Annotated in this window: 50 protein-coding genes and 1 pseudogene (1 of these 51 only partly in view); 9 read left to right on the plus strand and 42 right to left on the minus strand. The window is 62.4% G+C overall.

Features of this window, described 5'->3' with window-relative positions; genetic code table 11:
• Positions 1 to 251, plus strand: a pseudogene (locus IVB01_RS35810) (hypothetical protein) (it extends 6 nt beyond the left edge of the window).
• A gap of 95 nt (positions 252 to 346) precedes the next feature.
• Positions 347 to 592 (plus strand): hypothetical protein, encoded by a 246-nt coding sequence (locus tag IVB01_RS30930; protein ID WP_247279141.1) that lies wholly within the window; start codon positions 347 to 349, stop codon positions 590 to 592.
• Between the two features lie 410 nt (positions 593 to 1,002).
• Here the strand turns inward: IVB01_RS30930 and IVB01_RS30935 are convergent, their stop codons facing one another.
• Complete coding sequence (locus IVB01_RS30935) at positions 1,003 to 1,224, minus strand: hypothetical protein (protein WP_247279140.1); 222 nt, start codon at positions 1,222 to 1,224, stop codon at positions 1,003 to 1,005.
• Between the two features lie 115 nt (positions 1,225 to 1,339).
• On the opposite strand from IVB01_RS30935, the gene IVB01_RS30940 reads away from it, so the two are divergent.
• Together IVB01_RS30940 and IVB01_RS30945 are read left to right on the plus strand one after the other, a co-directional pair.
• Complete coding sequence (locus IVB01_RS30940; RefSeq protein WP_247279139.1) at positions 1,340 to 1,534, plus strand: DUF3072 domain-containing protein; 195 nt, start codon at positions 1,340 to 1,342, stop codon at positions 1,532 to 1,534.
• Positions 1,535 to 1,624: 90 nt separating this feature from the next.
• A complete protein-coding gene (locus IVB01_RS30945; protein ID WP_247495133.1) occupies positions 1,625 to 1,930 on the plus strand; it encodes a DUF6496 domain-containing protein in 306 nt (101 codons plus the stop codon).
• Between the two features lie 6 nt (positions 1,931 to 1,936).
• On the opposite strand, the gene IVB01_RS30950 is transcribed toward IVB01_RS30945, so the two are convergent.
• From IVB01_RS30950 to IVB01_RS31000, 11 genes are all read right to left on the minus strand, one after another.
• Positions 1,937 to 2,299: a hypothetical protein gene (locus tag IVB01_RS30950; protein ID WP_247279137.1), complete on the minus strand. Its 363-nt coding sequence runs from the start codon at positions 2,297 to 2,299 to the stop codon at positions 1,937 to 1,939.
• A 277-nt stretch (positions 2,300 to 2,576) separates the two neighbouring features.
• Complete coding sequence (locus tag IVB01_RS30955) at positions 2,577 to 4,118, minus strand: Do family serine endopeptidase (protein ID WP_247279136.1); 1,542 nt, start codon at positions 4,116 to 4,118, stop codon at positions 2,577 to 2,579.
• A gap of 255 nt (positions 4,119 to 4,373) precedes the next feature.
• Positions 4,374 to 4,586, minus strand: coding sequence for a hypothetical protein (locus IVB01_RS30960; protein ID WP_247415212.1), 213 nt, complete (start codon positions 4,584 to 4,586; stop codon positions 4,374 to 4,376).
• A gap of 214 nt (positions 4,587 to 4,800) precedes the next feature.
• A complete protein-coding gene (rpe, locus tag IVB01_RS30965) occupies positions 4,801 to 5,538 on the minus strand; it encodes a ribulose-phosphate 3-epimerase (protein WP_247415214.1) in 738 nt (245 codons plus the stop codon).
• Positions 5,535 to 6,464, minus strand: coding sequence for a CbbX protein (cbbX, locus tag IVB01_RS30970; protein ID WP_247279133.1), 930 nt, complete (start codon positions 6,462 to 6,464; stop codon positions 5,535 to 5,537). The genes rpe and cbbX overlap by 4 nt, the downstream gene beginning before the upstream one ends.
• A 98-nt stretch (positions 6,465 to 6,562) precedes the next feature.
• Positions 6,563 to 6,970, minus strand: a complete 408-nt coding sequence (locus IVB01_RS30975; protein WP_247279132.1) for a ribulose bisphosphate carboxylase small subunit — start codon at positions 6,968 to 6,970, stop codon at positions 6,563 to 6,565.
• A gap of 10 nt (positions 6,971 to 6,980) precedes the next feature.
• Positions 6,981 to 8,441, minus strand: coding sequence for a form I ribulose bisphosphate carboxylase large subunit (locus tag IVB01_RS30980; RefSeq protein WP_247279131.1), 1,461 nt, complete (start codon positions 8,439 to 8,441; stop codon positions 6,981 to 6,983).
• A gap of 31 nt (positions 8,442 to 8,472) precedes the next feature.
• On the minus strand, positions 8,473 to 9,558 hold the full coding sequence (fba, locus tag IVB01_RS30985) for a class II fructose-bisphosphate aldolase (RefSeq protein ID WP_247279130.1): 1,086 nt from the start codon (positions 9,556 to 9,558) through the stop codon (positions 8,473 to 8,475).
• Positions 9,559 to 9,567: 9 nt separating this feature from the next.
• Positions 9,568 to 11,586 (minus strand): transketolase, encoded by a 2,019-nt coding sequence (gene tkt / locus IVB01_RS30990; protein WP_247279129.1) that lies wholly within the window; start codon positions 11,584 to 11,586, stop codon positions 9,568 to 9,570.
• Positions 11,587 to 11,612: 26 nt separating this feature from the next.
• Positions 11,613 to 12,488 carry a phosphoribulokinase gene (locus IVB01_RS30995; protein ID WP_247279128.1) on the minus strand — a complete coding sequence of 292 codons (876 nt, stop codon included), beginning with the start codon at positions 12,486 to 12,488 and terminating at the stop codon, positions 11,613 to 11,615.
• 12 nt (positions 12,489 to 12,500) lie between these two features.
• On the minus strand, positions 12,501 to 13,538 hold the full coding sequence (locus IVB01_RS31000) for a class 1 fructose-bisphosphatase (RefSeq protein WP_247279127.1): 1,038 nt from the start codon (positions 13,536 to 13,538) through the stop codon (positions 12,501 to 12,503).
• A 118-nt stretch (positions 13,539 to 13,656) separates the two neighbouring features.
• Here IVB01_RS31000 and IVB01_RS31005 point away from each other — a divergent pair, with 118 nt between their 5' ends.
• Positions 13,657 to 14,634: a LysR family transcriptional regulator gene (locus IVB01_RS31005; RefSeq protein WP_247279126.1), complete on the plus strand. Its 978-nt coding sequence runs from the start codon at positions 13,657 to 13,659 to the stop codon at positions 14,632 to 14,634.
• A 257-nt stretch (positions 14,635 to 14,891) separates the two neighbouring features.
• Here the strand turns inward: IVB01_RS31005 and IVB01_RS31010 are convergent, their stop codons facing one another.
• The 4 genes from IVB01_RS31010 to IVB01_RS31025 form a co-directional block, all read right to left on the minus strand.
• The gene (locus IVB01_RS31010) at positions 14,892 to 15,101 is read right to left on the minus strand and encodes a hypothetical protein (protein WP_247280334.1); all 210 of its coding nucleotides are present in this window, start codon (positions 15,099 to 15,101) and stop codon (positions 14,892 to 14,894) included.
• A 132-nt stretch (positions 15,102 to 15,233) separates the two neighbouring features.
• Positions 15,234 to 15,653: a DUF4118 domain-containing protein gene (locus tag IVB01_RS31015; RefSeq protein WP_247280333.1), complete on the minus strand. Its 420-nt coding sequence runs from the start codon at positions 15,651 to 15,653 to the stop codon at positions 15,234 to 15,236.
• A 138-nt stretch (positions 15,654 to 15,791) separates the two neighbouring features.
• Entirely contained in the window at positions 15,792 to 16,985 is a 1,194-nt protein-coding gene (locus IVB01_RS31020) for an MFS transporter (RefSeq protein WP_247280332.1), read from the minus strand.
• Positions 16,986 to 17,036: 51 nt separating this feature from the next.
• Positions 17,037 to 17,654 carry a TetR/AcrR family transcriptional regulator gene (locus tag IVB01_RS31025; RefSeq protein WP_346015485.1) on the minus strand — a complete coding sequence of 206 codons (618 nt, stop codon included), beginning with the start codon at positions 17,652 to 17,654 and terminating at the stop codon, positions 17,037 to 17,039.
• Between the two features lie 1,278 nt (positions 17,655 to 18,932).
• Here IVB01_RS31025 and IVB01_RS31030 point away from each other — a divergent pair.
• Positions 18,933 to 19,157 carry a hypothetical protein gene (locus tag IVB01_RS31030; RefSeq protein WP_247280330.1) on the plus strand — a complete coding sequence of 75 codons (225 nt, stop codon included), beginning with the start codon at positions 18,933 to 18,935 and terminating at the stop codon, positions 19,155 to 19,157.
• 121 nt (positions 19,158 to 19,278) lie between these two features.
• Positions 19,279 to 19,605: a hypothetical protein gene (locus IVB01_RS31035; protein ID WP_247280329.1), complete on the plus strand. Its 327-nt coding sequence runs from the start codon at positions 19,279 to 19,281 to the stop codon at positions 19,603 to 19,605.
• A 3-nt stretch (positions 19,606 to 19,608) separates the two neighbouring features.
• On the opposite strand, the gene IVB01_RS31040 is transcribed toward IVB01_RS31035, so the two are convergent.
• The 14 genes from IVB01_RS31040 to IVB01_RS31105 form a co-directional block, all read right to left on the minus strand.
• The gene (locus IVB01_RS31040) at positions 19,609 to 19,857 is read right to left on the minus strand and encodes a hypothetical protein (protein ID WP_247280328.1); all 249 of its coding nucleotides are present in this window, start codon (positions 19,855 to 19,857) and stop codon (positions 19,609 to 19,611) included.
• Positions 19,858 to 21,382: 1,525 nt separating this feature from the next.
• Complete coding sequence (panC, locus tag IVB01_RS31045; RefSeq protein WP_247495134.1) at positions 21,383 to 22,231, minus strand: pantoate--beta-alanine ligase; 849 nt, start codon at positions 22,229 to 22,231, stop codon at positions 21,383 to 21,385.
• 2 nt (positions 22,232 to 22,233) lie between these two features.
• The gene (gene panB / locus IVB01_RS31050; RefSeq protein ID WP_231142510.1) at positions 22,234 to 23,118 is read right to left on the minus strand and encodes a 3-methyl-2-oxobutanoate hydroxymethyltransferase; all 885 of its coding nucleotides are present in this window, start codon (positions 23,116 to 23,118) and stop codon (positions 22,234 to 22,236) included.
• Positions 23,119 to 23,143: 25 nt separating this feature from the next.
• Positions 23,144 to 23,599 (minus strand): aspartate 1-decarboxylase, encoded by a 456-nt coding sequence (gene panD / locus IVB01_RS31055; RefSeq protein ID WP_231145340.1) that lies wholly within the window; start codon positions 23,597 to 23,599, stop codon positions 23,144 to 23,146.
• A gap of 261 nt (positions 23,600 to 23,860) precedes the next feature.
• Positions 23,861 to 25,549, minus strand: a complete 1,689-nt coding sequence (locus tag IVB01_RS31060; RefSeq protein WP_247495135.1) for a methyl-accepting chemotaxis protein — start codon at positions 25,547 to 25,549, stop codon at positions 23,861 to 23,863.
• Positions 25,550 to 25,774: 225 nt separating this feature from the next.
• Positions 25,775 to 27,124, minus strand: coding sequence for an MFS transporter (locus IVB01_RS31065; RefSeq protein WP_247495136.1), 1,350 nt, complete (start codon positions 27,122 to 27,124; stop codon positions 25,775 to 25,777).
• A 114-nt stretch (positions 27,125 to 27,238) separates the two neighbouring features.
• Positions 27,239 to 28,291: a leucyl aminopeptidase gene (locus IVB01_RS31070; protein ID WP_247495137.1), complete on the minus strand. Its 1,053-nt coding sequence runs from the start codon at positions 28,289 to 28,291 to the stop codon at positions 27,239 to 27,241.
• Entirely contained in the window at positions 28,272 to 29,162 is an 891-nt protein-coding gene (locus IVB01_RS31075) for an alpha/beta hydrolase (RefSeq protein WP_247495138.1), read from the minus strand. Before IVB01_RS31075 ends, IVB01_RS31070 begins: the two co-directional genes overlap by 20 nt.
• A complete protein-coding gene (locus IVB01_RS31080) occupies positions 29,159 to 29,875 on the minus strand; it encodes an isochorismatase family protein (RefSeq protein WP_247385000.1) in 717 nt (238 codons plus the stop codon). The genes IVB01_RS31075 and IVB01_RS31080 overlap by 4 nt, the downstream gene beginning before the upstream one ends.
• A gap of 33 nt (positions 29,876 to 29,908) precedes the next feature.
• Complete coding sequence (locus tag IVB01_RS31085) at positions 29,909 to 31,192, minus strand: FAD-dependent monooxygenase (protein ID WP_247495139.1); 1,284 nt, start codon at positions 31,190 to 31,192, stop codon at positions 29,909 to 29,911.
• Positions 31,143 to 31,646 (minus strand): (2Fe-2S)-binding protein, encoded by a 504-nt coding sequence (locus tag IVB01_RS31090; RefSeq protein ID WP_247495140.1) that lies wholly within the window; start codon positions 31,644 to 31,646, stop codon positions 31,143 to 31,145. Before IVB01_RS31090 ends, IVB01_RS31085 begins: the two co-directional genes overlap by 50 nt.
• A 1-nt stretch (position 31,647) precedes the next feature.
• Entirely contained in the window at positions 31,648 to 32,517 is an 870-nt protein-coding gene (locus tag IVB01_RS31095) for an FAD binding domain-containing protein (protein ID WP_007594422.1), read from the minus strand.
• A 2-nt stretch (positions 32,518 to 32,519) separates the two neighbouring features.
• Positions 32,520 to 32,969: an SRPBCC domain-containing protein gene (locus IVB01_RS31100; RefSeq protein WP_007594424.1), complete on the minus strand. Its 450-nt coding sequence runs from the start codon at positions 32,967 to 32,969 to the stop codon at positions 32,520 to 32,522.
• A gap of 4 nt (positions 32,970 to 32,973) precedes the next feature.
• Complete coding sequence (locus tag IVB01_RS31105) at positions 32,974 to 35,232, minus strand: xanthine dehydrogenase family protein molybdopterin-binding subunit (protein WP_247495141.1); 2,259 nt, start codon at positions 35,230 to 35,232, stop codon at positions 32,974 to 32,976.
• A gap of 419 nt (positions 35,233 to 35,651) precedes the next feature.
• Here IVB01_RS31105 and IVB01_RS31110 point away from each other — a divergent pair, with 419 nt between their 5' ends.
• Positions 35,652 to 36,122, plus strand: a complete 471-nt coding sequence (locus IVB01_RS31110; RefSeq protein ID WP_247495142.1) for a MarR family winged helix-turn-helix transcriptional regulator — start codon at positions 35,652 to 35,654, stop codon at positions 36,120 to 36,122.
• Between the two features lie 877 nt (positions 36,123 to 36,999).
• On the opposite strand, the gene IVB01_RS31115 is transcribed toward IVB01_RS31110, so the two are convergent.
• From IVB01_RS31115 to mdeB, 8 genes are all read right to left on the minus strand, one after another.
• Complete coding sequence (locus IVB01_RS31115; protein WP_317246027.1) at positions 37,000 to 37,539, minus strand: FAD-dependent oxidoreductase; 540 nt, start codon at positions 37,537 to 37,539, stop codon at positions 37,000 to 37,002.
• A gap of 159 nt (positions 37,540 to 37,698) precedes the next feature.
• Positions 37,699 to 39,873, minus strand: a complete 2,175-nt coding sequence (gene scpA, locus IVB01_RS31120) for a methylmalonyl-CoA mutase (protein WP_247495158.1) — start codon at positions 39,871 to 39,873, stop codon at positions 37,699 to 37,701.
• A 34-nt stretch (positions 39,874 to 39,907) separates the two neighbouring features.
• Positions 39,908 to 41,788: a methylmalonyl-CoA mutase family protein gene (locus IVB01_RS31125; RefSeq protein ID WP_247495143.1), complete on the minus strand. Its 1,881-nt coding sequence runs from the start codon at positions 41,786 to 41,788 to the stop codon at positions 39,908 to 39,910.
• Positions 41,789 to 41,901: 113 nt separating this feature from the next.
• A complete protein-coding gene (locus tag IVB01_RS31130; RefSeq protein WP_247495159.1) occupies positions 41,902 to 43,917 on the minus strand; it encodes an acetyl/propionyl/methylcrotonyl-CoA carboxylase subunit alpha in 2,016 nt (671 codons plus the stop codon).
• 2 nt (positions 43,918 to 43,919) lie between these two features.
• Positions 43,920 to 45,449, minus strand: coding sequence for an acyl-CoA carboxylase subunit beta (locus IVB01_RS31135; RefSeq protein WP_247495144.1), 1,530 nt, complete (start codon positions 45,447 to 45,449; stop codon positions 43,920 to 43,922).
• A 17-nt stretch (positions 45,450 to 45,466) separates the two neighbouring features.
• Entirely contained in the window at positions 45,467 to 47,179 is a 1,713-nt protein-coding gene (gene lpdA / locus IVB01_RS31140) for a dihydrolipoyl dehydrogenase (protein ID WP_247495145.1), read from the minus strand.
• Between the two features lie 8 nt (positions 47,180 to 47,187).
• Entirely contained in the window at positions 47,188 to 48,468 is a 1,281-nt protein-coding gene (locus IVB01_RS31145; RefSeq protein WP_247495146.1) for a 2-oxo acid dehydrogenase subunit E2, read from the minus strand.
• A gap of 17 nt (positions 48,469 to 48,485) precedes the next feature.
• Positions 48,486 to 51,164 (minus strand): alpha-ketoglutarate dehydrogenase, encoded by a 2,679-nt coding sequence (gene mdeB, locus IVB01_RS31150; protein ID WP_247495147.1) that lies wholly within the window; start codon positions 51,162 to 51,164, stop codon positions 48,486 to 48,488.
• Positions 51,165 to 51,535: 371 nt separating this feature from the next.
• Between mdeB and IVB01_RS31155 the strand changes: the two genes are divergently transcribed.
• The gene (locus tag IVB01_RS31155) at positions 51,536 to 52,396 is read left to right on the plus strand and encodes a helix-turn-helix transcriptional regulator (protein ID WP_187435289.1); all 861 of its coding nucleotides are present in this window, start codon (positions 51,536 to 51,538) and stop codon (positions 52,394 to 52,396) included.
• 72 nt (positions 52,397 to 52,468) lie between these two features.
• On the opposite strand, the gene IVB01_RS31160 is transcribed toward IVB01_RS31155, so the two are convergent.
• The 4 genes from IVB01_RS31160 to IVB01_RS31175 all read right to left on the minus strand — a co-directional run bounded on the left by IVB01_RS31160 (position 52,469) and on the right by IVB01_RS31175 (position 57,564).
• Entirely contained in the window at positions 52,469 to 53,692 is a 1,224-nt protein-coding gene (locus IVB01_RS31160; protein WP_256464879.1) for an ABC transporter substrate-binding protein, read from the minus strand.
• A gap of 75 nt (positions 53,693 to 53,767) precedes the next feature.
• Entirely contained in the window at positions 53,768 to 55,633 is a 1,866-nt protein-coding gene (locus tag IVB01_RS31165; protein ID WP_247495149.1) for an AMP-binding protein, read from the minus strand.
• A 1-nt stretch (position 55,634) separates the two neighbouring features.
• Positions 55,635 to 56,414 carry an enoyl-CoA hydratase-related protein gene (locus tag IVB01_RS31170; protein ID WP_007594449.1) on the minus strand — a complete coding sequence of 260 codons (780 nt, stop codon included), beginning with the start codon at positions 56,412 to 56,414 and terminating at the stop codon, positions 55,635 to 55,637.
• A gap of 16 nt (positions 56,415 to 56,430) precedes the next feature.
• Entirely contained in the window at positions 56,431 to 57,564 is a 1,134-nt protein-coding gene (locus IVB01_RS31175) for an LLM class flavin-dependent oxidoreductase (protein ID WP_007594451.1), read from the minus strand.
• Between the last annotated feature and the right edge of the window lie 107 nt (positions 57,565 to 57,671).

The raw sequence follows: 57,671 nt of genomic DNA on the forward strand, positions 1-57,671 counted from the left end.
GCGAAGAAGTCGTCGGGCCTGGTCTCTCCCACCGGCCTCATCAAGCTGATGACACATGCGATGATGGGTGCAGCCCTCGGCCTCGCCTTCAGCCTCACACTCATTCTTTCCAATCCAGCCGTCGCCAATCTGCTGAGTCATGGCGGAAGCCAAGCCGCTCTTGTGTTCGCTCTCGCACTGGGACGACCTTCGCGATCGGCGCGACGCTCACCGGCATCGTGTTCATCCTGGAAGAGAACAAGCAATCTTGAAGCGCGCGTGACGCGTGGAGAAGCTTTGTTGGGGAACTCCTGCGAGGAACGGCAGTTGGCCGCCTGCGTCAATTTAACCCAGGGAGTTCCTCCATATGAAGACAGTCAAGCTCGCCCTCGCCGCAATGTTGGCAACTGGCCTCGCTGCCGCGCCGTTCGCCGCGGAGGCGAAGTCGCACAAGGCCAAACATGGGTCCTCGATGTCATCATCGCAGACCACGGGCGCGAACACCAAGTCCTCCAAAGGTGCCGATCCCTCCGGTCAAGGCGGCTCTGGCCCCGGCTCCGACCAGGGCGGCACCATGACGAACAACAAGGGCGGCATGAGCAACACCAAGTGAACTCTGCGCGGTAACGTGAGAGTCCCGTGTTCAGCGCGGGGCCCTTCACCAAAGCACGATGACGGTTCATCCAGACCCTCGCGCCATAAAGCGCAATGAGATGGATGAATCGTCATTGCGCTTCAGGTTGTTGTTTGAGCATGATCTTTTCGGAAAACCGCTAGACACTTTGCTACTTTAGCGCCACATGCTCGGCGCGCTGACCAGCGTATCGCCCGCCGGCCCGCTTCACCTCCTCCAGGCATAGCGATCGCCGCACAAGGCCTCGCAGCATCGCGGACGCGCGCCGGCACGTCATCACGGCGGACGAGGAACGTTGTCGCAGATCTCGTCCGGCACCGCCCGCACAGCGCGGCCCGTTAGGTGTCCGAGGGCATCGACAATCGGCAGCATGTCGCTTGCGCGCACGCTTAGTGGCCAGCCAACAGGCGCGCCGCCTTGTCGACATTCTTCACGGAGCGAAGATGCATCTGGCCGCGGACGTCAGGCAGGACGTCACCGCCCCCAGCCGCCTTCCATTCATCGATCAGCAGGTTGATTTTCCGGCGCAGATCGATCTGCGCCAGAGCTCGTTCGGTGCAGTCGCAATCGCCGTTGACGAGATCGCGCACAGACGCCTCGACCTCGGCCATTTCCAGCCTCAAGGCGCTGATTTTACGCCGAATTTCGTTAATTCTGTTGTCCATGGCTTGTTAGAACAAAATAAGAACATATAGTCAAGTCATGTTTTCAAACCGGAGGAGCGACATGCAGGTTCAGGCCAAATACGACGCCAGGGTTTTCCTTAGCGAGCAGATGACACGGGCGCAGGGACTGAGATTGAAGCGGCTGAGCGAAGAGGCGTATCAGCCGGCACAATATGCGCGGGATCTGTCCTTCGCCGAGGCTGCGCGGCGCATCCAGGTGCTGGAGGCCGAGATCGAACTGGCGAATTCGTTCTAGGGCTGCCTTGACCGCCGGGAACATTGCACGCGTGCTGTTCGGAACCATGCCGGTGTCGAACGGTTCTTCCTCGGCCAAGGGAGAAAAGGCATGGCACGTAAGGCAAAGAAGCGCCGCTACTCGCGCAGCTCCGGCAGCGAGGTCGAAAGCGAGATGCGGCGTTACAAGAAAGGTACCGCGAAGAGTGGACGTGGCGGTCGCGGCGGACGCGTGAAGAGCCGCAAGCAGGCGATTGCGATCGGACTGTCAAAGGCACGCAAGAAGGGCAAGAAAGTCCCGAAGAAAGCCTCCAAGCGGAAGACGTCCAAGAAATCTGCCAAGAAAACTTCCAAGAAATCTTCCAAGAAATCGTCCAGGGCATCGTCAAAGCGCAAATCCACCAAGCGGTCACGCTGACCTCGGTCAGATCATGCTGCCCGGCATGAAGCAGCGGATCGAAATTCCGAACGCAGTCTTCACCGGCCACACCATGGTGCGGCCGGCGCGGTTCGGCTCGGTGATGACGGCTTCATCCGGCACCTCGACCCATTGCCCGTCCAGCCGAACACGGTAATGCCCGTTGTGCGATTCCCAATCGGGATCGGAGACGGCAAAGCCGTCCGCATCCGAGCAGCACGGACCGAGGTGGCTGCGCAGGCTGTCGAACCATGGCTTCAGGGGCGAGTTCGCATAGCGGCCATCGTCGCGCCCGAGCGCGTTTTCTGCCGGCAGGATGAACCACGCGACGAGCAGCGTACTTATCAGTGAGAGCTTCAATCGATCCATGTCGGCACCGATCAAATGCGAACCACCGGCCAGTTCCACAAAGCGGTCAGGGGGTTCGAAGTTCCACACTCGCGAACCGACCCCACGGCTTCATTGCCGCCGAGCAGATGCGCGGCCAGAAAGTCTGATGGCCGAACACGGCTTTTTCGGACGAACCGGGTCACCCTCCCTGCCGTTAACGAGAATGTTATCGGTGGCCTCGTGTGGGATCTTGAGTGCGAATGCGAAAGGCGGCCGGAAGGCCGCCTTTCTGGATTTGTATTGATCGGAGTCAGCCTTACGCGAGCGGCACCGCGACGAATCGGGTGGCATCCGCACTTCTGACCTGCAACAGCACGCTGCGCTTGCCGGACGATTTGGCCTGCGCCAGCTCCGAACGGACTTCGGCGACATTGCTGATAGCCTTGCCACCGACATTGAGGATGACGTCTCCGGTCTGAATGCCGCGCTGCGCGGCCGGCCCCTCCGGATCAACCTCCGTGACGACGACACCCTCCCGGCCGGCGCCCTGCACATCGCCGGCCGGAGCCAGACCAAGCCCAAGGCGCGGCGTGCCGGTGCCCGGCTGCACCTTGCCGTCATAGGCCTTGCCCTGCGCCTGCCGTTCGTTCGGCAACTCGCCAAGCGCCAGCGTCACGGTCTTGCTTTCGCCCTTGTGGAAGATGTCGAGCTTGATTGAGCTGCCGGGCGCCAGGGTGGCGATGGTGCGGGCGAGATCGCGGGAATCCTTGACCGCCGTGCCGTTGACCGCGGTGATAACGTCGCCCGCCTCGATGCCGGCCTTCGCCGCCGGGCTGTCGGGTTGCGGATTGTCGACGATCGCGCCGCGCGCCTCCTTGAGGCCAACGCTGTCGGCAATATCCGACGTCACCGGCTGCACCTGCACGCCGAGCCAGCCGCGGGTAACTGCGCCCTTGTCCTTCAATTGCGCCACCACGAGTTTTGCAGTCGTAGCCGGAATATCGAAGCCGATACCGACCGAGCCGCCTGAGGGCGAGAAGATCGCGGTGTTCACGCCGATCACATTGCCGCTCATATCGAAAGCCGGACCGCCCGAATTGCCCTTGTTGATCGGCGCGTCGATCTGGATGAAGTCGTCATAGGGACCATTGCCGATGTCGCGGCCGCTGGCCGAGACGATACCCGCGGTGACGGTGCCGCCAAGGCCGAAGGGATTGCCGACCGCGACGACCCAATCGCCGATGCGCGGCTTCTGGTCGGAGAATTTGACGAACGGAAAATCTTTCTTGCCGTCGACCTTGATCAGCGCGAGATCGGTCTTCGGATCTGTGCCGACGACCTTCGCGGCGTAGGTCGTGCCGTCGTCCATGGTCACCTGCACGGACTCAGCGTGATCGACAACGTGGTTGTTGGTTACGGCATAACCGTCGGCGGAGATGAAGAAGCCGGAGCCTTCGCCCGTGATCATTTGGCGGCGCTGACGCGGCATGCCGTTCATGCCACCCGGAAAGCGGAAACCGAACTGTCGCGAGAACTGGTCGAGCGGCGAGCCTTCGTCCGAATCCATCCGGTTCTGTTGCAGCATCGCGCTCTTGTCGTTGCTCTGGTCAATTCTGACCCGCACCGAGATGACGGCGGGTTTGACCTTGGCCACGAGATCGCCGAAGCCCGGCGGGGTCGCAGCCGTTTCGGCGGCTTGGGCCGGCGCGACGAAGGAGGTCATCGCGAACGGCAAAGCGCCGGGAGCAGCCGCCAGCACGGCCACGCCAAGCGCGGCTACGCTGCCGAGCGGCGCGAGCCTGCGCGTCCTCAAGATCTTGCGGGAGGGGGGGATGTCGGAATTGACGCGATCGTTCATGTCGAGATGTCCATGTTGAGCAGCTGTCGCCTTGCGCCCAACATGGTCGTTGCCACCTTACGGCGTCCCGTCCACGCGATTAAATCTTGGCAAAGATTTGGGGACCGGCCAGCGGGCAAGACGATCAACGAAGACGATGCTGCCTGCGCGAAGCTTCAGCGACCGATCTGGCAGGACATGTCTGCCGGCTCTCGACCCGCACAGCCGGCCTGCCGGTCGCCCGCGCCGACATTGAGCCGGGCCGGCCCGCGGCTGTCACGCTGCGGCAGGTGGCTTCCAAGCCACGGCTTCAGGGGCGTCCTCGCCGCCTTGTGCATTGCACGCGTCGAAATGCGCCTTGAGCTCGACTTCCGCGAGATATTCGAAATGTTCGGCCTGGCCGAGAAGCTCCCAGTTCTGGAGCGGCCTGTAGGCTGCCTGCTGACGACAGAGGGACGCGAGCGCCCGGTAGCGACGTACGTTCTCCATGAGACCCTCCCTCGCATTCACAGGGCTTATTGCCTCGATTTGCGTCAGGCCGATGGCGGTCATGCAAAAGTTTTGCTGCGCCCGCCGCGCGCCAGCCTCGGTTAGTTCTAGCAAATGCGGAGGGGAGCCAAAGTTCCAGTCGGCGCGGATTCGCACGCTGAATTATCCCCGCCCGCCAAGGGCCAGGCGTAGAGGCGGCGATCGATGACGTAGTCTACCGGACAGGGCCTCCATCGCTTACGCGCATCCGCTGCGCAGACCTATCTTGCGGCTTTGGAAGCAGGCTGGCGTCGGCGGCGGCGCGAATGGCCGCAATATTGGCCGCGTATTCCGCGGCGCCTTTGCCGCGAAACACCGCGGAACCCGCCACGAGCGTATCGGCGCCCGCGGCGGCCACCGCAGCAGCATTGTCGCGCGTGACACCGCCATCGACCTCGAGCCGGATTGGCCGGTTGCGGATCATGGTCTTGATCCGTGCGATCTTCGCCAACTGGGAGTCGAGGAAGGACTGGCCGCCGAAGCCGGGATTGACCGTCATCACCAGCACGAGGTCAAGACGATCGAGCACATATTCGATGACACTCTCCGCCGTCGCCGGACACAGGCTCACGCCGGCTTTCCTGCCGAGCGCCCGGATCGCCTGAAGCGAACGGTCCAGATGCGGGCCGGCTTCTGCGTGCACCGTAATGACGTCCGCACCGGCCTTCGCGAACGCCTCGAGATAAGGATCAACAGGCGCGATCATGAGATGCACGTCGAAGACCTTCTTCGTCAGCGGCCGGATCGCCTTGATGACGTCGGGGCCAAAGCTGATGTTGGGCACGAAGTGTCCGTCCATGACGTCGCAATGGATCCAGTCGGCCCCCGCCGCATCGATCGCCACGATCTCCTCGCCGAGACGCGCGAAATCCGCCGCCAGGATTGAAGGAGCAACGATCACCTCTCTCGTCATGACCTTGCACTCCGCGCGTCGGCGCCGCCGCTGAAGACGCGGCTCGCCAGGACGTCGATGGGATCGATGGTTTCGAGGTCGGCGATGTCGAGCATGCGGTCGAGATCGGATACCAGGCGATCGGCCTGCCGCAGGCGGATACGGTCGACGGCGTTGCGGATCGACCGCGCGTTGGAGAAGAACGGCTGGGTCCGGCGCAGCGTGATGTATTTTTCGAACGCCTCGCGCGCGGCCGCCGAGAAGCGATAACCGCGCTCCTTCAGCATCAGCTCGGCGATGACGAGCAGCTCGGCTTCAGCATAGTCTGGAAATTCGATGTGGTGCGCGATGCGCGAGCGGAAGCCGGGATTGGAGGCGAAGAAGCTCGTCATCCGCTCGCCATAGCCGGCGAGGATCACGACCAGGTCTTCGCGCTGATTCTCCATCACCTGGAGCAGGATCTCGATCGTCTCCTGGCCGTAGTCACGCTCGTTGTCGGGCCGGTGCAGATAATAGGCCTCGTCGATGAACAGCACGCCGCCCATCGCCTTCTTCAATATCTCCTTGGTCTTCGGAGCGGTGTGGCCGATATACTGGCCGACGAGATCGTCGCGCGTGACCGAGATCACCTGCCCGCGCCGCACGAAGCCGAGGCCATGCAGGATCTTGGCCATGCGCAGCGCTACCGTGGTCTTGCCGGTGCCGGGATTGCCTGTGAACGACATGTGCAGCGTCGGCGGCGCGGAGGCTAATCCCGCGCGCTGCCGGATACGTTCGATCAAAAGCAGCGAGGCGATCTGGCGCACGCGGTTCTTCACCGGCTTCAATCCGACCAGCTCCTGCTCGAGCTGTTGCAGCGTGTCGGTGATCCCGGCCGCTTCAGCTTCCTTCCGGAGATCGAAATTGGTCTCGCTCTGTTCGGTTGTTGCGTGAGGAATATCAAGCATCGGCACCTCGAAGAAAAGAGCTTCGCCGCAGGGGAGCGGCGAAGCAGTGGTCCGCCAAGGAAACGGAGCAGGGAGTGCTCCGCGCGGAGAGGAATGGCTTACACGGACGCCTGCGCGGCTGGCTTTCGTACCGTGGTGTAGCGGATCGCGCGGCCGCCGACCTCGTGCCGCACCAGCTCGAACTCCGCCTCCTGCGCTGGCCGGTTGACGAGGAAGGAGATGCGCACCGATTCCCAGCCATGGCTGGAATCGAAACCGCTGATGCGGATGTAGCGGTCGCCGTACACTCTGCGGCACTCGGCGAGCTCCATCATCACGCCCGCGGCGTCCTGGAGATCGAACATCGGCAGGCCCCACATCTCCCAATAGGTGTTGCGGGGATGCGGATCGTCGGTGAACTCGATGTTCACCGCCCAGCCATTGGCGAGGCAGTACTGCACCTGGCTGTAGATCTGGTCGTCGGTCAGATCGGGCAGGTATGAGAAGCAGCCCTGGGTCAGTTTCATGTGAATCTCCTCAAACGGTTTCCAGCGCCGTCGGCACGAAGTCCGGCGTATCGGTGGATTGATAGTTGAAGGTGACGTCCTTCCAGACTTCGAGCGCGGCCTTCAGCGGCGTGCAGGTCTCGGCCGCCTTGGCGAGGATCTCCGGCCCTTCGTGGACATAGTCGCGGCCCTCGTTGCGGGCGAGGATCATCGCTTCCAGCGCCACGCGATTGGCGGTCGCGCCGGCCGCAATGCCCATGGGATGGCCGATGGTGCCGCCGCCGAATTGCAGCACGACGTCCTCGCCCAAGAGATCGAGCAGCTGGTGCATCTGCCCGGCATGGATGCCGCCGGAGGCCACCGGCATCATCTTGTTCAGGCTCGCCCAGGATTGGTCGAAGAACAGCCCGTGCTCGAGCTTGGTTGGATTGAAGTCCTCGCGGCAGACGTCGTAGTAGCCGCGCGTTGTGTTGGGGTCGCCTTCGAGCTTGCCGACCACCGTGCCGGCATGAATGTGGTCGACACCGGCAAGCCGCATCCATTTGGCGATGACGCGGAACGACACGCCGTGGCTCTTCTGCCGCGTATAGGTCGAGTGGCCGGCGCGATGCAGATGCAGGATCATGTCGTTGCGCCGCGCCCACTTGGCCATCGACTGAATCGCGGTGTAGCCGATCACAAGGTCGATCATGACGATGCACGACCCGAGCTCTTTGGCGAACTCGGCGCGCTCGTAAATGTCCTCCATCGTGCCCGCGGTGACGTTCAGGTAGGTGCCCTTGACCTCGCCGGAGGCCGCCTGCGCACGGTTCACCGCCTCCATGCAGTAGAGGAAACGGTCGCGCCAGTGCATGAAGGGCTGCGAGTTGATGTTCTCGTCGTCCTTGGTGAAGTCGAGCCCGCCCTTCAGCGCTTCGTAGACCACGCGGCCGTAATTGCGGCCCGAAAGCCCGAGCTTCGGCTTCACGGTCGCGCCGAGCAGCGGCCGGCCGAACTTGTCGAGCCGCTCGCGCTCGACCACGATGCCGGTCGCCGGTCCCTGGAACGTCTTCACATAAGCGACCGGGAAGCGCATGTCCTCCAGCCGCAGCGCCTTCAGCGGCTTGAAGCCGAACACGTTGCCGATAATCGAGGCCGAGAGGTTGGCGATCGAGCCCGGCTCGAACAGATCGAGGTCATAGGCGATGTAGGCGAAGTAGGAGCCGGGCGAGCCCGGGACCGGATCGACGCGATAGCATTTCGCGCGATATTTCTCCGCGGCTGTCAGCCGATCGGTCCACACCACGGTCCAGGTCGCGGTCGAGGATTCACCGGCGACCGCAGCCGACGCCTCGATCGGGTCGACGCCCTCCTGCGGCGTCACGCGAAACAGCGCGATGACGTCGGTGTCCTTTGGCGTGTAGTCGGGCTCCCAGTAGCCCATGCGCTTATATTCCATCACGCCCGAGCGATATCTTTCCTTGCCGCGGACGGTTCCTGCGTGTGCATTCATGACTTTCTCCTGCTCTTCTCTCTCTGAACGACTAGGCTGCGACCGGTTCGCGGGCGCCAATGCGCGGATCAAGTTCGCCGGCGCGATAGCGCCGCGCCATCTCGCTCATCGGAACCACCTTGATCTTGCTCGCGTGGCCTGCCGTGCCGAACTGCTCGAAGCGCTCGCGGCAAAGCTCGCGCATTGCATCCATCGCCGGCTTGAGGAACTTTCGTGGGTCGAATTCGGAGGGCGCCTGCGCGGCGACCTTGCGGAACACCGCGGTCATTGCGAGACGGCAGTCCGTGTCGATATTGACCTTGCGCACGCCGCTTCCGATGCCGCGTACGATCTCCTCGACCGGCACGCCCCAGGTCTGCGGCATCTCGCCGCCGAACTGATTGAACATGTCCTGCAGCGGCTGCGGCACCGACGACGAGCCGTGCATGACGAGATGCGTGTTCGGCAACCGGCGATGGATCTCCTCGACCACCCGCATCGCCAGGATGTCACCATCTGGCTTGCGGCTGAACTTGTAAGCGCCGTGCGATGTGCCCATCGCGATCGCCAGGGCATCGACCTTCGTCGCGCGGACAAAGTCGACGGCTTGGTCCGGATCGGTCAGCAATTGGTCGTGGCTGACCTTGCCCTCGACGCCGTGGCCGTCCTCCTGCTCGCCGCCGCCATGCTCGAGCGAGCCGAGCACGCCGAGCTCACCTTCGACGGAGGCGCCGACCCAGTGGGCGAGATCGACGACGCGGCGGGTGATCGCGACGTTGTAATCGTACTCGGCCGCAGTCTTTGCGTCGGCTTTCAGTGAGCCGTCCATCATCACCGAAGTGAAGCCGTGGGCGATCGCGGAGGCGCAGGTCGCTTCGTCATTGCCGTGGTCCTGGTGCATGCAGAGCGGGATGTCCGGATAGGTCCGCTCCAGCGCGTCGATCATGTGCGAGAGCATGAGATCGCCGGCGTAGCTGCGCGCACCGCGCGAGGCCTGGATGATGACCGGTGCGTCGACCTCTGCCGCCGCCTGCATGATCGCGATGCCCTGCTCCATGTTGTTGATGTTGAACGCCGGCACCGCGTAGCCGTGGCTGGCGGCGTGATCGAGCAGTTGGCGAAGGGTGATACGAGCCACGATGAATCCTCATTGTCGCTTGCGAGCGATCGCCCGTCGGGCGGCTTCCGCAATGCTTTGCGGTGTGATGCCGAACTCGCGGTACAGTACGGGCGCCGGCGCCGAGGCGCCGAAGCCGCGCATGCCGACGAACTCGCCGTCCATGCCGATCCAGCGCGGCCAGTCGCCCGCTACGGCCGCCTCGATCCCGACACGCGGCGCAGTGCCGAGCACGGTGGCGCGGTAATCGTCCGATTGTTGCTCGAACAGTGCGAAGCAGGGTGCGGACACGACGGCGGCACGGATGTGCTCGGTCGCGAGCAGGCGCGCCGCCTCCAGCGCGATCGACACTTCCGAGCCGGTTGCGATCAACGTCACGTCGCGGCCGCCGTCAGGCGACACGACGAGATAGGCGCCGCGCGCGACGCGGTTTCTGCCGCGAGCATCGCTGCGGAAGGTCGGCAAGGCCTGACGCGACAGGCACAACACGGACGGACGGCTCTCGGAATTGAGTGCGCAGTCCCAGGCCTCCAGCGTCTCCACCGCGTCGGCGGGACGGAACACCAGAAGGTTCGGAATCACCCGCAGCGCGGCGAGATGCTCGACCGGCTGGTGCGTCGGGCCGTCCTCGCCGAGGCCGATGGAGTCGTGGGTCATCACATGGATGACGCGCAGCCGCATCAGGGCCGCAAGGCGAATCGCCGGCCGGCTGTAGTCGGAGAAGGCGAGGAAGGTACCGCCGTAGGGGATGAAGCCGCCATGCAGCGCGAGGCCATTCATCGCGGCGGCCATGCCGTGCTCGCGAATGCCGTAATGGATGTAATCGCCAGTGAACGTCCCACGCGTGACGGGAGCCTGCACCTTGGCGTGCGTCAGGTTCGAATGCGTCAGGTCGGCCGAGCCGCCGACGAAACCGGGAATCGTCCCGGCGACGCCCTCGAGCACCTGTTGCGAGGCCTGGCGCGTCGCGATCTTCGGGCGCTCGCTGGCGAAGCGCTCGCGCAACGTCGCCGCAGCCAGCGCATAGGCGCCGGGCAAGGTGACGGCCTTGCCCTCGATGAACAGGTCGCGCTGCTCGGGCGTCGCACGTTCATAACGATCGAGCCAGGCGAGACGATCGACCTGCCCGCGCTGTCCGATCATCCGCCACGCCTTCAGGATCGGAAGTGGCACCACGAAGGGCTGATAATCCCAGCCCAGCATCCGGCGCGCAGCGGCCGTCTGCTCGGTTCCGAGCGGCGCACCATGCGCCTTCTCAGTGCCCTGGCGGTCCGGCGCGCCATAGCCGATGATGGTGCGGCAGGCGATCAGCGACGGTTTTGTCGTCTCACGCTCTTGCGCAATCGCCTGCGCAACGGCTTCGGGATCGTGGCCGTTAACGCGGCGCACCGACCAGCCGGAGGCGGCGAAGCGCGCGAGCTGGTCGTCGGAGGTTGCCAGCGAGGTCGGCCCGTCGATGGAGATTCCGTTGTCGTCGAACAGCACGATCAAGCGGCCGAGCTGGAGATGGCCGGCGAGCGAAATCGCCTCCTGGCTGATACCCTCCATCAGGCAGCCGTCACCGGCGATCACATAGGTGAAGTGATCGACGAGGCCATCGCCATGCCGCGCATTGGCCATGCGCTCGGCGAGCGCCATGCCGACAGCCGTCGCGATCCCCTGCCCGAGCGGTCCAGTCGTGGTCTCGACGCCCGGAGTGTGGCCGTATTCGGGATGGCCCGGTGTCTTCGAGCCCCATTGCCGGAACGCCTTGATGTCATCGAGGCTGACATCACCGCCGGTCAAATGCAGCAGCGCATAGAGCAGCATCGAGCCGTGCCCGGCCGACAGCACGAAGCGGTCGCGGTCGGGCCAGTTCGGGTGCGCCGAGTCGAATTTGAGAAAGCGTGAGAACAGCACCGTCGCGACGTCGGCCATACCCATGGGCAGGCCGGGATGGCCGGACTGCGCGGTCTCGATGGCGTCGACCGCGAGGAAGCGGACGGCGTTGGCGAGATCGTTGTGCGTGACTGCCGTAAGGTCGGCTTCGGCATGAACCGAGATGTTCATCGGGCCCTCCCGTTATCGTCGTTGCTTCACTTCAGGTTTCGCTTGCGTTCGATGAGCTGCATGATCAGCGGCGTCAGGATCAGCTGCATCGCGAGATCGAGTTTCGCGCCGGGGCAGACGATCGAATTCGCGCGCGACATCCAGCTTTGCGGCAACATCGACAGCAGGTAGGGGAAGTCGATGCCCCGCGGATTCTTGAAGCGGATCACGACCATCGATTCGTCTGGCGTCGGGATCCAGCGCGCGATGAACGGATTAGAGGTGTCCACCGTCGGCACGCGCTGGAAGTTCATGTCGGTCTCGGTGAATTGCGGGCAGATGTAATGGATGTAATCGGGCATGCGCCGCAGGATGGTGTCGGTGACGGCCTCGGTCGAATAACCGCGCGCGCTGCGATCGCGGTGCAGCTTCTGGATCCATTCGAGATTGATCACGGGCACGACGCCGATCTTGAGGTCGGCATAGCGCGCGACATTCACCTTATCCGTGACGACGGCGCCGTGCAGGCCCTCGTAGAATAGCAGGTCCGAATTCTCCGGTAGCCGCTCCCAATCGGTGAAGGTGCCGGGAGGTGCGCCATGCAACGCGGATTCCTCGGCATCGTGGACATAGTGACGCGTTACCGCCGTGCCGGTCTCGCCATAGTCGCGGAACGCGCGCTCCAGCTCCTCGAACAGGTTGGTCTCGGGGCTGAAATGGCTGAAGTGCTTGTTGCCGCGCTCGGCCTCGTTCGCCATCTGCGCGCGCATCTCGGCGCGGTCGTAGCGATGGAACGCGTCGCCCTCGATGTAGACGGCGTTGACTTTCTCGCGGAAGAATATCTGCTCGAAGGTCTTCTTGACCGAGGTGGTGCCGGCGCCGGAGGAGCCGGTGATGGAGATAATGGGATGCTTCCTGGACATGGGACGCCTCGCTCAGAGCCGGAAGAATCCGCGTCGCGCGAACAGCGGCGCGGAGACGCTGGCGACCAGCAGCGGATCGCAATGCAATTCCTCGACCCGCCGCACCTCATTGCTCGAGCCCATGATCAGCGGCACGCGCTGGTGCAGGCTTTGCGCAGACAGCTCGAGGATGCGCTCGCGCCCGGTCGAGGCCGAGCCGCCGGCCTGCTCGATGATCATGGCGATCGGATGCGCTTCGTAGGTCAGGCGCAGGCGGCCGTCGCCATAGCCGGGACGCGCGTCCGAGGGATAAAGGAACACACCGCCGCGGGTGAGGATGCGATAGGCTTCCGCGACCAGCGAGCCGATCCAGCGCATGTTGAAATCGTGGTTGGCGGGGCCTTCGACACCGGCGAGGCATTCGTCGATGAAAGCGCGCACTGGCGGATCCCAGTGCCGGCGATTGGACGCGTTGATCGCGAACTCGTCGCAAGCCTCGGAGATCTGCACGCCGCTGCGCGCGAGGCGGAAGCAGCCGGACTTGCGATCGAGGGTGAAGATATCGACGCCGTCGCCGAGCGTCAGCACCAGCGAGGTCTGCGGGCCGTAGGTGGCGAAGCCCGCCGCAAGCTGGGCCGAGCCGCGCTGATGGAAGGCGAGTGAGGGATCATCGGGTGCCGGCAGGATCGAGAAGATCGTGCCGACGGTCATGTTGATGTCGATGTTGGAGGAGCCGTCGAGCGGATCGATCGCGACGCAGATGCGGCCGTCACGGTCGACAATCTGGGCCTCGCGCATCTCCTCCGACGCCAGGGCAGCGAGCGGCAGCCTGCTGAGGCAGCGGCGCAGGATCGCATCGGCCTGAACGTCGAGATCGCGCTGGAGGTCGCCGTCGCTGTTGCGGCCCGTGGTCAGGCCCGAGGCGTCGGCGAGATCGCCGGAGGCGATGAGATCGGCGATCTCGATCGCCGCTGCCGCGATGGCGTCGACTGCGGCCGCCACGGCGAGCGCATGCAGCGCGGTCTCAGAGTACCGTTGAAGGTGGTCGTCCAACCTCAGTTGCCCGGTCATCTGCGTCCATCCCCTTGCTGGCGCCGCATCTATCTCCCTCCCCGTGGAGGTCGGTGCGGTCAGTCCCAGCACGATGAGATTGACAGGGACGGCTTAATAAGGAAAATTTCTATTCATAATGAGCTCAAAAGAATTTTCTTATAATGGCCCCGGCCACGGGGCGTCCCAGCTCCGGCATCTGACGATCCGGCAGCTGCGCTCGCTTGCGGCGGTTTCGGCCAAGGGCAGCGTGACGGCGGCGTCCGGCCATCTCGGGCTGACGCAGCCCGCCGTGACCCAGCAGCTTCGGCAGCTTCAGGACCTCGCCGGCCTGCCGCTGGTGCAGCGGACCGGTGACGGCATGCTGCTGACGGAGGCCGGCAAGGAGGTGCTGGCGCTGGCCGAACGGGTCGAGGCCGCGATCGTGGATTGCCAGGGCGCGCTCGACCTGCTGGCGGGACGGACCGGCGGCACGGTGCAGCTCGGCGCGGTCTCGACCGCAAAGTACTTCGTGCCGCACGCGATCGCGGCGTTCTCCAAGCGCTATCCCAAGATCGAGATCAAGCTCACCATCGGCAATCGCGAGGAGATCCGCGAGGCCATGCACGGCTACGACCTCGATTTCGCCGTGATGGGTCGGCCACCGGCGGACGTCACCGTCGACGTCCGTCAGCTCGGGCGCAATCCGCACATCATCGTCGCGCGGAAGGGGCACTGGCTGGAGAAGGATTCCGGCCTCAACCTGACCGATCTCGTGCACGAGACCTTCCTCACCCGCGAACCGGGCTCGGGTACGCGGACGCTGATGGAAGGCATGTTCCAGAAGTCGGATCTCGAGCCGATCATCGGCATGGAGATGAGCAGCAACGAGACCATCAAGCAGGCGGTGATCGCCGGGCTCGGCATCGCCTTCATCTCGGCGCACACCGTGGCGCATGAGCTCGCCGAGGGCCGGCTGATCGTGCTCGACGTCGCCGGCCTGCCGATCGTGCGGCAATGGTACGTGATCCGCCGCAGCGACAAGGTGCTGCTGCCGCCGGCGCAGGCGATGTTCGATTTTCTGGGTTCGGAGGGATCGAACTATCTGCCCGACGTGCCCGAACTCGGCGGGGGATAGGCCGCCGAAGTTCAGCCCATCAGCTTCATCGCGATCGTCGCGGCCAGGATCACGATGATCTGGAGCAGACGCTCCGTCGTGAAGATGCGGTTGAAGGTGGTCATCGCGTGCCCCGGCCGACGTGAAGAATCTCGTTGAGCCGTTGCTAGCACAGGCGCTTGCCGAGACAACTCCGTAATTGCACCGTGATGTCCCGTGCACGATCCGACGATCGCACCTTCGGCAAGCTGGATCGGGGCCGTGCCGATGGTTGACGATCAGGCCGCGAGCGGGACGGCGTAGTCTGCGCGCGCCGCGAAATAGGCTTCCAGCTCCAGTAGCGCCCGCGCTTCCCACTCCCTCGCCTGCTCCAGCAACGACCAGCTCTGGCCCGGGCGGAATGCAGCGGTCTGGCGGTAGAGCGATGCGATGCCGCGGTAGCGGCGCACGTTCTCCAAGATGGCGTGACCGGTTATTTGGCCGTTCATGTCCGAAAACTCCCTCGTCATTCCCGCGGGAGAAATTGCGGCCAAATCTTTTTCGAAAAGTTAGCGGCGCGCGGCAAGCTCGCGGATGGTTGCCGAACTGTTGCGCGCGCGCAACGCGCGTGCACAGTCGATCTATTGCGGATTCGTTGCCGTGCTCTCGCCCGGGCGCTTCAGCCCGCCGCGGCTGACGATCGCCATCGTCTCGCGGCAGAGATCGGCGAGGCCGATCACCAGCACGGCCAGCAGGCAGAACAGGTTGATAGAATCGGCATTCGCGCTGGTCAGCGAATTGAACTCGAAAAAGGGCGGCATGAACGCCCACCATACCAGCGGAATGGTCAGCAGCGCGGCGAGCGCCGCCGCCGGCACGCCCGCGACAAGCCCGAGCAGGAAAAGGCCGGGCAGGAATGCAGCGAAATAGAGTTTTGCGCCGAGCGCGACACAGATTCCCTGAAGCACCGCCGACATCGCCACGACGACAAGCCCCAGCAGAAACGCCTGCCACGACCATGGCCGTACCCGCGGTACGCCAAACAGTCCCGTATGCCTCATCAGCCTCCCCCTGCCGCCTGTTAACCAGGTCCGCTTGCGACCAAAGTACTACAGCGGCGAGCGGACCGCGAGGCGGAAATTGCGGCCTCGCGGGGTTGGTAAATGGGCCGCAACGCATAATTGCGGCCATGCCGGCGGCTATTCGGTCGCCGCATAGAGCAGGCCAGCGACGGGCAGGGCAAGGCCAATGGCCGATGCCAGGGTCCAGCCGCCCTGTGCGAAGGCGAAGGCGCCGAGCGCGGAGCCGGCAGCACCTGCGGCGAAGAACGTCGCCATATAGAGCCCGTTAAGGCGGCTGCGGTGCTCGTGCCCGAGCACGAAAATGGCACGGAAGCCGAGCACGACATTGCCCTGCACGCCGATATCGATGGCGATCGCGGCCACCACCAGGCAGGCGAGGTTCAGCACCGATCCGGCCGCGCCGATCTGCGTGATCAGGAATCCGGCGGCTGCGAGCAGCATCGCCACCAGCGTCGCGAGGCGGCTATGGCCGCGGTCGGCGAGCCGTCCTGCGATCGGGGCCGCGAACACGCCGGCAACGCCTGCGAGCGCGAACAGCGCGATGCCGCGCTGGGTGAAGCCGAATGCGCTCGCGAGCTGGAGCGGCGCTACCGTCCAGAACAGCGTGAAGCAGCCGAACAGACTCGCCTGGTAGAGCGCACGGCGGCGCAGCAGCGGCGTGGTGCGCACCAGCTGCGGCATCGACAGCAGCAGCGCGCCATAGTGCATGCGCGCCACCGGCTTGCGCTGCGGCAGCGTCAACCAGAGCACGGCTGCGAGCACGATCATCAGCCCGGCCGAGCCGAAGAACACTGCGTGCCACGACAGCGCCGCCGTGACGAAGCTCGACACCGGGCGCGCCAGCATGATGCCGAGCATCAGGCCGGTCGAGACATTGCCGACGACGCGGCCGCGGATGGCCTCGGGCGCCAGATGCGCGGCATAGGGAATGATGATCTGCACCGCGACCGAGCCGAGCCCGATGAACAGCGCGGCGATCAGGAACGGCAGCGCGTGGGTGGCGAACGCCGCGGCGAGCAGGGCCGCCGCCCCAAGCGCGATGACCGAGCAGATCAGCGTGCGGTTCTCGACGAGGTCGCCGAGCGGTACGATGAAGAGAAGCCCGATGCCGTAGCCGATCTGCGTCATGGTGACGATCAGCCCGCTAGCTGCATGCGACAGGCCGAGCGCGGCGCTGATCGGCGCGATCAGCGGCTGGGCGTAATAGATGTTGGCGGCGACCATGCCACAGGCCGCGGCAAGCACGAAGGTCAGGCGCTGCGACACCGCATCCGGTCCGGGCGCGGTCTCGATCGTGGCATTCATCGTCATTCGTTAGACTCCAGGAATAGGGAATGACTATTCCCTATTATGACAAAAAATTCAGGCGAGCAGTTTCATCGCGACGGCGACGAGGCGCGTCCCGTCGAGCGGCAGGCGTGCCTTGCCGGCGACGCGCATGCCTTGCGTGATGCAGATCATCAGCCGCGCGGTGTCGTTGGCATCGACGTGACGGGGAATCGACCCATCGGCCTGCCCCTGGCGAATGAGGCCGGCGATGAAGCTTTCGTTCGTTTTGAGCTGCGCATTGACGCGGGCGCTGACCACGGGATCGAGCGCGGACAGTTCGACCGCGCTGCCGACGACCAGGCAGCCGCGCTGCCCCTCGGTGCCCTGGGAATGCTCGACATAGGACAAGAGCACGTTGCGGATTTGCTCGCGGCCGTTTGCACCGCACGCCGCTGCGCTGCGCGTCTGCTCCTGGCGCAGCGTGGTGTAGCGTTCGAAGGCGGCGAGAAACACGGCATGCTTGTCGCGAAACGCCTTGTAGACGCTCCCCGTAGCCAGCCGCATCGCCGCGGTGAGATCGCCGATCGAGGTCGCATGATAACCGCGCTCGCGAAACACGCGCACGGCCCTGTCGAGCGCGGTATTCATGTCGAACTCCCGGGGACGGCCGGGCGGACGGGTGGGCTGAGATCGGCGGGCAGCCTTTTGCATTGCGGGATAATAGGGAATGATTGTTTCCGAATAAAGACACTTGGTTGTGAATGGGAATGGATAAAGGTTGGCTGATGGATAGCGGAAACTTAGGAGATCGCGTCCCGGACAAGCTGCAACGCGCAAGCGTTGCGGCGCAGAGCAGGCACCCAGAAAGCGACACGGCAAAATGCGGAAAGATGGGCCCCGGCTCTGCAGCGCATCGCTAAAGGGCGCTGCGCTGCGTCCGGGGCACGAGAGGAGAGTGAGGCATGATCTCTCCACACGTCATTGCGAGCGCAGCGAAGCAATCCAGAATCCCGCCGCGGAAAGACTCTGGATTGCTTCGCTGCGCTCGCAATGACGGAGCAAGGTGAACCGACGTCGTTTTCAAACTCGCAGTTTACTCGCAGACACGCCTTCGCATTCTCGCGGCGCGTTTCGCCCGAGCTTTGCTTCGTCGCTCCACCCTCAAAGCCGGGAGGGCGCAGGGAAGGCCGGATGCCGGCTGGCACCCACGGTCCGCTGTGCGAAAGGCACACGCAGAAAACTGCACAGCGGCATACAGGTGAAGCGCAACACACGGCCTTCCCTGCGCAGTGGTTTGACGGCTTATGCCGCGCTCTCCTGGGAGCCGAGTTCGTTCTGGCCTCCCTCGCCCTCGTAGAAGTCACGGACACCGCGCCGGTTGACGCCAATGCCGCATCCGCAAGAGCTTGACCGTAGCAACGACGGCCAGGACCACACGGTTTTGCCGTACGCGCGGCTCGCCTGCGCCACAGGGTTCGACGGCGTTGTGCACCTTGCCATCGACATGCTGGCGCGACGAACCTGACAGCGCCGTCCGTCCTGCGCGAAGCTTAAGGGTTCACGGAGAGCAATCCGCCCTGCCCTTGGCCTTTCGCGCCCGACGCTGCCGCGTCCACCGCAAGCCCGGCTCCGCGATCATCACGACACATGATCGCCCCTCTCGGATGAGCCGGGATGGGCGATACATACGTTATTTCCGAATTTCGGTAAAGTGGAATATTTTTGCGCGAGGGAATTGACAGACGGGCGACACAGGCGCGGCTGGAGCGGAAGCGCAAACCGGGAGTGTGCGCGCAAGCAGACCCCGGGTTACGCTGCGTTCCATCGGGCTATGAGGAGCTACGCTGCAAGTGAGTGCGGGCGACCCTTGCCAGCTGCGATCGTTGCGAATTTGCAACGGTTCCCCACGGTCTGAAGCCGGCCAAAAGAAACTCCCATTACGGCCACGAACCGCTCTCACAACGCCGTGAGACTAGCAGGGGAACTACGATGCGTGCACAGCGCGTTTGGAAAGTGAATGGGGCCGCCAGCATCGGGCAACTCCAATCGAGACTGGATGACCTGAACAAGCGGCTTGGCCAGCTCGAAGGCCAGCATCCCGAGGGCTGGAAGATCGAAGAACTGAGATCGAGCGCGCTCAGCCTGTCGCGCGAAATCGACGACATCCGCTGCGCCGAGGCGACGGCCGCGCTGAGCGAGCTGCTGCGCAAGTAATCAGGCCTATCGCGATTCGCTCGCCGAACAAGGAACCAACCTCGCGCACCACCATTTCCATGCTGAGCATGGAGCAAGACCATGACGGGCATCGCGCGCCTCGCACCGTGAGGGATTTCGCATGACGTCCGACCCCGAGGAGTCGGTGAGGCTGCAAGGCTATGGCGAGATGACGTTGCGCACCGCGATCGCGACGCTGATGGCGCTGGCGCCGCGCGAGCGATCCGACGCTGCCATCTTCCGCATCCGCGACGGCTCGCGCCTTGCCAGGCGCGAGATCACCGACCTCGCCTCGGAATTGGGCATGGCGCCGCTCGCCGACGTCAGGTCTCCAAGACTCGTCCCGGAGCAGCACTGGCAGGACATCGTCCGCGGCATGGTGCGCGAGGCGCCGCTGCCATCGCTGATGGTGGCGTTCTTGGTCGGCATGCTTGTGGCGCGGCGGTGAAGCTCACGCGGCGGCGCGGACCGATTTCGCGCGTTGCTCGAGCGCATTGATCGTCGACACGAGATTCTCACGTCGCGCGCGAAGGTTTGTCGCGAGCAGCGGATAGGACGGGTCCTTCACGTCAAACACTCCGGCCTTGGCCTCTTCTTCGAGGATGTCGGAATTCATGAGCTGAACGCGCCACCACAAATCCGCAATCAGCGCGCTGAGCCGAAGCTCTCCAGTGGAGCCAAAACGGGACACTTCTTTCATTGTTTGCCTCACCCTGAAACAGTCCCTCCGCTGGGGACTGCCGATGGTCCTGACTGAGCAAACAGAGTGCCAGGGCTGCGGGCCAGTCAGATGCGCCGACCTGCACAACTTCGTGGCCTGCCCAGGGTCGACCGCAACCGCCATGACCGTAAGGCGCGTTGGTCGGCGCGAGCCATGCCGCCCCGACAGACGTCCCTGCTAGGCCAAATCCATCGTGGACCCGCCGCGAAAATCGTTGCAAAAAGGCGCTCCCGAGGCGCCGGCGGCCGGTCTGTCAAGCCTTTAGGAATACGTCGACTTTTGGAAGAATGGTCGGAGTGGCAGGATTCGAACCTGCGACCCCTGCGTCCCGAACGCAGTGAGTATCTTTTAAGTTATTGATATTTCTTGGTGTGGCAGTCGTTCCCGTCCCGTTTTGTTCACTGTCGTTTCACCCAATTCATTGCGATTTCGTTGCGGGCGTTTACCACGAGAACAGCTACAAACCTCGTCCGATTTCTCTGCGCGAAGGGCGCTTCTCCGGTCGCATGAGGCGGAAAAGGCCCCCGGGAAAGACTCGAACTCGTTTCATGACGGGATGAGCGAGCCACCCGCGAGCGGATGTCGCCGTCATGCGAGCCGAAGCGCTCTCGCGAAAACCCGGCTGCGCAGGCGGTCGCGTTCAGCCACGGGCGATCCGGAACCGGTGAATTCGGCGACGCCGAGCTGATCTGTAATTCGGCGATGTGTCTGAGTACCTGTCCGCGCCCTGACATGCAGCGGGAACCTCGGACCTTTTTATTCGCAATTATCCTTTCGGTAGGCCTAACTCCTCGATGGCCCGGAGGCAGATCTTGGCGGGGTCCTTGAGGCCCGTCTGCCCGATCTCAATGATCTTCCCGGCGGTATCACTTCGGTGAGCGGATTGTTTCGATCCTGTACGCCAATCGTACGGAGGGCCTTCTCGTAAGCGCTGGAAAGCCGCGTGATCTATTCAGGCCCAAGAGGTGAGTTTTGAAATATTCGGTAGATGGCCAGCGTTAGTCCCCCTGCTGGACGTACCGTAGCATCAGCTCGCGAAGGGAGCATTGCGATTCGAGCCTTGGGCAAACGATTTTCGGTTTTCCGGGATGACCAGAGGCTCGACGGAAGCCGCTCAGGAGGAGTCAGGGAGCCTTCGCGCGCGCCCGTTCGCGGGCGGCTCGGCGGCGCTGATCCCGGCCGAGCCGGGTCGAGGCAGGAAGACGAGCCGCGGGTGTGGTGGCGGCGGCTCGGCTCCAGCTGCCTGCCTTCCGGCCTCGGCTTCAGAAGGCCGAGCTTCCATGAGCTCGAGCACCGCGCGCCCCTTCTCATTGTCACCAACCAGGCCGATCCGGCGCTCGTCCAGGCGAAGCTCGGGAATGGCAAGAACCTGACGGTCCGCGCGCCGAAACTGCACTTCTTCGAAGATGATCCGTTCAGCCGCCCTACGAAAGTGAGGACGGCCTGCCTGAGGCGCTTCGCGTCGGACAGCTTCAATCAAAACGATTCTTTCGCCTCTGTCGCACTATGGAGTTGGCTGAAGTATCACGTTGTCGATAAGCCGCGTCGAGCCGACATAGGCGGCCACGCACAGCGCCGCGGGGCGGTGCAGCGGACTTGACGCGGGCTTGAGCGTGTCGCCGTCGACGAGCTCGAGGTATTGCAGCTGATCAATCGTTTCCAAATGCCTCTTGGCGATTGCAACCAGCTTGTCCACGTTCCGCTCTCCCAAGCCGAACGCCTCCGCTGCGGCGAACAGTCCACGACTGATGGCGAGGGCCTGCCCCCGATCTTCCTCGCTGAGATACCGGTTACGGCTGCTCATTGCGAGACGGTCCGCCTCCCGAACGGTCTGCACGGTCACGATCTCGATCGGCAGATTCAGATCGATGGCCATCCGACGCACGACCGCACACTGCTGAAAATCCTTTTGCCCGAAGAACGCGACGTCCGGCTGCACCATATTGAACAGCTTGCATACAACCGTCGCAACCCCACGAAAATGTCCCGGTCTGAAAGCGCCGCAAAGCGGTTTCGCGAGCTCGCCTGGTTCGACGAAGGTCTCGAATTGAGCAGGATAGATTTCTTGTGAAACCGGCGCGAAGACGATCGTAACACCGGCATCGCGGCATAGCTTCTCATCGCGCTGGAAGTCGCGCGGATACGTACTTAGATCCTCGCGTGGCCCGAACTGGGTGGGATTGACGAAGATGCTGACCACGGTGACGTCGCATTGCGCCCGGCTGGCCTCGATCAGCGCCAAATGGCCGTCGTGCAGATAGCCCATTGTCGGTACAAGTCCGACACGTTTGTCGGCTCTGTGAGCGTCCGCGAGCGCGCGGCGAAGCTCGGCGACCGTCGTGATTGTCTGCATTTCTACGCTTCACATCGGGTTCGGTTGGAAGGCGCCCAGTTTGCGATCGTCTCACCTATGCCTTCGGGAAGCCGATAGGATTCTTGCGGTGCCGGAAATGTACCGTTGCGGACATCGGCAACCCAACGCGACAGCGCCTCCTGCAACACCCGAAAGCCGTCGGCGTAGGTCCGAACGAATCTCGGGACATGGCCTTCAATCAAGCCGAGCACGTCGTGGAACACCAGCACCTGCCCCGAACAACCAGGACCTGCGCCAATCCCGATGGTCGGTATCGTCAGCGTTTCCGTCGCTCGCGCAGCGAGCTCGGTCGGGATGCCTTCCAGGACCAGAGCGAAGCAGCCGGCCTCCTGCAGGCGATGGGCGTCGTCGAGCAGGCGCAAGGCGTCATCGGCCTTGCGGCCCTGCACCTTGAATCCGCCCATTGCATTGACGCTCTGCGGGGTCAGGCCGAGATGACCCATCACGGGAATCTCGCACTCGACCAGGGCACGTATCATTGCGACGCGTTTGGATCCGCCCTCGAGCTTCACGGCGTCAGCGCCACGCTGCAGGAAACCTCCGGCGTTACGTATCGTGTCCTCGGGACTGAGGTGAAAGCTCAGAAATGGCATATCGGCCACGAGCAAGGCTCGAGGCTTCGCACGCGCAACCGCCTCGAGATGGTGATTCATCATCGCCATGCTGACTGGCAGCGTATTGTCGAATCCGAGGCAGACGTTGCCGACGCTGTCTCCGACAAGGATCATATCCACGATGGGATCCGCAATGCGTGCGGTGACCGCATCATAGGCGGTCGTCATCACGAGGCGCCGCCCCTCCTCCTTCCACAGCTGCAGCCTTGGAAGCGTGACCCGCTCGAACGCCGTTTCGGACCTGTGGCTCATATCCACTCCTACCGTAAGACTGACATCAGTTCGATTCTGCGGCACGAAGTGGTATGGTCTTGGCGTCGCCTGCCTCGCCCAGGATTTCGAAGCAATAGCGCTTGGCACAATCCCGAGTGACGGAATAGGTCATGCGATCGGTAATGTGGTTGTCGCGATCGAAGGCAAGAATTCTTGGTTTCAGCCGAACGATTTCCGCCCCATCCACGTACGTCGAACTGCAGACGATGATCTGGTCGCCGACGTGGCAGGTGCGCGCAGCGGCACCATTGAGGACACAACAACGTGAGCCGGGTTCGCCAAAGATGACATAGGTCGAAATTCGCGCGCCGGAATTCTTGTTCCAGATCTCCACGAATTCCATCGGCAGAATCCCCGCCTCATGGCACTGATCCGGATCGAGCGTAATCGAGCCGTGATAGTGAAGATTGGCCTCCGTGACATGGATGCCGTGAAGTTTGGCGGCGAGCACCTTTTTCATCTGAAAGTTCCGTCGAACCTCGCACGCATCCCCAAAGCCGGGCATTCCTACGGAGCACGAGATAAAACTGTCAACCTCGATGAGCAAAATGAAACATATCTCTAAAAAATGGCGACCCAACGCATAAAAACGTCCAATGGTCGCGCGATCATCACGTAAGAACTTCCTACCCAATCGCCATGTGAAAGGCGGAGTTGCCTCGAGCTGGGCGCCGACGTCTCAATTACCCGCGAGCGATGCGCCGCTGGCAGGAACGTCCGGTCAGGCGGCTCGCATTTTGGTCAGAAATTGGTCTACCGCCGTACGCAGCATATCCGACTGATTCTCCAACCCACGCGCATTAGTGAGAACCTCGCCGGCTGCTGTACCAGTGGCGGCCGCTGCGGTGCTGACGTTGCCTATATGCACTCTGATTTCGTTGGAACCCGCGGCGACGGACTGGATGTTGCGCGCAATTTCGCTTGTCATAGCACTCTGCTCTTCGACCGCGGAGGAAATGCTCAGCGTGATGTCACTCATCCTGACGATCGTTTGCGTAATTCCGTTGATGGCGAGAACTGCGTCGTTTGTAGTTGCCTGCATGGTCTCGACCTGCGCGGAGATCTCCTCCGTTGCCTTTGCCGTCTGATTGGCAAGCGCTTTAACCTCGGCTGCCACGACAGCAAATCCGCGTCCGGCGTCGCCGGCACGTGCCGCTTCGATCGTCGCGTTGAGGGCAAGGAGATTGGTCTGCGTGGCGATACTATGGATGAGTTGGACAACTTCGCCGATCTTTTCGGCTCCGCTTGCCAGGACCTGCACCGTAGCGTTTGTGCGCTCAGCGTCACCAACAGCTTGGCGCGCGACCTCGGTCGACTGCAACACCTGTTGCGATATCTCCCTTACCGACGCAGATAATTCCTCGGCGGCGGCGGCTACCATTTCGACGTTCCCGGACGCTTTTTCTGACGCAGCGTCGACGGTGGACGCGCGCAGACTGGCATCGCTGGCGGTCGTGGTCATAATATCCGCTGTGCCCTGCATATCGGCGGCTGAAGCGGCGACCGCACGAACGATGCCATCGACGCTTTGCTCAAAATCATTCGCAATGCTCTCCAAGGTGGCACGGCGCTCGGCAGCCGTGCGACGTTGAGCTTCGGCCTCGACCAGCTCCAGCCCCCGAATACGAATCGTGTTGTCCTTGAACACTTGGACGGTCGCGGCCATTGCGCCGATCTCATCTTTCCGACCTACACCTGGAATGTCCTGTTCGAGTTCGCCGTCAGCGAGCCGCCTCATGCACGTGCCAAGTGCTGCCAACGGTTTAGTGATGCTGCGGCCGAGGAACCAGGCGATGACACCCGAGACCAGTCCGATCACGATGATGGCACCCCCGAGCGACCACATGATCGGTTGCAGCTTGGCATCAAGATCATCCAGATACGCGCCGGAACCGACGAACATGTCCCATCCGGGAATGCCTACCGCGTAGGACAGCTTCCTGATCGGCTCCTTTTCGCCGGGCCTCATAAACTCGTAACGCAGCACGACATCGCCGTTCGCCGCCACGCCGTCCCGCAGTTCGCGGATCAGCGCACGTCCGTTGGTCTTGCCGTCAAGACGATTGACCCCAATTGTCTTTGGATCCTGAGAGGCAACCGCGACACCTTCCATCGTATTTGCAAAAATATAGCCCGCGCCCTTGTCATACGTCATCGTCTGAGCACGGCGGGAAAATTCAGCAATTGCAGCCTCTTTGGTGAGTTGGCCTGCCTCGACTTGCTTCTGCAAGCCTAATGCAAAGTTCTTGGCGATCTCGACGATGGCGCGGGTCTGTTCGACACGCGAATTGATCATTTCCTTCTGCATCAAATAGCCCGCAAGCAATCCAGCTGAGAAGAGGCCCAGCATCGAGATCGCAACTAGAATGCTGATCTTGGGAGTGATCGGCATGTTATTGAGTGATTTCAAGGAACGTCTCCAAGGCAACTGCCCGGCGGGCTCAGGCGCATAGATTATTGCTTGTATACAAGTGATCTGTTTAGGTTTCGTTACAGCCGCTACAAGTCGGCCAACACTTGCGCCATGTTGACCAGGATCGGACGACGGAGTGCCAGCTCCTTTCCACTGCGCATGCATCGACGAGATGAGCAGGTCGACAACCCTCATCTCGCCGGTCAAGCCCTTCCACCAGCGTCAAACGCTCGACACCGACGCAGCCTTCATCGTGGCCTCCGTTTCCGTGTCGACCTTGAAGCCCTTCGCGGACAAATCCCGGCCGAGGGTCTCGGGCAGCAAAAGAGAGGCGAGAATGAAGACGGCCGCAGCGGGAAGGGCCACCGCAACCATGCCGTTGAGAAGGCTTCCGCCGAAATGGGCGGCCGCAAGTGGCACGATCACAGGGGCTATGCTGCCGAGCCCGCGACCTCCCATATAGAATGTAGACACCGCTGTCGCACGCAGGTTGACCGGATAGAGTTCCGAGATCCAGACGCCCGTCACACCCAGCGCGACGTTGCCAATGCCGAAGCCGATGTAGAGCCAGAACATCGGCCACTCAGTCTTCGATCCCACGTAGAGCTGGCTCCCCCACACAGCCATACCGACCAAAGACCCGACCCAGAACAGCGCGGGCACGAGGGCTCCGAAGCGGCGGCCAGCCCTGTCATTGAAAAAGCCGTTCGCGAGGTAGCAAATGCCGCTGACCACCGAGAGCAGAACGGCTGTCGTGCGAACGACATCACCTGGCGTATGCATATCGCGCAGCAGCAGTGTCGGAATAAAGGAGACGACGCTGTAGTAGCAGAGCATGTAGCTCATCAGCCATACGAAGGCGATGACGGTCTGCCGTGCCAGCCCATTGCGGAAGAGATCCGCAAGGGGAAGTGTGCGGGCTTCTGCGGTGACCTGACTGGCCTTGCGTTGCGCCTCATACTCCAGCCAGATCTTGGATTCAGGCATAAAGAAACGAATGAAGATGATCAGCAGGATGGGCACACCGCCACTCAGTAGGCCGATGCGCCAGCTCCACTCGTCGCTGAACGTCGCAATCAGCCAGATGCCAACGATTGAAGCCGTGGATGACGCGATCACGGCACAGCCTTGGAGCGCAGCCGCGCCCAAACCTCGGCTGCTCTTTTTCCAGGCCTCGTTGAAGAGCACCATGCCTACGCCATACTCGCCGCCAAGACCGATGCCGGTGATCAACCGCAGCACGGCAAGCGACCAGTAATTCCATGCGAAGGCCGAAATGATCGCGGCAACCGAGAACAGCGCGATTGTGAGTTGAAGCGAGGTCTTTCGGCCAAGTCGATCACCAACGATGCCAAACAGCGCGCCGCCAATGGCCGATCCGAACAATGTCAGAGCTTGCAGTGAACCGACCTCGGCCAACGATAGCGACATCGACCGTTGGATCGCGGGCAAAAGAAACGGAAAGATCAGAACGTCGTAGAAGTCGAGAATGTAGCCCAGCATCGCCGAGATCATAATCGAATACCGTTGCCTCGCCGTGTAATCTTCCGAAGTTCCGATCGCCGTAGACATGTGGTGCGCTTCCCGTTGAGAGAACTGGACAATTGATGGTCGTTATCGAAACGCTTTCCGCGTCGTTGGGAGTCGCAAATGCGGCTCCGGGCACCGATTTTGATGCGCGGGGGCCTAGCGGCCCGGCGCTCTCAATTCCGGATAAGCAAAGTCGCCCTTGTCGAGGATGTGGATATCGTCGAGCCACAGGCTGCAGCCGCGAAGCGGGATGTCCAAATGACACGGCGTGTCATTCGTACCGCCGAGCTCTGTGTTCGGACCCGTCGAGAACAGGACGTTCCCGTAGAAGGAAAGCGCATTCATGATGTGCTCCGACGCGACTACCTGGGAGGCCGCGATGTGGTGCCAGGTAGCACGCTCGTTCGATCCCCAGCCGATATGCGAGATCGCCCAGCCGCGCGGATCGCCGAAACTGTCGATATAGTTTTTGATGAGGAGCGCGTCGGTGCCCTCGCCCTTGAGGTCGACGATATAACCGCCCTTCACGGTCAGCGTGACCGGCGACTGGATGTAACGCTTGAACGCGCAGAGGATGTCACCGGGCATCAGCACGACCGTGCCGTTGACGTCGCCATCGGTCGCCTGAGTGAAGGCAAAGCCTGACGGGAAATGATCCCAGCGCCCGGGCTCATCCGTGTATCCGTATTCGGAAATGACCGGGTATTGCTTCAGGCCATAAGTTACGTCCGTTCCGCCGGGCGACGTGATCCGCATTTTGCTGGCCGACTGGAGGAGGGTTCGAGAAAGCTCCGTTCGCCGGCGCAGATCTTCGGTCGGGAACATCTTCTTGAGGATGTGGAACGGCTCCATCACGCGCAAGATGCGCGTGCCCGCTTCCTGAATTTCGGCTTGCTCGCGAGAGAACAGCAACCCCAGGAGATCGATCACCATGTCCACGCGCTTGAGCGTATCGATCGCCGGCTGGTTGCCCGTGAGCGCATGCCGGCCCTGCAGGCCTGCGACCTTGCCCTGGCCGTATTTGGGCACGTTGAGATGAAAGGTCGTTGCGCCGAGGCTCTGCGCGGCCAGCATGAAGGCCTGGGCGTATTCCTGCTGATCCTCGCCGCCGCTCAGGACCGCAACGACTTCGCCCTTCTTCACCTTGCAGAGTGTCAGCTCGGCCTTGAAGAGCTCGAGCATTTCAACATCAACGATTTGTCGGGACATCTTCACTGATCTCCTGTTTGCCGAACGTAGACACGCGGCCGTCGAACCGATCGCGTGGTCGCGCTAGAAGCTCTTCGACGATCGAAAGGAAGCCCTCGGTATCGTCGATCTGCATTTGGTGACCCGCGCTTTCCAGCGTCCTGATCGCGATCGACGGCAGCAATCCGCGAATTTCCGCTTCATCTTCGGGTCGAATGACCCCTCCCCGCCCGGCGACGATCAATGCGGTGGGAACGCCGAGATGGGCGAGGTCGCGGTGGATATCATCGTCATGAAAGCCTTTATGGCTCTCGATGAGAGCACGCTCGTCGCAGGTATGCATCCACTCGGCCCGAGTGCGGATGTGCAGCTCGGGCCACCGCGGAGCAGAGGGGCTTCGCAGCGCCGCGTCGGCTTCTCCGCGCTTCGCGCTTTGAAGCAATTTGAGAAGCGGTTCGACCGGAATCGGATAGGCGCGGCGTCCGGGACCGGAGACCGGCGGATCGACCAGTATCAGTTGGTCCATGGACGATGGCCGCCAACGCGCGGCGCGGATTCCGATGCGGCCGCCCATCGAGTGGCCCAGCAGCGTATAAGGGCCCATTCCAAGCGCTTCAGCGAACCCGATGAGGTCGGATGCGCATGCGTCGAGCGAATAATTGAGATGCGGGCCGCTTTCGGAAAGGCCGCGACCGCGGACATCGAGCACGAAAACGTCGTGTCCGGAGCACAGGCGTTCTGCGATGAAGGCCCATTGCGCCGCAGTCGTCGAGATGCCAGGGACAATGATGATCTCCGGCCCGGTCCCGCCGAACCGCAAATAATGCTGCCGAATGCCGTTGGCGTGCACATTGGCGCCGTAAAGCAATCCGGATGCCGCGGCGCCGCTCACGTCTGCTGATCCTTTGTGTGGTCATCCGACAGCGCGCGAAGCCGCTCGATGGCGACCTGCGTCGGCATGACATCCGCGTATTTGCTGGCGATATCGAACAGGTTGACGGCGTGAGACGTGGGCGAGCGGTCGTAGACCGCATCGCTCGGCACAATTGACTTGAAGTTCAGTGCGCACGCATCCACAACCGAAGCCCGCACGCAGCCGCTGGTCGTGCAGCCGGTCACCACCAGCGAGTCGACGCCGGCACCGATCAGATAGGTCGCAAGCGGAGTGCCGAAGAACGCGCTTGCCTGAGTTTTCGGCAGCAGCAACTCGCCGGGCTCCGGAGCCACCTCTCGGACGAAGTCGTAGCCCTCGGACGGGATCCGCATGATACCCGGGATCTTCGCCGAAAACGCGCCCTGGTCCTGGCCTACCTTCCGCGCGACATGCGGGAAAATCACCGGCCGTTCTTTCTCGCGAAACAGCAGCACCAATTCGGCGATGTGTGCGATCGCATGCCAACCGGCCTCGCCGCAGCTGGTGGGGTATTGCTTGATCGCGTCGCGGATCGGCATCGGCCGGTCGCCGACCGAACGATACTGCACGTCGATGACCAGCAACGCCGGTCGTCTGCCGAATCCCGCCGCACCACCCAGCCCTGCGAGGGCATAGGTTTCGCGCTCGTCCAGCGGTATCACGTCGTCCCAGGGGTGCCTGGTGCCAGTCACTGTTGCGCTCCAGAGGTCACAATCGTGAGCATGTCAGTGAAGCGGCGCGGTGGCCGCGTCGTACTGGTAGATCCAATCGTATCGCGCAGCCGTCGCGTCCGGTGCCCACTGGGTCTTGATGTAGTCACCCGCTGTCTCCGGCTTGCACAGCGCCTGGTTATGAAAGATCGGCAGCATGCCGGCCGCCGATTTTGCGACCTTGGTGGTGCGATCGAGCCGCAGGCCCTGATACGTCTTGAATACCGCCGCGATGTCATCGGGATTCTCCTCGAAGCAACGGGCGAGGACGGATGCATCCTCCAGGGCCATGTTCACGCCCTGCCCGAGGTACGGCAGCATCGAATGGCAGGCGTCGCCGAGCAGGGTGACGCATCCCTTCGACCACGTACCCAGCGACGGCCGCACGAACAGTCCCCACTTGTTCAGGGTATCCACATTCCCGACCAGTTCGATGATGTCCGGATGCCAGCCCTTGAAGTCCTTCAGGCATTCCTCGACAGAACCCTTCTCCGACCAGGATTCGAGGAGCCAGTCGTCATGGTCGACCTGGCCCGAAAAGGTCATCATGACGGTGTTCTGCCAACGGACCGGATAGGCAGTGACATGAGCGGTGGGTCCGATCCAGGTTGCCACCTCGGGTTCGCGCTGATGCCGCGCAAGGCGGTCGACGGGCACGAGACCACGCCAGGCGATGGCCTTCGTGTACTCGCTCTCGATGTTGCCGATGAGGCCAAGGCGGACCTTCGAATGCGCACCGTCAGCGCCGATCAGCGCGCGTCCTTCGACTTCGGAGCCATCAGCAAGCTTGGCCCGAACCCCTTCGTCGTCTTGACTGAACCCGACAACGTGGGCGCTCAGATGAATGGCGCCCGGCTTCAACTCGCGCACGCCGTCGACGAGAATCTTCAGCAGGTGAGCACGGAGCAGCAGATAGGGCTGATTGCGCGCCGCGTCGGAGCTGCGGTTGTAGAGCGGCCACCTATCACCGGTGTTCCAGAGCCGGATCGAGCGTCGCTCGGCCGCGATGCAGTTCTGCTCGACCTGTTCGGTGAGGCCGAGATCCCGAAGAACGCGCACGCCGTTCATGGAGATCCAAAGGCCGGCTCCGACCTCGCGCAACTCGGACGCTTGCTCAAATACGTCACAATCGATGCCGCGACGAAGCAGCGAAAGCGCCATCGCCAAGCCGCCGATGCCGGCGCCGGCAATGAGGACACTCGATTTACTGACCTGTTCAAGAATCATGATATCTCCAAACGACATTGCGCTATCTTGCGACGGGCTCGGCGGCGTCTTCGGAGACTTGCTCGGCGGCAAGGCTCCTTACGGCCTCGACAATCTTGGCGTATCCGGTGCAGCGGCAGAGGTTGCCGTGCAGGTAGTGACGGATTTCTTCGTCAGTCGGGTGCGGCGTCGCCTTCAGCAACGCTGTGACAGCCATAATGAAGCCCGGCGTGCAGAAGCCGCACTGAAGGCCGCCGTGAAGCACGAACGCCTTCTGAATCCGCGATAGGCCCCCGGGCGGCGTTACGCCCTCGATCGTCGTGACCTCCCGCTGATCGACATCGACGGCGAGCGTGGTGCAACTCGAGATCGGCTCACCGTCGAGCAGAACGGTGCAGGCGCCGCACACCTCCATGTCACAGGAGCGCTTCGTCCCCTTCAGGCCAAGGCGATCCCGGATCAGGTCGATCAATAGCGTATGGGCAGGAACGTCGATCGCGATCGCCTGGCCGTTCAGCGAGAATGAAATGGGCAGCACATGTGTCATTTCACGCGCTCCCGGCTGCGGCGATCGCCTCGTCCGCGTTTCGGAGAAGCAAGACACCTGCAAGGTGCCGCTTATATTCGGCGCCGCCATGCCGATCCTCGTTGACTTCCAACTCGCCCAGCGCCGTCGGGAGCACCGCCTCGATCGCCGGGCGGACTTCAGCGACGGATATGCCCTGGAGGACATCTTCGATGGCCTTCAAAGGCTGAGGTCGCGAACCGAGCGCTCCGACCCGCACGCGGGCGCTTCTGATCGTCCTTCCGCTGGGGCCCAGCGACCAAGCCATCGCGACATTCACCGAGGGCCTCTCACCATGCTTGAACCGCCGATAGGTCACCGGTCCGGTAGGGCGCGAAAACGCAATGACTGTCAGAAGCTCATCCGGCTCCCGCACCGTTTCCAGCTCACTTCGGATGAAATCGTCAGCGTGAACGACACGCGTACCGCTGGGGCCAATAAGCACCAGCCGTGCGTCCAAGGCCGCGAGCATAGTCAGCGGATCGGCGTGGGGCTCTCCGAAGCACAGATTGCCTCCGATCGTTCCAACGCTGCGGATCCTGATGTTCGCAACGTTGGCACAGAGCGAGGACAGCGCCGGCACATGCGCGCGAATAACAGGATCATTGGCGATCTTGTTGTGCGTACAGCGCGCACCGAGTTCGATGTCATTCGCATCGTTCAGAGCAATGCGGTCAAGTCCGTTGATTCCCTTAATGTCGATGAGCCGGTCCGTATGGATGACGCGCAACTTCAACGCCAGTAGCAATTCGGTTCCGCCGGAGTAGAACATGCCGTCACCGGACTTTCCGACCGCACGTACGGCGCCGGCAATCGTCGAAGGCCTCTCGAATGCGAAGGGTGAAGGCAGCATGATCAGGTCGCGCCCAACATTTCTTTGAGCCGCTTCTCGAACTCCTCGAAGTTCTGATCGACGCGACGCTTGATGACGCCGAACCCCATAGTCGCGAGGCGACCTTGCACGTCGACCTTCGCGTCCACGGCGAATGTGGACCCCGCCCCTTCCGGCGTCACAGTCACGTCGAGAACAACCGCCAGCCTCGTCCCGGTGATCTTGTCGCGGCCCGTGGCGCGCGTGCGGACGTGAGACGGCTCCGTTATCGATTCAACGATGATGTCGGCCGGGACCTCGACCTTGAACGGGCCGATCTTCTGTTTGACGGTCGCTTTGTAAGTTGCAAGCCGCTCGATTTCCTCGACGTTTTCGCAGCCGGGGATGCAACCCGATATGCGAGGGACGTCGATCAGCGTGCTCCAAAGCTCCGCCGGCGTCGCGGGCACCACCATCGACATATTGAATTCCATGAATTCAGTTCCTCTTCTGCAGGGCGCGCCATACCTTTTCGGGCGTCATTGGCAGCTCGGTGATCCGAATGCCGTAGGCGGAGAACAGCGCATTGGCGATCGCGGGCGCGACCGGAAGGATCGCTCCCTCGCCCATTCCCTTGGCGCCGCCTGGACCGGGACCGTCGCCGTTTTCGACAAGGATGGTGTCAAACACGGGGGGAACGTCGGAGATGCGCGGTATCGAATAATCGATCGGCGTCGCATTGACCGGCTGGCCATCCTCGAACTCCAGCACTTCATAAAGTGCGTGTCCGAGGCCCATGATTGCAGCCCCCTCGTCCTGCCCTTCCGCCGCAACGCGATTGATCACGCGGCCGACGTCAGCGGCGCTGGCATATCGGGTGACATGGATCTCGCCGGTGTCTTCATCGACAATGATTTCAGCGAGGCCCGCGGAAGTCTCCCAGAACAGAGGGGACTCAACCAGGGCGCCCTTCTTCGAGCGTGGCGTAATCGCGCCGCGGCCGATGACCTCTCCCGAATCGACACCCAGCGTGCGGTGAAAAATCTGGTGGAAAGTGAGAACCTCGGATCCGGTCGTGACACCGCCCTCAACAAGCGAGAGGTTCTCCCGGGGAAGCTCCCAAACATCAGCAACCATTTCGAGTATCTGATCGGCTGCGTCGAGTGCGGCATTCTCGACGGAAAGGCCGACGACCACGGTCGATCGGCTTGCGCCTGTGCCCCAGTCGTAAGGGGCGACGGCCGTATCGGTGCGCAAGACGGTTACCGCGGAGGCTGGCTGCTTCAAGGTCTGCGATGCGATGCGCGCCATGGTCGCGTGCGCGCCCTGGCCGACTTCAATGCTGGAGACCGAAACGAGGATCGACCCGTCGATCTTGAGACGTACGATCGCGTTACTAATCGGCGTATTGGCCGGATCGGTCGCGGCGACTGCCAATCCGCGCGCTTGCCGGTTGGAGGCCTTCACGTCCGATGCGAACGACTGGGTCACTCGGCCCATCAGCTCACTCATATCCATATCGAACGCCCGCAAATCGGGGCGGATGCGCTCACCGCGGGACGCCAAATTCCGCAACCGAAACTCGGACGGATCCATGCCGATTGCCGCCGCGACATTATCCATGTGCGATTCTTTGGCCCAAACAGCTTGCGGCCCCCCGATCGAGCGGAACGCCGCACCTGGAACGGTGTTCGTGTAGACCGCGCAGGCCTCAAGACGCAGATTGGGCACCGCGTAGGGGCCCATGATGCGATTTGCCGCTTTAGTGGCGACGGCCGAGCCTGTGTCGGAATATGCCCCGCCATCGAGCAGCAGTTTGGCGCTCTTGGCGAGGATCCGTCCGTTGGCGTCCACAGCCGTTCGAATCGTGATGTCGGCGCCCAACCTTCTGCACGTGAGCATCGATTCAGCTATGGATTGGGCAATCCGGACCGGGCGCTGCACCTTCCACGAAGCAGCGGCGACCAAAGGCTCAATCTTCACCGAGGCCTTGCCGCCAAACCCTCCGCCGACAAACGGAACGATCACCCGGACCTTGGCCAGTTGCAGCCCGAAGAGGCGCGATAGCACTTTCTGAACAGCGGTCGGCGTTTGTGCACCTGCCCAAACCGTCAGAGAGTCCCGCTGGAAATCCGCAATGACCGCATGCGGCTCCATTGCGAAGTGAGAAATGGCCGGGAAGGTGAAGCGATCTTCGTGGATATACGCTGCGGTCGCCTCCGCCGCGTCAACGTCTCCGACGTTGTTCCGGTAAGTGTGGAAAATGTTGGTGTTCTGGGTCGGCCGGGCGCCGCCCTTGAAATAAAAGTCTTCCAGATTTTCATGGCGCTCGTGGATGAGCGGCGCTTCTTCCGCTAGGGCTTCCTGGATGGTCGTTGCGCGCGGAAGGTCATCGTATCCCACATCGACTAGTTCTGCGGCGTTTTCTGCGATCTCGATTGTCTCCGCGATTACCACGGCGACGGGTTCGCCCACATATCTCACGCGGTCGGTCGCAATGATCGGCCGGTCTTTAAGCACAACGCCCCAGTTACCGAACGAGGCGACGTCTTCGCCGATCAGCACGTCCACAACGCCGTCCATGGCCCGTGCAACGCTCGAATCGACAGAAGCGATGCGGGCATGAATGGCTGGCGAGCGAACCACAAACCCATGCAGCATCCCCGGAACCGTCAGGTCGGTAACGTACTCGGCGCGGCCCGTAACCTTTTCGATCAGGTCGGGCCGAACGGAACTCATGTTGTCAATCGCCGACATACGCAAATCCGATGGTACTTTGGTGCGCCGGTCCGTAAGGCGTGAAGCCAAGGTCCGGGGAGCAATCTTAGGACACTACAACATTTATCACTTGTATGCAAGTGCTGCACTTGCTTGCAAGTATCAGATGTTCTCTTCCCGTGATCGGAGGCAAGCCGGGGCGAATCGGTCTAGCCCAGCGCGTGCGAGAATGGGTTTGCCTCTTAGGCGGAGCGGATTTCGATATGCGAACGACGGACGCATCGAAGCGAGCCACTTCCGGGGCTCTCAACGAAGCAAATCGCATTAAACAGAATGAAGTCGAACAAAGATGGATTTCCTAGGTCGGGAAATGTAGACAATCGGCCGGCACCGGAGACCTTCGGAGCTTGAGGCCTGTATTTCTTGAACTGAGGCAACCTACGGCAAGGAAGCAAAAAGTGGTGCAACCCAAGACAAAGCCGCGCGCGGCCGGGAAAGTGAAAGAAGCTATAGATTCGTACCGGCTGGATGACGCACCGGGCTTTTTGTTGCGAGTCGCGCTCCGTACTCACACGTCCATCTTTGCCGCTAAGATGATTGAAGAATTAACGGGGCCCCAATTCTCGACGCTAGCGAAATTGAAGGAGGTAGGCCCTTGCTCGCAAAACCACTTAGGACGGCTAATTCATTATGATTCGGCGACCATCACCGGCGTTATCAATCGCCTGAAATCTCGCGGCCTCATCAAGAGCTCCAAAGACCCTCTGGATCCGCGGCGACGCGAGATAGATTTGACCGAGAAGGGAAGACGGATAGCGAACGCAGCGATTGAAACTATTGGCGAGATTTCCGGCGAGACATTCGCTCCGCTGACCCAAGATGAATTTCGAGCGCTCACCGAAATCTTGAAGAAGATCATACGACGCTGATCAACCGGCTTCGAGCGGCACTAGATATCGTCAGCAGCCGAGAAAAAGGGCCCGGCGATCGCGCCGGGCCGAGTAGAGGGAGGAAAACGAAAGATCGCAAATCTTTCGCAGACGCCGAATGCGGAATTCGATCGTAGAAACCCTACGAACGACCTCCGGCAGCAATACTATCGTACATGTCAGACCGCATTTTGTGCTGAAGTCGGCATCTCTCCGCACCGTTTCCGGCATTTGACGGGTCGTACGATTTCGACAGCACGACAAAGAGCGCGCGCGAGACTTGGAAGGTCCCGATCACCAGGCTCCACGCGTCCGGTTCATTTCATCGCCCGGCTCCGATCTCGCAATGCCCGCACCGCCGTACCCGCCTTTGCAATTCAGAGATCCGAATCTCCTGCCAAGGGATGACTGCCGGTCCCCGTTGCGTCGATGAGTATCTATTCCATGACTCTGCGCGCTGAATGAATCGTGCTAGTGACCCGAGGGGCTGTCCTCAATCGTCCCTACCTAGCGCGCGGAGTATCTTCCTTCTATAGCTCGCCAGGTCGAACAGGAGTCTTGGCACTCTTTTGAGCGCAATCGCCTTGCCCTCGATTGCGAGATGTAGAACTCGTACCAATCTGGCAAGACCAAGTTCTACAAACGCGAGCCGAACATGCGGATCGTTCACAATCCTGAGCTGGTTGTCTACAATGACGATGGATGCCGCGAGATCAGGTTTCGTCTCCAGAACGAAGTCTCGACATGCCGCGGCAAATTCCTCCTCTTGAACGCTCAAAGGTACCTTTACTTCCCTGCGAGAACTCCCCGCCATATTCGGGTCCCCTATGAACGAACGGCAACGAGGCACCTGATGCCGGCTCAAGTTTTTGGATTTCTAGTGGCTCGCGCGCTTGGTCGATCTCTTCGGACCCGGCAACACATCCGTGCAAACACCTTCATACACTTCGCCAGCCAGGCCTATTGTCTCTCCGAACGTCGGATGCGGATGGATGGTCTTGCTGAGATCAATTGCATCGGCGCCCATCTCGATCGCCAGGCAGATTTCTCCAATCATGTCGCCAGCGTGCGGGCCAACGTTCACACCGCCGATGATGCGGTGCGTCTCTTGGTCGATGATCAGCTTGTTCATGCCATAAGACGCGCCCGAGGCGATCGCTCTGCCCGAGGCAGCCCACGGAAACTTCGCGGATCTAACGTGCCTGCCTGAGGAGGCCGCTTCATGTTCCATGATGCCAACCCAGGCCACCTCAGGATCAGTGTAGGCGACGTTCGGGACGATCTTCGCGTCAAAGAAGCTCTTGAGCCCGGCAGCCGCTTCTGCCGCGACATGCCCCTCGTGAACCGCCTTATGGGCGAGCATCGGGTTACCCGCGACATCGCCGATCGCGAAAATATGAGGCAAATTCGTCCGCATTTGCCTATTGACTGCAACGAAACCTATGCGTCGCATCTTACACCAATCTTCTCCAAGCCCAGATTTGCGCTGTTAGGCACTTTGCCTGCGGACTGCAGGATCAAATCGTACGTTCGACGCCCCGGCTTTGAGCTTTCAATCTGGACCGATACGCCGTTACTATCTGCCGTGGCGCTTACTATATGCCGCCTCACTGTGCCCGAGCCGAGCATTGAGCTTCTGGATCAGCTGATCCGCGGCGTCTGAGATCACGGTACCGGGCGGGAAGATGGCTTCGGCACCGGCGGCGTAGAGCTCATCATAGTCCTGCGGCGGCACCACGCCGCCGATGATGATCATGATGTCCTCGCGGCCTTGCTTCTTCAGCGCGGCCTTCAGCTCCGGCACCGCGGTGAGATGGGCGGCGGCAAGCGAGGAGACGCCGAGGATGTGCACGTCGTTCTCGACCGCCTGGCGGGCGGCCTCGTCAGCGGTCGCAAACAGCGGCCCGATGTCGACGTCGAAGCCGATATCGGCAAAGGCGGACGCAATCACCTTCTGGCCGCGGTCGTGGCCGTCCTGGCCGATCTTCGCCACGAGAATGCGCGGGCGTCGACCTTCCGCCTCCTCGAAGGCGTCGATCAGCGCCTGCACCTTTTCGACCTGATTACCCATGGCGGACGCCTCCCGCTTGTAGACGCCGGTGATGGACTTGATCTCGGCGCGGTGGCGGCCGAACACTTTTTCCATCGCGTCAGAAATTTCGCCGACGGTCGCCTTCGCGCGCGCCGCGTCGATCGCAAGCGCCAGAAGGTTGCCGTTGCCTTCGCCGGCCGAGCGCGTCAGCGCCGCGAGCGCGGCATCCACGTCCTTCTGGTTGCGCTCGGACTTCAGCCGCGCCAGCTTGTCGATCTGCAGCCGCCGGACATTGGTGTTGTCGACCTTGAGGATATCGATCGGCACCTCGTCGGTCGGCTTGTACTTGTTGACGCCGATCACCGCCTGCCGGCCGGCATCGATGCGGGCCTGCGTCTTGGCCGAGGCCTCCTCGATGCGCAGCTTCGGCACGCCGGCCTCGATCGCCTTGGCCATGCCGCCGAGCTCCTCGACCTCCTGGATATGGCCCCACGCCTTGGCCGCGAGGTCGCGCGTCAGCCGCTCGACATAATAGGAGCCGCCCCAAGGATCGATGATCCGGGTCGTGCCGCTTTCCTGCTGCAGGAAGAGCTGCGTGTTGCGCGCGATGCGCGCCGAGAAATCCGTCGGCAGCGCCAGGGCCTCGTCGAGCGCGTTGGTGTGCAGCGATTGGGTGTGGCCTTGCGTCGCCGCCATCGCCTCCACGGTGGTGCGCATCACATTGTTGAAGACATCCTGCGCCGTCAGCGACCAGCCCGAGGTCTGGCAATGCGTGCGCAGGGAGAGCGAGCGCGGATCCTTCGGGTTGAACGGCTTCAGGAGTTTTGCCCAGAGCAGGCGCGCGGCGCGCATCTTGGCGACTTCCATGAAGAAGTTCATGCCGATCGCCCAGAAGAACGACAGGCGCGGCGCGAAGCGATCGACATCGAGACCGGCGGCTAGTCCCGCACGCAGATATTCGACGCCGTCGGCGAGCGTATAGGCGAGCTCGAGGTCCTGCGTCGCGCCGGCCTCCTGCATGTGATAGCCGGAGATCGAGATCGAATTGTATTTCGGCATCTTCTGCGAGGTGAAGGCGAAGATGTCGGAAATGATCCGCATCGAAGGCGAGGGCGGATAGATATAGGTGTTGCGCACCATGAACTCTTTCAGAATGTCGTTCTGAATCGTCCCTGAGAGTTTTTCCGGCGGCACGCCCTGTTCGCCTGCGGCTGCGACGTACAACGCGAGGATCGGCAGCACTGCGCCGTTCATGGTCATGGACACGCTCATCTGGTCGAGCGGGATGCCCGCAAACAGCGTTCGCATGTCGTAGATGGAGTCGATGGCCACGCCGGCCATGCCGACGTCGCCGGCCACCCGCGGATGATCGGAATCATAGCCACGATGGGTTGCGAGATCGAAGGCGACCGAGAGGCCCTTCTGTCCGGCAGCCAAATTGCGCCGATAGAACGCATTGGAATCCTCCGCCGTGGAGAAGCCGGCATATTGCCTGACCGTCCAGGGCTGGTTGACATACATGGTCGGGTAGGGCCCGCGCAGATACGGCGCGATACCTGGCCAGGTCTCAAGGAAATCGAGCCCGGCGATATCTGCTTCTCCGTATGCCGACTTGACCGGAATGCCCTCCGGAGTCGCCCACGGATCGACGGGAACAGAAGAAGCGACGACCGAGCACCTTTCGAAAGCAACATTTGCAAAATTCGGGATATCGCTGATGGATGACATTTGAGTGCTCGCGTTCGATTGGCAATTATCCAAAGGCGATCTTCGGGTTTTGGATCCAGTCGTAAGCGGCTTTTAGCGTTGCCAAGACGTCGCAACCGACGTGGATGAAGCTGCCGATGCCAGCCCGCCGAAACGCGGCCTCGAATTGAGAGGGAAGTCCCGCCAAATAGATGTGCCTAGCACCGACTTGCTGGAGCGCTTGGGCGGAGTTTTCGGCGCGCTCCGCATAGATCTTATCGCTGGAGCAAAGGCAGGCGAGTTCGGCACCAGAGTTCGTGAATGCAAGGGCAAGCTCGGCTGGATCGGCGATGCCTGCGCCGTCGATAGCCTCAATTCCTCCGGCTTCGAAGAAGCTCTTCGCGAAGGTCGCGCGGGCCGTAAAGTCGGTCGGTGTGCCCAGGCTAGCAAGAAACACTCGCGGCCGCACGCCGCGTAGCTTCAATATCGTATCGGACTTGTCGCGGAGCGATTCGAATGGTTCCGCAAGGCGGATTGGCGGCAGTGCATCGAATACGAATCTCTGGTCAATGTTAGGCGGAAGAGCCATCGGTGTTACGTTCAGTACCGCCGCTGCGCCTTCGCCAAGGTTTGCGAACTCGCTCACTCCGGTCAGCGGGTCGCGGCGCTTCGCGAGATTTGCACCGCGCGCTGTGCGCGTAGCTGTGATCTTCGCCTGAAGCGCTCCCTGCTGGAGAGCGGCAAAGATGCCGCCCGCATTTTCAGTCTCTTGGAAACTCTTCCAGGCCGCGTCGCAAAGCTCCGTTGTTAGCGCCTCAATGCCGCCAGCACCTGCGGCAGGATCGCTAACCTTGGCAAGATTGCTTTCCTCCAGCAGCAGAAGCTGCGTGTTGCGGGCCACGCGCCGGGCAAACGAGTCTGGAAGGCCCAGCGCCAACGTGTGCGGCAGAACCGTGATCGCATTGGCACCGGCGATTCCCGCAGAGAATGTCGCCAAGGTAGCGCGCAACATGTTTACGTAGGGATCGCGCCGGGTCAACATACGCCAGGAGCTGTCGGCCGCGATGAACAGCGGCTTTGGCGCAAGGCCGCACGCCGATTCGATGCGCGCCCAGAGGAGTCGCAACGCGCGGAATTTGGCCATGGTCAAAAACTGGTCGGCGTCAGCAGCGAGTCGCGCATAGATCATACTTCGCGCTTGATCCAGCGGAATGCGCGCCGCCTCCATAGCGTGCAGATATGCCACGCCGCAGGCAAGCACGAAGGCAAGCTCCTGCACTTCTGAGCCGCCGGCATCATGAACGATACGCCCATCGCTCACGGTAAACGGCCCCTTGAATCCCAGCGATAAAAGCCCTTTTACCGTGCTGGCAACAGTTCGCGCGATTTCGTCCCAAGTGTATGGACTGCGTCCGCGGAGGGCGCACGCGCCCAGCGGATCGAGCCCAAATCGAATGTCGCAGATGGCGGGATCGAGGCCGACCGACTTCACATATTCCGCGACATGGATAGCGGTCTTACGCCCGTGTGCACCAATCTGAAGTTCAATTCCAATGCCGGCATCAAGGTGGACGTCTTTTAAAGCTGTGGCGACGGCGCCCGCCGTTTGATCGAGGCCGAACCCGCGGCTGCAGTTGGCCCCGGCAAAGACGAGTGCCAGGCCCGTCGCTCCATTCTCTATATCCTGAAGGGCCTGCCTGTTGGCCGTCACCGCGTCCGGATGATCGATGCGCTGCATGATCTGCCAATGCGCCGCGGGTGCCCTCCCCTCGACCGGCGTAATGTCTTTCGCACGGAGGTAAATCGGCTCGATTCTCAAGCCGTCGTACGTCTTTCCAATCAGCTTTTCGAACGGCGCTCCCTTTAGCACGCCGTCAACCAGCGTGCGCCAGCCCTCGCGTGAAGCAGGCGCAAAGCCCGATGCCAATGCGAACCGTTCGGTATTCATCAGCCCCACTTAGTCCCAAGTGACGCCGAACTGCTCAGCATCACTTCTATCTGTAAGTAACCGGAATTCCTGCAGACAAGCTGCCTATCTCAGGTCGCGACCTCTTGCAGTATTCAGGAAAACTCCAAAATCAGTGCGTCCACCGCCAGCGTGGCCCCCGCACTGGCGTGGATCTTCTTCACGGTGCCGTCCTGCTCGGCGCGCAGCACGTTCTGCATCTTCATGGCTTCGACCACGGCCAGCGTCTCGCCGGCCTTGACCTCCTGCCCTTCGGTCACCGCGATCGAGACGATGAGACCTGGCATCGGACAGAGCAGCTTCTTGCCGGTGTCGGAGGCTGTCGTCACCGGCATCAGCCGGGCCGAAGCCGCCTCCGCTTCGGTCCAGACATAGACCGGCACCTCGACGCCCTGATGCGCGAGGCGGATTCCGTTGGCGATCGGCCGCGCCTGCACCGCGACGACGTGGCCATCGATGGTGCCCTGCCAGACCGGATCGCCCGGCTTCCATGCGGACTGCAGCGGATGCGCATGACCCACCTTGCCCTCGGCGTCGACGAACCGCACCGCGATCGCCTCATCCTCGCGGGCAACCTCGAGCAAAATCTCCTGGCGGTCGAGCCAGACCGCACGGCGGCGCTCGCGCTGCACGATACGGCCGCCCATCTGGCCGGAGATCCGCCGCTTGCGCTCGCCGAGCACGTGATCGATGGCGGCACCGACCGCGGCGATCCGCAGCGCGACCTCGCCTTCGGGCACGCGCACAGAAAAGCCCTTGGGGAATTCTTCCGCGATGAAGCCGGTTGAGAGATTGCCCCCGCGCCAGCGCGGATGATGCATCAGCGCGGACAGGAACGGGATGTTGTGCCTGATGCCATCGACATAGAACGAGTCGAGCGCGGTCGCCTGCGCCTCGATCGCGGCCGCGCGCGACGGCGCATGGGTGACGAGCTTTGCGATCATCGGATCGTAATGGATCGAGATCTCGCCGCCTTCCTGCACGCCGGTGTCGTTGCGCACGGTGATGCCGTCCTTGCTCACTTCCGCCGGCGGGCGATATTTCACCAGCCGCCCGATCGAGGGCAGGAAGTTGCGGAACGGGTCCTCGGCATAGAGGCGCGATTCCACGGCCCAGCCGGTCAGCGTGACGTCCTTCTGCGTGAGCGCGAGTTTCTCGCCGGCGGCAACGCGGATCATCTGCTCGACGAGGTCGACGCCGGTGACGAGCTCGGTGACGGGATGCTCGACCTGGAGACGCGTGTTCATCTCCAGGAAGTAGAAGCTCTTGTCTTGCCCTGCGACGAACTCGACAGTGCCGGCGGAATCGTAATTCACGGCCTTGGCCAGCGCGACCGCCTGCTCGCCCATCTTGCGGCGGGTGGCCTCATCGAGCAGCGGCGACGGCGCCTCCTCGATGACCTTCTGGTTGCGGCGCTGGATCGAGCATTCGCGCTCGCCGAGATAGATGACGTTGCGGTGCTTGTCGCCCAGCACCTGGATCTCGATGTGGCGGGGATCGACGATGAACTTCTCGACGAAGACCCGATCGTCGCCGAACGAGGCCTTGGCTTCGGCCTTGGCGAGATTGAAACCTTCCGCGACCTCGGATGTGGAATGCGCGATGCGCATGCCCTTGCCGCCACCGCCGGCCGAGGCCTTGATCATCACGGGGTAGCCGATCTCGTCGGCGATCTTCACCGCGTGCTTGTCGTCCTCGATGACGCCGAGATAGCCCGGCACGGTCGAGACCTTGGCCTTGGCGGCAGCCTTCTTGGATTCGATCTTGTCGCCCATCGCGGCGATCGCGCCGGGGTTCGGGCCGATGAAGACGATGCCGGCCGCTTCCAGCGCGCGCGGAAACGCCTCGCGCTCGGACAGGAAGCCGTAGCCGGGATGCACGGCCTCGGCGCCGGTCTTGCGGCAGGCCTCGACGATCTTCTCGATCACCAGATAGCTCTCGGCCGCGGCGGGCGGGCCGATCAGAACGGCCTCGTCGGCCATCTCGACATGGAGGGCGTCGCGGTCAGCCTCGGAATAGACGGCAACCGTCTGAATTCCCATCTTGCGTGCGGTCTTGATGACCCGGCAGGCGATTTCGCCGCGATTGGCGATCAGGATGCGTTTGAACATGGTCACAAGGGCAAATTATCGTGCTTCTTCAGGGGCATCTCGACCTTCTTGTCCTTCAGCATCGACAACGCCCGCGCGATCCGCTTGCGGGTCGAGTGCGGCATGATGACGTCATCGATGTAGCCGCGCTCGGCGGCGATGAAGGGTGACAGGAAGCGGTCCTCGTATTCCTTGGTGCGCGCGGCGATCTTGTCGGAGTCGCCGATGTCACTGCGGAAGATGATCTCGACCGCGCCCTTGGCGCCCATCACCGCGATCTGCGCTGTCGGCCAGGCGTAGTTCATGTCGGCGCCGATCTCCTTGGAGGCCATGACGTCGAAGGCGCCGCCATAGGCCTTGCGGGTGATGATGGTCACCAGCGGCACAGTGCACTGCGAATAGGCGAACAGCAGCTTGGCGCCGTGCTTGATCAAGCCGCCATACTCCTGCGCGGTGCCGGGGAGGAAGCCCGGCACGTCGACGAAGGTGACGATGGGAATATTGAAGGCATCGCAGAAGCGGACGAAGCGCGCCGCTTTCCGCGAGGCGTCGCTGTCGAGCACGCCGGCCAGCACCATCGGCTGGTTGGCGACGAAGCCGACGGTGCGGCCGGCGATGCGGCCGAAGCCCGTGACGATGTTCTTGGCGAACAGGTCCGCGATCTCGAAGAAGTCGCCCTCGTCCACGACCTTCAGGATCAATTCCTTCATGTCGTAGGGCTTGTTCGGATTGTCCGGGATCAGCGTGTCCAAGGACATGTCGACTCGGCCGATGTCGTCGAAGCTCGGCCATTCCGGCACGCCGTCGGTGTTGTTAGCAGGCAGGAAGTCGATCAGCCGCCGCATCTGCAGCAGCGTCTCGACGTCGTTCTCGAAGGCGCCGTCCGCGATCGAGGAGCGCGTGGCGTGCACGCTGCCGCCGCCAAGCTCTTCGGCGGTGACGACCTCGTTGGTCACGGTCTTCACCACGTCGGGGCCGGTGACGAACATGTAGCTGGTGTTCTTCACCATGAAGATGAAGTCGGTCATCGCCGGCGAATAGACGTCGCCGCCGGCGCAGGGACCCATGATGACGGAGATCTGCGGGATCACGCCGGAGGCGAGCACGTTGCGGCGGAACACGTAGGAATAGCCGGCGAGCGCGGCGACGCCTTCCTGGATGCGCGCGCCGCCTGCGTCATAAAGCCCGATGATCGGGGCGCGGGCCTTCATTGCCATGTCCTGAAGTTTTGTGATCTTCAGCGCGTGGGTCTCGGATAGCGAGCCGCCGAACACGGTGAAGTCTTTCGCGAAGACGAAGGTTTTGCGGCCGTTGACGGTGCCCCACCCCGTGACCACGCCGTCGCCCGGCACCTTGGACTTCTCCATGCCGAACTCGGTCGAGCGGTGTTCGACGAACATGTCGAACTCCTCGAACGAATGCTTGTCGAGCAGCAGATCGATCCGCTCCCGCGCGGTGAGGCGGCCGCGCGCATGCTGCGCGTCGATGCGCTTCTCGCCGCCGCCGAGCTTGGCGCCGGCGCGACGTTGTTCAAGGGCCTCGATAACGGACATCGATTGAGCCAACTGATCTACCGCTTTCTAGCGATTGGAGGCAGGTCGGTGCAAATGCCCTCATGGACTTCGGCAGCCATGCCGATCGTCTCGCCGAGGGTCGGATGGGGGTGAATGGTCTTTCCGATATCGATCGCGTCAGCCCCCATTTCGATAGCGAGACAGATTTCCCCGATCATATCGCCGGCATGCGGTCCGACGATCACGCCCCCGACGATGCGACCGGTTTCGGCGTCGAACAGCAGCTTCGTCATGCCATAGGACGCGCCCGACGCGATGGCCCGGCCGGACGCGGCCCATGGGAATTTTGCCGAACGGATCTTCCGTCCGGATTCGGCGACATCACGCTCGGACTTGCCGACCCAGGCGATCTCAGGATCGGTGTAGGCGACATTGGGGACGATCTTCGCGGTAAAGGCCGCCGGCTTCCCGGCAGCTACTTCCGCGGCGACGTGCCCCTCGTGAACGGCCTTGTGCGCCAGCATCGAACCGCCGACGACGTCGCCGATGGCGAAGACGTTGCGCGCCGTCGTTCTCATCTGCTCGTCGACCTGAATGAAGCCGTTCGAATCGATGGCAACGTCGATCCGTTCGAGGCCGAGCTCGCTACTGTTGGGAACACGGCCGGCCGATTGCAACACCAAATCGTACGATCGTGTCCGTACCGATGCGCCTGTGGTACCGACCCTCACGCCGTCCGGCGTGATTTCGGCGGTTGATACGCTGCTTGCGACGTCGATATGCTCGAAGCGATGCGCGTTGCGCGAACGCCAGATCTTCACCGCGTCGGCATCCACGCCCGCCAGGATATCGGGAAGCCTTTCGACAAGATTGATCTTGGCGCCGAGCGAGCTGTAGACGGTCGCCATCTCCAGCCCGATGATCCCCGCTCCGATCACGAGCATGCGGCCCGGAATGCTTCGCAGCGCGAGCGCGCCGGTCGAGGTCACGACCCGCTCGTCCTTGGGAAGCACCGCCAGCTGCACCGCGCGCGAGCCCGTGGCGATGATGCATTGACCAAATTCAATTTGCTGCGAGCCTGCCCCCTCACCGACAATCTCGAGCCGCATGGCGGAGGCGAATTTCGCGATGCCGCGGATCACCGTGACGCGGCGCGCTGCCGCCATCTGGCTCAGCCCATCCGTCAGCTTCTTGACGGTACCGTGCTTGAAGGCGCGCAGCTCCTGCAGATCGATCTGCGGCGCGGCGAAGCGAATGCCCTTGTCCGCGATCCGTTCGGCTTCCTCCTTGACGGCCGCAACATGAAGCAGCGCCTTCGACGGGATACATCCAACGTTCAGGCAAACTCCGCCCAAGGTGCCGTATCGTTCGACGATCGCGGTGTTCAGTCCAAGGTCTGCGGCCCGAAACGCTGCTGAATAGCCGCCCGGCCCGCCTCCGATCACGACAAGATCGTAGCGCGTATAATCTGTTGCGCGCTGGCCAACATCCTGATCCGCCGAGATCGTCTCGCCTTGCGCGCCCGCTTCGTCCGACGCCGACGCCGTGCCAATCATGGAGCCTTGAGACACCTTGTCTCCAACACGCAGCGACATGCTCGTGATCACCCCTGCGATCGGCGACGGAATCTCCAGCGTGGCCTTGTCGGATTCCACTGTGATCAACGCCTGTTCCCGCACGACGACGTCGCCCGCCCCGACGTGGACCTCGACGACTTCGACGTCTCGGAAATCCCCGATGTCGGGGACCCGGATTTCCTCTGTCCGCATCTGCGTCCTCACAATGCGAAGCGCCGCAGATCGGAGAGCACCGACGCGACGAAGCCCAGAAACCGGGCCCCAGCCACGCCGTCGACGACCCGGTGATCCCACGACAGACTCATCGGAAGGATGAGGCGCGGTTCAAACTCGCGGCCGTTCCAGACCGCCTCGGTGGCGGCCCGCCCGGCGCCGAGGATCGCCACCTCGGGCGCGTTGATAATGGGCGTAAATCCCTGACCGCCGATGCCGCCGAGAGACGACACCGAGAAACAGCCGCCCTGCATGTCGCCCGACGCGAGCTGCCCCGCGTGCGCCTTGTCGGCGAGCGAGCGCATCTCCGCGGCAATCTGCCGAAGGCCCTTCTTATCGCAGTCCCGGATCACCGGCACGACCAGACCTCTCGGCGTGTCGACAGCGACGCCGATGTGGACGTAGTGCTTGAGGATCAACTCATCGCCATCGAGCGACGAATTGAAGCGCGGGTATTTCTGCAGCGCCAAGGCCGCGGCCTTGATCAGCAGCGACACCATGGTGAGCTTCGCCGTGTCCTTCGCGGCCTCGGCATTGGCGAGCTGACGAAAGGCTTCGGCGTCGGTTACATCCGCTCTGTCGAAATTCGTTACATGGGGAATGACGCTCCAGTTGCGCGAGAGGTTCGTACCGGTCAGCTTCTGGATCCGTGTCAGCGGCAGGCGCTCGACCGCGCCGTACCTCTCGAAATCCACCTTGGGCCAATCGACCGAGGCGCCGGGCTCAGGCGCCATCGCCGGTCTCGATCGCATCAGTCCGTTGACGAAGGCCGCCACATCCTCTCGCAAAATCCGGCCCTTGGGGCCTGTGGGCACGACAGAGTCCAGCGTCACGCCGAGCTCACGCGCCAAAGCGCGGACCGACGGCGATGCATGCGCCGCCCCGCTAGGCTGCGGCTGCTGTGCACGTGCTCGCGAGTCATCGACTGGAGCCGCGGGCGCCGGCCGTGACAGCGCCTCCTGCTGCGAGATCCGTTGCTCCACCAGCGGTGCCGACGCAGTCGCCGGCGGAGGCGCGGTGGATTCGTCGCGACCTTCGAGGACCATCAGAACCGAACCTTGAGAAACCCGCACCCCGACGTCGATCATCAGTTTGGCCACCGTGCCTGCGGCTGGGGATGGCACCTCCATCGTCGCCTTGTCGGACTCGATCGACAGCAACGGCATGTCGATCGTGACCTCGTCGCCGACCGACACATTGATTTCGACTACCGGGACATCCTTGTAGTCCCCAATATCTGGCAGAACGACTTCAATTGAACGAGACATGCGCGCTTCGCCCTCTCTCAGCGCGACCAAGGCGATGCAACGCCGGTCGGCAATTCGTAGCTGGCGATGGCTTCGACGACCTGCTCACGCGCCACTTGACCCAAGTTTGCCAGTGCCGACAGCGCCGCAACGACGATCTGCTTGCGATCGACCTCGAAGAACGATCTCAGCGCGGCGCGTGTATCGCTGCGCCCGAAGCCGTCGGTGCCCAGCACCGTATAGGGCGCCTCGATGTAAGAACCGATCAGTTGCGGATACGCCCGGACATAATCCGATGCCGCGACGATCGGCACCTTGCCGCCGAGGCATTGTACGACGTGGCTCTCGACCGGGGTCGACAGTGGCGAGAGCCGATTAGTTCGCTCCACATCGCGCGCCTCCCGCGCCAGCTCGGAAAAGCTCGTTGCCGACCAGACTTCACAGGCCACTTTCCATTCGCTTTGCAGCATCGCTGCGGCGGCGAGCGCCTCCGGGAGAATGGCGCCCGAGCCGACCAGCCTGATCTTCGCCGGCCCGTCAGCGCTCGGCAGAACCCGATAGAGACCCTTGATGATGCCGTCGCGTGCATCGTCGGGCATCGAGGGCTGCGCATAGTTCTCGTTCATCGCCGTGAGGTAATAGAACTCGTCGTTGCCCTGCTCGAGCATCGACCGCATGCCGTGATCGACGATGACGGCCACCTCGTAGGAGAATGCCGGATCGTAGGCCCGGCAGTTCGGAACGGTCGCCGCCATCAGATGGCTGGACCCGTCCTGATGCTGCAAGCCTTCGCCGCCGAGCGTCGTCCGGCCGGCCGTCGCCCCGATCAAAAAGCCACGCGCGCGCTGGTCCGCCGCCGCCCAGATCAGATCGCCGACCCGCTGAAAGCCGAACATCGAATAGTAGATATAGAACGGCAGCAACGGGAAGTTATGGATGCTGTAGGAGGTCGCCGCCGCGGTCCATGACGAAATCGCCCCCGCCTCGGTGATCCCCTCCTCCAGCAATTGACCGTCGATCGCTTCCTTGTAGTACAGCATCGAACCGGCATCTTCCGGCTCGTAGAGCTGTCCCGCCGGCGAGTAGATGCCGACCTGTCTGAACAGGTTCGCCATTCCGAAGGTGCGGGCTTCGTCGGCGACGATCGGAACGATGCGCGGGCCGAGCGTTTTGTCCTTGAGCAAATTGGTGAACAGCCGCACGATCGCCATCGTGGTCGACGTCTCCTTGCCGTCGCCGCGCAGCGCGAACTCCGCGTAGGTTTGCAGCGGCGGCACCGGCAGCGCCGCCGAATCGCGTCGCCGCGCCGGCATGTACCCACCGAGTGCCGCGCGACGGGCGCGTAGGTACTGAATTTCCGCGCTGTCTTCCGCAGGCCTGAAGAATTCCAGATCCTCGACTTGCTTGTTGCTGAGCGGCAGGGCGAACCGGTCGCGGAACGCATACAGCGCGTCGACGTCGAGCTTCTTGGCCTGGTGCGACGTCATACGCGACTCGCCGGCGCCGCCCATGCCGTAGCCCTTCTTGGTCTTCGCCAGAATGACGGTCGGCCGACCCTTAATGTCCTTCGCGGCGGCAAAGGCCGCGAACAGCTTCTTGAAGTCGTGGCCACCGCGCTTCAGGCCGTCGATATCCGCGTCCGACATGTGCGCAACTAGCGCCCGGACCTCGGGATCCTCGCTGAAGAAGTTGGCGAGGTTGTAGGCCCCATCCTTGGCGCCGAGCGTCTGATATTTGCCATCGACGGTGTCGGCGAATTTGCGCAGCAGCGCATGCTTGATATCGCGCGCGAAGATATCGTCCCAGTCCGATCCCCACAGCACCTTGATGACGTTCCAGCCGGCGCCCTGGAAAAGTGATTCGAGTTCCTGAATCACCTGCCCGTTGCCGCGGACCGGCCCATCCAGGCGCTGCAGGTTGCAATTGACGACGAAGGTGAGGTTGTCGAGATTTTCCCGTGCCGCCAGGGCGAGCCCGGCGATCGATTCCGGCTCGTCCATCTCGCCGTCGCCGAACACACCCCAGACGTGACGACCAGCCGTCTGCACCAGGCCGCGATGCTGCAGATACTTCATGAACCGCGCCTGGTAGATCGCGCTGATCGGGCCGAGGCCCATCGACGCCGACGGCACCTGCCAGAACTCTGGCATCAGCCAGGGATGCGGATAGGACGACAGACCGGGGCCACTCAGTTCCTGGCGATACAGCTTCAGATTTTCGTCCGACAATCGGCCTTCGAGATACGCTCGTGCATAGACTCCAGGAGACGAATGCGGCTGGAAATACACCAAGTCCCCCTCCGACTCGGAGCTTGACGCGCGAAAGAAATGATTGAAACCGACTTCGAAGATCTCTGCCGCCGAGGCGTAGCTGGCGACGTGCCCGCCGAGTTCCCCATAGGCCTTGTTGGCACGGACCACCATCGCGAGCGCGTTCCAGCGAATGATTGCCGTCAGGCGGGTCTCGATCGCGATGTCGCCGGGGTAGGGCTTCTGCTGCTCAAGCGGAATCGAATTTCGATAGGGCGAGAACGGCGGAGAGTCCAGCAGAACGCCGAGCTCCTTCGCACGCCGATCGAGCGCAGCCAGGATGTATCGCACGCGCTCGGCACCGGCGCTGTGGTGGAGCGATCCAAGCGAGGCGAGCCAATCGGCGGTTTCGACCGCATCCTGATCGGCGTTGACGGCCTTGCGTGGCGGATCGATGTGTGCAGTCATGCGTCGGGCTCCGAGAAAGCCCGCACTTGGTAGCATCGGGTGCTATGGCACGTGCTGCTGAATACGGCCGCGTTCCGACGGATTGCCCGGCTCCGGCGGGACGCCGAGGCTCGCATTGCAGCATTCTCTGCTGTTGGTTTAATCGGGCGAGTGATCGAGCCGTCGGCCGCCTGACAGGTGCTCCCGCTTGGTCACGGCGCAGCATGCCGCATCGCTCAGCGCTCACGCCGCAGTAGCGGGCATCTTGTCGCAGATCAGCGAACTCGACGGCTCGCCGCGACTAGTGACCTGACCTTTCAAAACAGCTAACCTCGGCTAGCAGCAGGATCTGCATCAAAGCTTGACCGACTTGACGAATTGGCAGGATTGAAATGCCGCCCGAGACCGAGTTCGATCGCGAATTTGCGCGAATGGATCTGCCCGATCTTCGGATCAACTATGATCCTGTCGATCCGGATCAGTTCGATCGTCCCGTCACTTCATTCTGTCTCGAAACCAGCAAAGACAACGACGATCTGCCGCTGCACTCACACCGCAAAGGCCAATTGGTCGTCGCATCTCATGGCTCGGTGATGTGCCGGGCGCCTGGCGGCTTGTGGATCGTGCCTCCGCAAGGCGCGGTATGGATCCCGGCCGGCGTGCAGCACAGCAATTGCGTGGCCGATTTCGGCAAACTCTACACCGTGTTCATCGATCCGCAGGTCAGCATGCTGCCGCGGACCTGCTGCACGCTGATGATCACGTCGCTGGTGCGCGAATTGATCCACCGTCTCTCGGTGTTCCCACCGCTCTATCCGCTGGAAGGACCAACCAGCCGTCTCGGCCGCGTTTTGCTCGACGAACTCGTGCAGATGTCGACAACGGATGAAATGTATCTGCCGATCTCCCCCGACGCCCGTCTTCAACACCTCGCGACCTCCTTGTTGAATAATCCGGGCGACCGCAGCACGATGGACGAAGTCGCCTCGCGCTACGCGATGAGCGAGAGTACGTTCGCACGCTTCATCGCCAAGGAAACAGGGATGACCTTCGGGCGCTGGCGCCAGCGTCTCCACATTCTGATCGCCATGCAACGCCTCACGGCGGGCACTTCGGTCCAGGCTGTGTCGCTCGAACTGGGCTACGAAACGCCCAGCGCGTTCATCACGATGTTCAAGAAGACGATGGGAAAGAGCCCCCGCCGCTTCCTTGCCGAGCGGTCGCGCCTGATCAATTCGGACGGTTTGCCCTAGTTCGCACGTCCCTGCCTGAGCCTTTGACGACCGCGACCCCACGACGCTTTCGTGGGGCCGCCCGTAACGACGTCAGCGTTTGCTGTAAGGCGCAAGCGGATACTCGAGCGACGCTTCCGCAATGGCCTTTGGAGCCACCACCCGCGGCCTGCCTTTCAAACCCTGCAGCATCACCATCGAACAGTGGATGTTCTGGCCGGTCTCGTCGAACTTGGTGTTGTCGCCGTACATCAGGATCGGCCTCATGTCGGTCTTCTTTAGCGCGCCGTGAATCGCCGCCGACTCCGGCGACGCCGCCCGCGTCACGGCGTCTGCGACGATCTGCACCGCCTCGAACGCGCAGCCCGCATTGGCATCGAACCAGTCATTCGGGTAGTCGGCCGCGAACATCTTCACGATCTTGTCGGTCTCGGCGCCCTTGGGATTGAGCCACGACGCCGACAGAATCGGACCGTCACCATACTTTCCGAGCGCGTCGTGATACGCCTTGTCCGACACGCCGTTGGAGTTGGGCGAAAACACCATCTTTGGGTCCCAGCCCTGCTTGATGCATTCGCGCGCGATCATGATCGCGTCGTTGACGCGCGTGACCGAGATCAAAGCATCGGCACCCGACGCTTTCGCCTTGGCGACCTCTACCGACAGATCCTTCGCTTTCTCGTCATAGGCAATGTACTGCGCGATCTTGAGCGGAACATCCACTTCCTTCCATGCCTGATCGATGCTGGCCGCCGTCGACTGCCCCATCGTGTTGTTGAGATGGAGAACGACCGCGCTGCTCGGCGGATCCTTCAGCGTGCCGAGCACGGACTTCAGCTCGGTCAGCGATTGCCGCACGATGGTCAGCGACGTGGGATAATAGCGGAATACCTGGGTGAAGCCCTGCGAAGTCACCTGGGTAGCGCTCGCGATGTGGACCACCATGGGCACCTTGGCGGCCTCGCAGGCCTGCAACGCCGAAATGGTGGCGCCGGAATCCCACGCGCCGATCAGCACGGTGCAGCCCTGCCGGATCAGGCTCTCGGCGGCAATCCGACCGTTCTCCGGACGGCTTTGCGTATCGGCGTGAACAATCTCGATGTCGAGGCCGAACTTCTCACGCGCGAATTTGACGCCGAGATCGATGCCGCGCACGCAGGCTTGACCGGGAAACGCCAGCACGCCGCTGCTGGGCATGATCGCTCCCACCTTCACCTTCGTGTTCGCCGCAAACGATGGCCTAGATACCAGGCCTGCCGCAATTCCCAATCCGCTTCCTACAATCGTCCGCCGCGTGATTCCGCTTCGCTTGGTCATCTCAATGTCCTGTTGCTAAGGGGTGAAATCTTTCTCGACTAGTGGTTTCGTACATTTGAGGAGCGACCGCCGACGTCAAAGGCCCATCTCGGCCTTGATCAATGTCTCCTCGGATTCGTCGTAGAGCGACGCGATCAGCGACTGATAGCGCTCGTTGATCTGCTTGCGACGCTTCTTCCGCGTCGGCGTCATCACGCCGTTCTCGAGCGACAGCTCCTCCGGCAGAATGCGGAACGCCTTGATCTGCTCGGCTCGCGCCAGCCTTCCGTTGGCCTTGCCGATCTCCGCCTCGATCAGCCGGTTGACGATCTCGGAGCCTGCCAGGTCCGCGTAACTCGCGATCTTGTCGTCGCGCGACTTCGCCCAGTCCATTGTGGCGGTGGCATCCACTTCGATCAGGGCGGTGAGATATTTTCGCCCCTCGCCGATCACAGCCGCCTCGGAGATGAACGGGCTGTGCCTCAGCTCGTTTTCGATCTGAGTCGGGCTGATCGATTTGCCGTTCGACGTGTTGATGATCTCCTTCTTCCGGTCGACAAGCTTGAAGGTTCCTTCCGGCGACACTTCGACGATGTCGCCGGTGTAGAGCCAGCCGTCGCGAAGCGCCGCTTTCGTCTCGTCCGGCTTGTTCCAATAGCCCGCGAACAATCCCGGTCCACGGACGATCATCTCGCCGTCCTGGAGCACGGCGGTTTCCCAGGCCGGATCCGGCAGAGGGACCCCGACGTTGCCGGCCTTCGGCCACTCCGCCATCTGCACCAGATTGGCACCGACCAGTTCGGTCTGGCCGTAGCACTCCTTGAGCTGCAAGCCCCACAACTGCCACAGCGACATCAGCTCGGACGGCATCGCCGCCGACGAGGTGAACGCGACCTTCAGCTCGTCGAAACCGACCTCCGCGAGCAGCGGCAGGAACACTTGCTCGCGGCAGGCCGCGAACAGTTTCGAGACGAAGGCATCCTCGTGGCCGCGCTGACGGTCTTCGAGCGCCCTGCGCGCGATCGTCATGGCGAGCGTGTAGTTCTGATCTCCCGCTTCCCCGGCGGGATGCACCTTGCTGAGGATCTGTGTCGCAAAGCGCTGGTAGAACCGCGGCGGCGCCATATAGTAGGTCGGCTTCACCTCTTTGATCGTCTGGGCGAAATCCGCGGTCGTCTCGCCGAAATATGGAACTGCGTCGGCGATCAGCGGCAACGTGGTCGCCTGCCCGCGCGCCACGGTGTGCGACATCGGCAAATGCACGACCACCCGGTGCTCCTCTTCGCGCATGCTGGGGCCGAACAGGGTGATGCAATGAACGCCGGCGAGAATGGAAAGGTGCGTCAGCATGGCGCCTTTGGGGTTTCCGGTCGTCCCGGACGTATAGCCGATGCTGACGACATCGGACGCCTTTGCTGTCGCGCTCTCCTTCTGCAGATAGTCATGCGCATCAACATCGAGTGCTCCAACAAAGTCGGCCAGCGGCTTGATCGACGCCGAGGCCTCGCCGGTCCAATCCAGGTCGAGCACGATGATGCCGCGGAGCTGCTCGGCCCGACCGGAGGCGAGCACGATGCGAAGCTGCGGCTCCCCGCCGACGAACGCGAACTTCGCGCCTGAATCCGTGAAGCAGTAAGCCACTTCTTCGGGTGACGAGGTGAAGTACACGCCCACCATGACGCCGCCGGCGCACATCGTGGCCATGTCCGCGATCAGCCATTCCTCGGACGAATCGCCCATGATCGCGACCCGATCGCCGCGCTCGAGACCAGCACGCCGCAGCGCGCTGGCCAGGTTCACGACACGCTGCGCATAGGCGCCCCACGTCATGGCGGTCCAGGCGCCGTGACGCTTTTGTTGCAAGGCGATCTTGTCGGGCCGCTCCGCGAGTCGCGCGGCCAAAAGCTGCACGACGGTCGTATCCGCCAACTGGGCGCCGGATGTCATCTCAGCGACGTTCATCTCAGCGCTCCGCGAAACGCTTGCGCTTGGCTGCGAATGCGGCAACCGCCTCGGCCCGCTCGGGCGACTTGAACGTCAACATCTCCAGCGCCGCAGAGGTGTCGAGCAGCAGGTGGGCGTACTGCTTGATGATCTTGTTGACGCTGTACTTGGTCCACACGATCGATTCCTTCGGCCCGCTTGCCAGCAGTTCGGCGTATTCGATCGCGGCATCGAGAACGTTGCCGTCTGCGACCACCTCGTTGATCATGCCGATAGCAGCCGCTTTCTCGGCGGAGATGAATTCGCCGGTCATCAGATAGTGCTTCGCGCGTACCGGCCCCATCAGCAGCGGCCAGATCACCGCGCCGCCATCGCCCGCGACGACGCCGGCATTGACGTGCGTGTCGGCGAAACGGGCTGTCGAGCTCGCATAGATCACGTCGCAGAACAGCGCGAGCGTGGCACCCAGGCCGACCGCGACACCGTTGACGGCCGCGACGATCGGCACTTCGACTTCCAGCATGTTGCGGATGAGGTGGCGACCGCTGCGCGTCGGGGACGGCAGCGTTCCCTTATCCAGCGACTTCTGATCGCCACCAGAGCAAAATCCGCGGCCCGCACCGGTGAGAACGATCGCGTTGACAGAACTGTCGTGATCCAGCTTGACGAAGACGTCTTCGAGCTCCTCGTGCATCTCCCAGTTGATTGCGTTGAGGATCTCCGGGCGGTTCATCGTGACGATCGCGACGCCAGTGGCGCGCTGCTCGACGATCAGGTACTTGTAGCCGTATTGCGACATTGGTTTCACCGTTCGATTACTGCTTCTGGGTCCGCATCAGCCGGATCTGCCCGAGGATCTCCTCGGTCGGCCGCACGACATTGTTCCCGTCGTTGAAATGCGGGATGACGTAGCGACCGACCATGTCGATCGCCTCCATGATCTTTTCGTGCGGGACGGAGTCCATGTGCAGCAGCACCTCGTCGATACCCATGGCCTCGAACTTCTCGATCTGACGAATGACCGTATCGGGGCTGCCGCACACCGTCGTGGCCGACTCGTTGACCAGATAGTCCCAGTCGTTGGCGGCGCGCTCCATCGACGGCACGCTCTCCCCCATGTATTTGTAGTCGTCGGCAATCGCCGCGAGACGCGGATAGGCATCGGTCGAGATCTTGGCATAGTGCATTAGCGGGCCGGCATAATCTGCCTTGGCCTGCTCGTCCGTTTTCCCGATGCCGATGAACAGCGGAATGCCGATACGCGGACGCTGCAGCGGTCCCTCCGCGTCGCACTTCCAGTTCTTTTGATAGGCGTCGATCAGCTTCTGCTGAGCTTCCCAGCCCTGATAGATGTTGCTGCTCATCACGGCGAAGCCCTGCGAGGCCGCCCAGAGATGACTGCGCTCGCTGGTCGCCGCGATCCCGATCACCGGATGCGGCTTCTGCAGCGGCTTCGGAACCAGCTGGCGCGGAGGGATCTGGTAGTACTTGCCGTCAAACGTGAAAATGTCCTGGCGCATCGCCGTTTTCAGCAGCGCCAGTCCTTCTTCCATCTGCGCCAGCGTTTCGTTCGGATCGACGTTGAACGCCCGCATCGCGATGGTGGTGTTGGCGCGGCCGCCGTAGAATTCCATGCGTCCGTTGGACAGGATGTCGGTCACGGCAAGCCGCTCGGCCGAACGCAAAGCGTGATTGATGCGCTGCGGCATCAGCGTCACCGCCGCGCGCAGCTTGACGCGCGACGTCACCGCGGCCAGATAGCCGAACACCACTTCGGGCGCCGAGCTCGAGATCCCGCCCAGTGCCACGTGCTGCTCGGAGAGCGCGACGCAGTCGAAGCCGACCTTCTCGGCCAGACGGACCTCGTCGACCAGTTCGTGAAGCCTGCGCGAGTAACTGTGGCCGACCTGGGTTTCCTGTTCAGACCAGAACCCAAACGTAAGTGCCATGTCTCAATCCTTTTGGCTTGCGAGATGGCACAGGGTTTCATAGGCGTGGCGATATTTTCGCCCGAAAGCCGCGTTGCGTAGTAACGCTTTCCGAATTTTATGCTGTC

The organism is Bradyrhizobium sp. 164, assembly GCF_023073715.1.
GTDB lineage: Bacteria > Pseudomonadota > Alphaproteobacteria > Rhizobiales > Xanthobacteraceae > Bradyrhizobium.

Coding starts and splice junctions, on each gene's coding strand:
- IVB01_RS30930 (WP_247279141.1), top strand. CDS start 347: ATGAAGACAGTCAAGCTCGCCCTCGCCGCAATGTTGGCAACTGGCCTC.
- IVB01_RS30935 (WP_247279140.1), bottom strand. CDS start 1,224: ATGGCCGAGGTCGAGGCGTCTGTGCGCGATCTCGTCAACGGCGATTGC.
- IVB01_RS30940 (WP_247279139.1), top strand. CDS start 1,340: ATGCAGGTTCAGGCCAAATACGACGCCAGGGTTTTCCTTAGCGAGCAG.
- IVB01_RS30945 (WP_247495133.1), top strand. CDS start 1,625: ATGGCACGTAAGGCAAAGAAGCGCCGCTACTCGCGCAGCTCCGGCAGC.
- IVB01_RS30950 (WP_247279137.1), bottom strand. CDS start 2,299: ATGGATCGATTGAAGCTCTCACTGATAAGTACGCTGCTCGTCGCGTGG.
- IVB01_RS30955 (WP_247279136.1), bottom strand. CDS start 4,118: ATGAACGATCGCGTCAATTCCGACATCCCCCCCTCCCGCAAGATCTTG.
- IVB01_RS30960 (WP_247415212.1), bottom strand. CDS start 4,586: ATGGAGAACGTACGTCGCTACCGGGCGCTCGCGTCCCTCTGTCGTCAG.
- rpe (WP_247415214.1), bottom strand. CDS start 5,538: ATGACGAGAGAGGTGATCGTTGCTCCTTCAATCCTGGCGGCGGATTTC.
- cbbX (WP_247279133.1), bottom strand. CDS start 6,464: ATGCTTGATATTCCTCACGCAACAACCGAACAGAGCGAGACCAATTTC.
- IVB01_RS30975 (WP_247279132.1), bottom strand. CDS start 6,970: ATGAAACTGACCCAGGGCTGCTTCTCATACCTGCCCGATCTGACCGAC.
- IVB01_RS30980 (WP_247279131.1), bottom strand. CDS start 8,441: ATGAATGCACACGCAGGAACCGTCCGCGGCAAGGAAAGATATCGCTCG.
- tkt (WP_247279129.1), bottom strand. CDS start 11,586: ATGAACATCTCGGTTCATGCCGAAGCCGACCTTACGGCAGTCACGCAC.
- IVB01_RS30995 (WP_247279128.1), bottom strand. CDS start 12,488: ATGTCCAGGAAGCATCCCATTATCTCCATCACCGGCTCCTCCGGCGCC.
- IVB01_RS31000 (WP_247279127.1), bottom strand. CDS start 13,538: ATGACCGGGCAACTGAGGTTGGACGACCACCTTCAACGGTACTCTGAG.
- IVB01_RS31005 (WP_247279126.1), top strand. CDS start 13,657: ATGAGCTCAAAAGAATTTTCTTATAATGGCCCCGGCCACGGGGCGTCC.
- IVB01_RS31010 (WP_247280334.1), bottom strand. CDS start 15,101: ATGAACGGCCAAATAACCGGTCACGCCATCTTGGAGAACGTGCGCCGC.
- IVB01_RS31015 (WP_247280333.1), bottom strand. CDS start 15,653: ATGAGGCATACGGGACTGTTTGGCGTACCGCGGGTACGGCCATGGTCG.
- IVB01_RS31020 (WP_247280332.1), bottom strand. CDS start 16,985: ATGACGATGAATGCCACGATCGAGACCGCGCCCGGACCGGATGCGGTG.
- IVB01_RS31025 (WP_346015485.1), bottom strand. CDS start 17,654: ATGCAAAAGGCTGCCCGCCGATCTCAGCCCACCCGTCCGCCCGGCCGT.
- IVB01_RS31030 (WP_247280330.1), top strand. CDS start 18,933: ATGCGTGCACAGCGCGTTTGGAAAGTGAATGGGGCCGCCAGCATCGGG.
- IVB01_RS31035 (WP_247280329.1), top strand. CDS start 19,279: ATGACGTCCGACCCCGAGGAGTCGGTGAGGCTGCAAGGCTATGGCGAG.
- IVB01_RS31040 (WP_247280328.1), bottom strand. CDS start 19,857: ATGAAAGAAGTGTCCCGTTTTGGCTCCACTGGAGAGCTTCGGCTCAGC.
- panC (WP_247495134.1), bottom strand. CDS start 22,231: ATGCAGACAATCACGACGGTCGCCGAGCTTCGCCGCGCGCTCGCGGAC.
- panB (WP_231142510.1), bottom strand. CDS start 23,118: ATGAGCCACAGGTCCGAAACGGCGTTCGAGCGGGTCACGCTTCCAAGG.
- panD (WP_231145340.1), bottom strand. CDS start 23,599: ATGAAAAAGGTGCTCGCCGCCAAACTTCACGGCATCCATGTCACGGAG.
- IVB01_RS31065 (WP_247495136.1), bottom strand. CDS start 27,124: ATGTCTACGGCGATCGGAACTTCGGAAGATTACACGGCGAGGCAACGG.
- IVB01_RS31070 (WP_247495137.1), bottom strand. CDS start 28,291: ATGTCCCGACAAATCGTTGATGTTGAAATGCTCGAGCTCTTCAAGGCC.
- IVB01_RS31090 (WP_247495140.1), bottom strand. CDS start 31,646: ATGACACATGTGCTGCCCATTTCATTCTCGCTGAACGGCCAGGCGATC.
- IVB01_RS31095 (WP_007594422.1), bottom strand. CDS start 32,517: ATGCTGCCTTCACCCTTCGCATTCGAGAGGCCTTCGACGATTGCCGGC.
- IVB01_RS31100 (WP_007594424.1), bottom strand. CDS start 32,969: ATGGAATTCAATATGTCGATGGTGGTGCCCGCGACGCCGGCGGAGCTT.
- IVB01_RS31105 (WP_247495141.1), bottom strand. CDS start 35,232: ATGTCGGCGATTGACAACATGAGTTCCGTTCGGCCCGACCTGATCGAA.
- IVB01_RS31115 (WP_317246027.1), bottom strand. CDS start 37,539: ATGCGGACGAATTTGCCTCATATTTTCGCGATCGGCGATGTCGCGGGT.
- IVB01_RS31125 (WP_247495143.1), bottom strand. CDS start 41,788: ATGAATACCGAACGGTTCGCATTGGCATCGGGCTTTGCGCCTGCTTCA.
- IVB01_RS31130 (WP_247495159.1), bottom strand. CDS start 43,917: ATGTTCAAACGCATCCTGATCGCCAATCGCGGCGAAATCGCCTGCCGG.
- IVB01_RS31135 (WP_247495144.1), bottom strand. CDS start 45,449: ATGTCCGTTATCGAGGCCCTTGAACAACGTCGCGCCGGCGCCAAGCTC.
- lpdA (WP_247495145.1), bottom strand. CDS start 47,179: ATGCGGACAGAGGAAATCCGGGTCCCCGACATCGGGGATTTCCGAGAC.
- IVB01_RS31145 (WP_247495146.1), bottom strand. CDS start 48,468: ATGTCTCGTTCAATTGAAGTCGTTCTGCCAGATATTGGGGACTACAAG.
- mdeB (WP_247495147.1), bottom strand. CDS start 51,164: ATGACTGCACACATCGATCCGCCACGCAAGGCCGTCAACGCCGATCAG.
- IVB01_RS31155 (WP_187435289.1), top strand. CDS start 51,536: ATGCCGCCCGAGACCGAGTTCGATCGCGAATTTGCGCGAATGGATCTG.
- IVB01_RS31160 (WP_256464879.1), bottom strand. CDS start 53,692: ATGACCAAGCGAAGCGGAATCACGCGGCGGACGATTGTAGGAAGCGGA.
- IVB01_RS31165 (WP_247495149.1), bottom strand. CDS start 55,633: ATGAACGTCGCTGAGATGACATCCGGCGCCCAGTTGGCGGATACGACC.
- IVB01_RS31170 (WP_007594449.1), bottom strand. CDS start 56,414: ATGTCGCAATACGGCTACAAGTACCTGATCGTCGAGCAGCGCGCCACT.
- IVB01_RS31175 (WP_007594451.1), bottom strand. CDS start 57,564: ATGGCACTTACGTTTGGGTTCTGGTCTGAACAGGAAACCCAGGTCGGC.